This is a genomic window from Leptothoe sp. PORK10 BA2 (assembly GCF_034932105.1).
Lineage (GTDB): Bacteria > Cyanobacteriota > Cyanobacteriia > Phormidesmidales > Phormidesmidaceae > Leptothoe.
In genome coordinates this window covers 1-57,671 of record NZ_JAYGIG010000114.1, presented here as the reverse complement: position 1 = coordinate 57,671, position 57,671 = coordinate 1, and the positions used below count along the sequence as shown (strand labels likewise).

Here is a 57,671-nt window from a genome sequence, read left to right as displayed (position 1 = left end):
CTACTCAAAAACCCCACCCTAGCGGATCTCATTGGCGGCATTCAAACCGTCACCCTCGGCGATGACGAAGCCCGCCGCCGGGGTAGCCAAAAAAGTGTGTTGGAGCGCAAAGCCCCCCCCACATTTGACATGGCCATCGAGATGCTAGAGCGGCAACGGTGGGTCGTCCATGAAGATGTCGCTACCACCGTCGACCACCTACTCCGAGGGCGGCTCCCAGAAACCCAGATTCGGACCATTGGAGACAATGGAAAAGTGGTCATCACCCATGAACTGCCAGATATTGTCAGTCAACGGCGCACCACCCGACGCAGTTCCAGTCGAGGTTGGCGAGAAGCTGGTCAAATGGAAGCTGTCTCCGCCCAGCAGGCCCGAGCCACAGGCCCCATACCCTTGCCCACCCCAGCGGCGGATGCGTTTCAAGCCCTATTGGAGCAACAACTTGACACGGACGACCTAGAACTGTCCACCCCCGTAGGCCCCAATGGGGAAGACTGGGTTCCCGTTTATCCCTATGGCATCAGCCGTGAACAGCTACACCATGTGATTGACACTCTAAAACTCCCCGTCTCCATTACGAAGGAATTAGGCGTGGCCCAGGCGGTATTGGCCCTGCGATCGCATGTCCGCAACCACTCCAAACTCAAAACCATCGCCAAATCGCGTCAGATCCCCATCTACACCGTAAAATCCAACACCATTCCACAAATTACCCGAGCCCTACAGCACCTACTCAACCTTGATCCCAGGGATCAAGCAGACGCCATTGATCTGTCCCTGTTCACCCGCCAAGGGGCAGATGACGAGCTAGAAGCATTGGAGGAAGCAAGACTAGCGGTGGAACAAATTGTCATTCCCAAGGGCCAGCCCGTTGAATTACTACCCCGGTCGGCCAAAATTCGAAAAATGCAACATGAACTCGCCGAACATTACAGACTTAAATCCTTGAGCTTCGGCGATGAACCCAACCGCCGACTGCGCATTTTCCCCGCCTAGCCCTAGTATCAACCGCCCCACCTATCCCCCAAAAATTTCTCCTCCGTACCCCATTCCGATAAGATGACCCATACAGGCCCAGTGGCCAGGTATACCAAAATGGAGCCATCTTAAATAATTGGGAACTAAGCTTATGAAACGCATTTTGTCTCGCTTGCTTGCATTTACCCTAGTGGCAATCCTGGGTCTCACCGGTTGCGGTGGAGATGGAACCGGGGCTGATGGGCTGAGCGGCAACTATCGTCAAGACACCGTAGCAGTGGTAGAAACCCTGAGAAATGCCATTGAACTGCCTGCAGACGCCCCCAATCTGCCTGAGGTACGCGCCCAGGCAAGACAGCAAATCAACGCCTTTTCGGCTCGCTATCGACGATCGGCAGGGGCATCGAGCCTCAGTTCCTTTGCCACGATGCAAACAGCCGTCAATGCCTTAGCAGGGCACTACAGCTCCTACCCAAACCGCCCTATCCCCGCCAAACTTAAGACCCGCCTTGAGCAAGAGTTTAAGCAGGTTGAAATGGCCCTCCGACGAGAAGCAGCCTAGGACCGCACACTCAACCCTATAAATCATAAAAAGCTCTGCTGATGACTTACAGCAGAGCTTTTTATTGTTTTTTGGACTTATTGCTTTTCGGCCTACGAACAGACCAAATACAACTAACCCTCAACCCGTTTTCAGACACAGCAGAGGAAAAAACTCGACACCAAACCTCAAAACCGCCCAATCATTAGCAAGTGACTTAAACGCACATCAACGATTCGCAACAAAAATTAATTGACTGCTTGTTAAGCAGTTTGCTAGAATCACACTTCTGTAGACAAATTTTATTACAATTTTCCAGCATGAAAGTACGGGCATCCGTCAAGAAAATGTGCGACAAGTGTCGGGTGATCCGTCGGCGCGGTCGAGTTATGGTGATCTGTTCTAACCCCAAGCATAAGCAACGTCAGGGTTAGTCGCTGTAGCCAGTTTAACGATTTTTTCATATTCAACTTCGCGGTTTCCCACTGATCCATCAGTGATGCTGAAACCGCACGGCAGCAAACTAGGGAGAAAGCACGGTGGCACGTATTGCAGGCGTTGACCTACCAAGGGATAAGCGCATTGAGATTGGATTAACCTACATTTACGGCATCGGTCCAAGCCGGGCAAAACAAATTCTGGCAAAGACTGGGGTCAATGCTGATATTCGCGTCAAGGACTTAGTCGATAGCGATGTGGCAAAACTCCGGGAAGTCGTTGAAAACGACTATCAGATCGAAGGAGATCTGAGACGGTGGGAAAGCATGAACATCAAGCGGCTAATGGATATTGGCTGTTACCGAGGACGTCGCCATCGCCTGGGACTACCGGTTCGTGGTCAGCGCACCCGTACTAACGCGCGCACCCGCCGAGGCAAGCGTTTGGCCATTGCTGGCAAGAAAAAGCCGGGCAAGAAGTAACCCCTAAATACAACACTAATCTGCAGGTGATCTTTAATCAGGTTGTTAATTGCGGCGCGCGTGTTACAACAGGAAGGGCATTTTGACAAGGCAATTTCGTCGGCAGGTAAGTTGCTGCTCGATCGCTAGAAAAGTTTTGAAGAGTTAACGTTTTCGGAATACACGAATTATGGCAAAAGGCGTCAAGCGCGCGGGTGGACGCAAAACCCGAAAGAATATCCCCAATGGTGTCGTTCACATCCAATCGACATTCAACAATACCATTGTCACCATTACAGACACCAAGGGTGATGCCATTTCATGGGCATCAGCCGGGTCCAGTGGCTTTAAAGGGGCGAAAAAAGGCACCCCTTTCGCCGCCCAGACCGCCGCTGACAGTGCAGCACGGCGGGCTATGGACCAAGGAATGCGTCAAGTTGAAGTCATGGTCAGCGGTCCAGGCGCTGGTCGTGAAACTGCCATTCGTGCCCTCCAGGGGGCTGGGCTAGAAATTACATTGATCCGAGATGTAACCCCTATTCCCCATAACGGTTGTCGCCCCCCCAAGCGGCGACGGGTTTAAATTTGATATCTATCATCAGCTAACAAATCAGCCAGTAAGCATAGCTATCTAAGGGAGGCCACTGTAATGGGACAGTTCCAAGTTGAATGCGTAGAATCGATTGTTGATGATGACCAAAGCCAGTTTAGTCGGTTTGTCATCGAGCCCCTTGAGCGTAGTCAGGGTATTACAGTAGGCAATGCCCTTAGACGAGTACTGCTGTCAAATCTCGAAGGTGCAGCAATTACTGCCGTACGTATGGCAGGGGCAAATCATGAGTTTGCAACCATTCCAGGCGTGCGTGAAGATGTCCTCGATATCATCCTTAACCTGAAAGAGGTTGTCCTTAAAACCTATACAAATCAGCCGCAGATTGGCCGTTTGGCAATCCAAGGTCCAGCAACCGTTACGGCCGCTCACTTTGAGTTGCCAGCTGAAGTAGAGCTGATCAATCCGGACCACTATGTGGCATCGGTAGCCCAGGGACATACTCTCGAAATGGAGTTTCGAGTGGAAAATGGTCGCGGTTATCGAGCGGTTAGCAACAATAGGGATGAGGCCACTGCATTAGATTTTATGCAGATTGATGCTATTTTTATGCCCGTCCGCAAGGTGAATTACTCCGTTGAAGAGATGATCGTCGGTGCGGATCAGCCCAAAGACCGCCTGATCATGGAGGTCAATACCAACGGTAGCCTTACGCCCCAACAGGCCATGAGCCAGGCAGCAGACATTTTAGTGGACCTATTTAATCCCCTCAAGGATGTCACCCTTGAGCCCAAACGGGATGAAGATGTCAAAGAAGAAGACACCACCTATCAGATTCCGATTGAGGAACTACAGCTTTCAGTCAGAGCCTATAACTGTCTGAAGCGAGCACAGATCAACTCGGTTTCCGATTTACTGGACTACAGCCAAGAAGATCTCCTAGAGATTAAAAACTTTGGCCAGAAGTCAGCTGAAGAAGTGGTTGAAGCTTTGCACTACCGTCTTGGCATTATGTTGCCAATGGAAAAACCCGCCAAGTCCTCTTAGGACTCTGGCTCCTGGCCTTGAATTCTTTCAGGCCATTCTTCCGAAGCCCCAGGCTTCGGTTTTTTCTTGTCTAGCGCCAACACAGAGGAGATATAATGCGCCACCGTTGCCGTACGCCCCAATTGGGCAAACCTGCTGATCAGCGTCGTGCTTTGCTACGAGCGCTAACCACCGAACTCATTCGCCATGGTCGAATTAAAACCACCCTGACCCGAGCCAAGGCCGTTCGTTCAGAAGCTGAGCGGATGATTACATTGGCCAAAGAAGGTTCCCTAGCGGCTCGTCGTCGCGCCATGGGCTACATTTACGACAAAGATCTCGTCCATGCCTTGTTTGAGCAAGCCCCCACCCGCTATGCCGAACGTCAGGGTGGATATACCCGCGTCGTACGCACGGTCAGCCGCCGGGGCGATAACTCTGTCATGGCCATTATTGAGCTCACCTAGGGCCTACGTTCAATGGCCCATCGTAACCTTGCTAAGCAGTTAGAAGCTGTGTCTGAAAACGAAAAAGGAACCCACAGGGTTGCGATTGTTATTCAGTACCAAGGCACCCACTTTCGGGGTTGGCAGCGACAGCCAGATGACCGTACAGTCCAGGCAGAGATTGAGACAGCCATAGCCTCCGTGTTGGGAACAGACGTGACCATTTATGGAGCAGGGCGAACCGATACGGGGGTCCATGCCGCAGCCCAGGTAGCCCATTTTGATGTGCCCAAGGTAATCCCCGCCTATCGATGGGCAGCTATTCTCAATCATCGATTGAGTCAGGATATTGTGATTCGAGCCTCGGCCAATGTTCCTGACAACTGGCATGCCCAATATTCAGCCCAATGGCGACGGTATCGATATACCCTCTATACCGATGCTTACCCCAATCTCTTTGTTCGTCCCTATGCATGGCACTTATACCATGAACCATTGGACGAGCAGCTAATGCAGTCGGCATTAACCCCCATGGTGGGTTATCATGAGCTAACTGCGTTTCATCGCGCGGGGTCTAGTCGTGCCCATTCGTGGGTTGAGTTGCAAGCGGCTGAGTGCTTCCGCCGAGGACCGTTTGTTCAGGTTGAGCTGCAGGCTGCAGGTTTTCTCTATGGCATGGTACGCCTGGTGATGGGTTTGCTGGTCAGGGTCGGGCGAGGTCGCCTCACCCCTGCTGCTTTCACTGAACTTTGGCAGTCAGGGAGACGTGACTTGGTTAAACATGCTGCACCACCCCAAGGACTTTGCCTATTGCGGGTAGGCTACCCACATTTCCCCTTTGCACCGGAGGCTTGGTTTGATACCCAACCATTACCGACGCTGCATCCCACCGCAAAGAATTTGGCTGTTTAGATTGCCTAGGCAATCGGGAAGATGTGACTCATCACTCTTATCCTATAGCCGCGTCCCCTACAGTTCGTTGATATCAGAGCCTAAGCATGTTTAAAACCTACATTCCTCCCGTTCAAGAAATTGATAAAAAGTGGTACGTCGTTGACGCCACAGACAAGCGGCTGGGTCGTCTTGCCACGGAAATTGCTAGTATCTTACGGGGCAAGAATAAGCCGACGTTTACCCCGAACATGGATACGGGTGACTTTGTCGTTGTCATCAATGCCGAGAAAGTGACTGTCACCGGCAGAAAACGTGAACAAAAGTTATATCATCGCCACTCTGGTCGTCCCGGTGGGATGAAAGTTGAAACCTTCGCCCAGCTGCAGAATCGGATTCCCGAACGCATTATTGAAAAAGCCGTTAAGGGAATGCTGCCCAAGAATGCCCTAGGCCGGAAATTGTTTACGAATCTGAAAGTCTATGCAGGCCCAGAGCATCCCCACGAGGCTCAGAAACCGGCAGCCATCGATCTCTAGGTCAATCATCACCCACTCACCATTACTTGCAGGAGAACATAGTCACATGTCGGAAGGACAAGCGGATCGCGTAGTTTATTGGGGTACTGGACGCCGTAAAGCGTCGGTTGCCCGTGTACGTCTAGTACCTGGAGATGGCAAGCTTGTCGTTAATGGCAAGCCGGGTGAAACCCATCTACAAAATAATGCCGCCTACATGTCGGCCACCAAGGCCCCCCTGGAAACCCTGGGATTGGAATCTGACTACGATATCTTAGTTAATGTTCGGGGTGGTGGACTGACCGGTCAAGCCGATGCCATCAAACTCGGCGTAGCTCGTGCCCTATGTGAGCTAGATCCCTCCAACCGAGGTCCGCTAAAAATTGAAGGCTATCTAACCCGTGATCCCCGCTGTAAGGAACGGAAGAAGTACGGTTTGAAGAAAGCCCGTAAAGCTTCCCAGTTCTCCAAGCGTTAAGTTTGGGTTATTAATTTTTTAACCATTTCACTCTCCGGAACAGAACAATGCCAAAAGCTGATATTCATCCCGAGTGGTATCCCGATGCCAAGGTTTACTGCGACGGCAAATTAGTTATGACGGTGGGCTCCACCAAGCCTGAACTTCACGTTGATGTGTGGTCTGGCAACCATCCTTTCTACACAGGCACTCAAAAAATTATTGATACGGAAGGTCGTGTGGAACGGTTCCTACGTAAGTACGGCATGTCTGATAGTCAGAAGAGCCCCGAAAGCGCCAAAGGTTAGCTGCTAATAACGTCATTTGAATCCGAGGGGTTACCATATTCCTCGGATGTTTTTATATTGGGCCCCATAAGCAGTAACCCGCTTCCATACTTGAAATTCCATGGCTGAGCAATATCTCCTCGACAAACTAAGGTCGGTTGACCAAACTTTTGAAGAACTCACGCACCGTCTGGCGGATCCGGACGTCGCTAAAGACCCAGATGAGTTTCAGAAAATCGCCAAAGCACGGGCTTCCTTAGAAGAAACCATCAACACCTACGACGAGTGGAAAAAAGCCCAGTCAGACTATGTAGAGGCCCAAGAAGTCTTTAAAGAGTCCGCTGGAGATGCAGAACTGCGGGAAATGGCGGCGATGGAAGTTAAGGAACTTCAGGAAACCATTAAAGCCTTGGAAGTTCGGTTAAAGATTCTTTTACTACCGCGAGATCCCAACGACGATAAAAACATTATGTTGGAGATTCGAGCTGGGACTGGGGGCGATGAAGCGGGCATCTGGGCAGGCGATTTGCTACGCATGTATTCCCGCTATTCTGAAGGTCAGGGATGGAAAGTACAGACGCTGAGTCATTCAGTTGCTGACATGGGGGGCTGTAAAGAGGCGATTCTAGAAATTAAAGGGGACCAAGTCTATAGCAAACTGAAGTTTGAAGCGGGTGTTCACCGGGTTCAGCGGGTACCGGCTACAGAAACCAGCGGTCGTGTCCACACATCCACCGCCACAGTAGCGGTGATGCCTGAAGTGGACGATGTGGAAGTCAAAATTGATCCAAAGGATATTGACCTGAGTACGGCCCGTTCGGGAGGGGCCGGGGGACAGAATGTGAACAAAGTTGAGACGGCTGTTGACTTATTCCACAAACCCACAGGCATTCGGATTTTTTGTACGGAGGAGAGATCCCAACTCCAAAACCGAGAACGCGCCATGCAAATTTTGCGGGCCAAGCTCTACGACATGATGCTGCAAGAGCAACAGGCCGAAGTGACCGACATGCGACGCTCCCAAGTCGGTACGGGGTCACGTTCCGAGAAAATTCGCACCTATAACTACAAGGATAATCGGGTGACCGATCATCGCCTGGGGCAAAATTTTAGCCTGGCACCGGCCTTAGAAGGAGATATCGATATCATGATCCAATCCTGCATCAGCCAAGATCAACAGGCTAAGCTGGAGCAATTAGCGGCAGAATCTACAAAGTCGCTGTAGATAGGGCATCCTGAACTATGGCCAAATTTTTGCATGTTGCCGATGTGCACCTGGGCTTTGACCGCTACAACAGCAAAGTACGTACCAGGGACTTCTTCCACACGTTGTGGGATGTATTTGAGCGATATGCCGTTGGTACAGCCGTAGATTTCGTCGTCATTGCCGGTGATCTCTTTGAGCATCGGATGATTCAACCCGCAATTTTGAATCAGGCCCAGCTCTGCCTCCAACAATTACAAACGGTCGGAATTCCAGTAATTGCCATCGAAGGCAATCACGATAACTGTCCCTATGGGACAAAAACTAGTTGGCTGCGCTACCTATCGGACTGGGGGTTACTTAAACTCCTGGAACCCAGCCCGGGTGAAACCATGTATGTGCCCTGGGACGAGGCAACAAAACGGGGCGGATATATTGATCTCGAATGTGGTGTACGCATATTGGGCTCAAGCTGGTACGGTGCCGCCGCTCCCAAAGCCATCCAACAGATTGCGGCAGCGATTACGGCATTACCACCGGGTCCAGACTCTCAGATTTTGCTGTTCCACCACGGTCTAGAGGGACAAATTGCTCGCTACTCTGGAGCCCTCCGCTATGGTGAGTTACTACCACTCAAGGCAGCCGGGATACATTACCTGGGATTAGGGCATATTCATAAGTATTACACCGTTGATAATTGGGTCTTCAATCCTGGCGCCCTTGAGGCTAACAATGTGGAAGAGGGGGCTTTTGAGCGGGGTGCCCTGACTGTGGAAATCAGCCATGGACAGGTGAATGCCCAGCTAGAGACCGATTATCGCCAGCGCCCCATTGCTCGCTTGTCCCTAAAGCTACGGGGGCAAGAAGCGTTAGAGGAGGTGGAAGGTCTCGCCCTTAGCGTGATTGATCGAGCCATTGCACAAAAACAAATCATCCTGGAACAGCAACCGATTGTGGAGTTACGCATTGAAGGACAGGTGGGCTTTGATCGGCTAGAGCTAGATACCAGACAGCTGCAGAGCTTATTGCAAGATCGCTGTAATGCCTTAATTTTCTTGCTGAAGTATGAGGTGGATGCGGTGGCCTATGGCACGCCACTGCCGGCTGATGCGGATCGGCATCATATTGAACGAGAGATTTTTACCGATCTTCTATCGGCAAATAATGTCTATAAAAAACTAGCCCAACCCCTGGCCGCAGGACTGATTGATCTCAAAGAACGTCAGTTAACGGGGGAAAATGAAGAGACTCTCTATGGATTGGTGGAGGAGATGTTACTCCCTGCCCATGGCCTATCTGCTGAGGACCCTGCCACACCTGCTGAGGATCATTCACGCTAAGATTGCGGCACGTATTCCCTGCACTACTATCAATGACATCAGAGGATATCTGTATGGATTTGGATCGATCGCCAGAACAGTTGATTAAAGCAGGGCTGGCTGCAATTAAACAAAAAGACTATGGGCGTGCGATCGCAACGTTTCAGCACCTCTGCCAGACAGAAAACATCAGCACCAGCCATCGCATTAAAGCTCAAATGGGTCTGATCCGCACCTATGAAGCACAAGGCGATCATGGACAGGCACAAACCCTATGCCAGCCCCTACTCAAAAGTCGCAGTCAATCCATCCGCCAGTGGGCCCACGATAAACTACAGCAGCTAGCGACTGATCAGGCCAAACTATCAACGGAACAAACCGTTAACCGTCCTGAGATACCGACAGCCAGCGGGTTTGTCCCCTTCAACCCAACGAACGAAACGGGGACAACTAGTCCAACCGGGACAACTGAGCCAACCGTTGTTCCAGCCCCCCCAAAAGACAGCGTACTGTCTACGCACACCGGCCCCTCACAAACACTCAAGGACATCCCAGGAAACCAGGTACAGCCGCCGTCCTTGTTTCATTATCAAACCCTCAACAGTAATCTAGGCAAGGGTTTAGAGACTGGTTTAGGGAATGACAGTACCGCACCATCTGTCAATATGTCGCCCGCTCCAGCACCCGATATATCGTCCACTCCACCCAGCACGGCTGCAGTCATCCCCCACCCACCTGAGCACAGCCAAGGGCCGCTGGATCAAGGGAGCCCCAAGCAGCCACAAAATTCGCCAACAGCATCCTCTAAGCACTCTTCCTTAGACACTTCCTTTGCAGGTCCTGAAACCTGGCCCCAGGGAAGTCGCCTGAGCAGCTTAAAATCCCTAGGCAAGATGAATATGGGCCCCCTATGGTTTGTCCAACTGGCTACCATATCTATCCTTTTCTTTGTCATACGCTGGTTAGTGAGCAGCGGCGTGGCGCTGGTCCGTAACTATATCCAGTTTCTCGATCGACTGTTGCCCATCCAAATCCGGCTCGCCGCCTTTTTTTGGGAGCCCCAGACTTGGACCGTGATCATGGGCCTCGCCCTCGTGACTATCGTCGCCCATTGGCTATGGCCATTATTGCTACCTCCCTCCACCCCCCTCACCCACCAACAATTACAAACCCACAGTTCAGAAGCCAGCCAGCTATTGCGTCGCCTTTGTACTAAACGTCGCTGGCCCTTACCCAAAATCCACCTACTGGCCAGCGATCTGCCCCTGATTTTTTCCTATGGATGGCGGCCCCGTTATGGCCAGCTTGTAATCAGCCAAGGACTGCTGGATCGATTAACGGCCGATGAATTGGCCGCTGTCATAGTTTACGAACTCAGCCACTGGTCAAATTTAGACTGGGTCGTGCTATCCACCCAGGGTCTACTGCTCCAGGCATTGCATCGGGCCTATTGGAGCTTGGCCCATTGGGGTGAGCAGCGTCCCACGCCCATCAAGCTCACAGCTGGCGCTCTGGCCACCGTCAGCTATGGCATTTTTTGGCTATTGGCTCAGGTCGGCTGCGGTGTAGCCCGGACCCGGACCCCCTACCGAGACCGCACCACGTCCGAACTCACCGGCAATCCCAATGGCCTGTTACGGGCCTTAGGCAAACTGTCAACGGCCATGGCAGCAGCCATTGCACAGCAAGGGTATACACCGCCGCTGCTGGAAAGCTTGGCGTTGATGCTACCCGTGGGGCCAGGGGACGGGAGGGCATCGATCCACCACTTTGCCTGGGGAGCATCTAACCCCCTACGCCACTGGCTATCGGTAAATCAGGCTCACCCGCCCCTAGGAGATAGGCTTTACACCTTGGGGGCCTATGGACGGCACTGGAAACTTCAGCCCAGTCTTAATTTTGCGCAATTACGATTAAAAAATGGCTCCCATGCACTTTCTCAGGACGATTGGCTCCGCCTACTCCTGCAAGGGGGAGCTTGGTCCGGCTTAGTCCTGGGTCTGGGGGTAGCCATACTCCTGTGGCTAGTGGGTGCGATCGCAACAAGTCTAGATTTCCCTCTGCTAGCCTGGCTTTACAAAGACCGCAGTATCCTCACTAGCATGCCTCTCATTGGTGCAGCCACTGGCCAGCTATTACGCATTAACTCTTTTTTCCCAGAAATAGCAGCTCCGTCACCCACCCCTGAAACAACCTTAGCGCAGTGGCAAACCGACACCACCCTGATTCCCGTCAGCAGTTTACCGATCAAAATCAACGGCACCCTGACAGGCCGACCAGCCTTAGCAAACTGGCTAGGTCAAGAATGGAGACTCAACACAACTCAGGGCAGCATTAAATTACACCATACCGCCTACCTAGGCCCCCTGAGCAATATCAACGGATTAGCTAACTGGCTACAGCAACCCATCACCGTCACCGGCTGGTTTCGCCGGGGGCATCATATCTGGATTGACATTGATCAACTACGAACCCACCAAAACCAGATAAAAAAAGCTCAACATCCCCTCTGGTCATCCATTATTAGCCTCCTACCCCTCAGTTACGGCCTCTGGCTCATACTTAAGGGGGTTTAAGAGGGTTAAGGAGGTTAAATGCTAAGGGGATTTAGCCCAGCCTAATGAATCCATCCAAAATCACCAAACGATGCAATCCAGATCCCACATTGCAACAACCTTCGTAAAGTGTTAACTTTTATTAACAGACACTAGTAGCCTAGCTATTAGCCAAGTTTTTAACTGGAAATTTGGCGTTAGGTGTCGAGTTCTCCTACTCTCAACACAGCAAACCAGCCCCTTAATACGGCTGGTTTTTTACTAATTGTTTTTTATTAAATAGTCATCGTAGGAGCCACTACTGACTCCACCCTATCTTTAGGAAGCTTCACCAAAAAAACCACTGAATAGCTTGGCTTGGCATCGGACAGCGTGATACCTTGATGAAGTAGAGATACGGTCTATTTCCCATTTAATGCAATGGGAAACCTCTGGTCTAGAAAGTGATAATTAGTTGTGTTAATGACTATGTAGCAGAGGGTAGAGATGATTTTAGCAAACCGCCCAAATAGGGTTTTGGACTCATCAAAGTAGTGAATCTCTGAGAATAGCCAGTTAGTTTTCGCTGCGGTTCGTCACTTGTTTAATCATTCAAAGCTATAGCTGCAAGTTTTGTTCTGGATATTCTTGAGTCCCAGGATGAATTGGCTATTTTTGCTGATCCACCAGCTGCAGTTGTTTTTCAAATTTGTTTAAGAGGTATCTTCATGTCAGTGCGCTTATATATTGGCAACCTACCCCGTGACCTAGAACGCGAGGAGTTTGAAGCCGTTTTTGCAGAAGATGTTGAGAATATCGTTTCAGTCAAGCTGATCGCAGATCGGAAAACTGGAAAATGTCGTGGTTTTGGTTTTGTAACCGTTAAAACCGACGAAATCGCAGATACGCTGGTCAGCAAATACAATGACCAGGCACTGCAAGATATCACTCTTAAAGTTGAAAAGGCTATGCCCCGTAGCAAAGAAAATGAGGGCACTGCTGCTGTTGCTGCACCTGTAGTAGCTGCTAATCGGAATAAGGTCGGCGGGAAGCGAAATGGGCCTGCTGCTGGCCGTAAACCCAACAACAACAGTTACATCGCACCAGCTCCAGAAAATACTCAACCAGATCCTCGCTGGGCCTCTGACCTGGAAAAGTTGAAAGAGATGCTCGCTGCCCAAACAACGGCTTCTTAGTCACAATTCGATTAGGGGAGCAATCGGCTGAAGATTTCAGCCGATTGCTCCGCCCACAATAACTTCAGCAAACATCAGCAACAAGCAGGCCAAGGACTAGTCCCTGGCCTGCTTGTTGCTGATGTGGCGGTTATTTAGGAGCTTTAGCTTCAAGTCTCCCTCAGCTAAAGGACTCGAGCCCGCAATAGGGCAGGGGGTAAACACAGGAGCTTGCGTACGGTAGGGACAAAGGCCCGGCGATTAAATACATCGTATTGATTTTCAGCAATGACATCCAGAATCTTGCGGTACAGCATGAGGGCCGACCAAACAGGCCATCGAGCATCAGGACTGAGTACACTAATGCCCCCTTCCGCCTGTCGATAAAACTTCAGTGCCCGCTGAATCTGAAAACGCATCAGGGCCCGCCACCGATCATCTATCACCCCATTAATCAAATCTGCTTCACTGTATTTGAAAAGTTCAAGATCTTCGAGGGGTAGATAGATCCGGCCACGGCGGGCATCTTCCCCCACATCACGCAAAATATTTGTGAGCTGATTGGCAATCCCCAGAGCAATGGCCTCCTCAATGGGACAGGGCAACGACTGGGCCCAAGGCGCCGTATTGTATTCAGGATCTACCCCCATAACCACTGTAGACATTAGACCCACAGTGCCCGCCACCCGATAGCAATAGAGCTTTAAATCCTCAAAGGTCTCATATCGAGAACATTGCAGATCCATGCGCTGGCCAGAAATCATGTCCCGAAACGGCTGAATATCTAGGGCAAAATGCTCCAGCGCATCCACCATAGCCACGTCATAGTCGTCCTGGGGCTTGCCCAAAAAAACAGACTCCAACTGGTCTTCCCAATCATCGAGGGTTGATTCGGTCGTGAATTGGGCAGAGGGACCATCCACTAATTCATCCGTACGACGACACCAAACATAGATGGCCCAGATGGCACGACGCTTAGCCTCAGACATCAGCATCGTACCCATATAAAATGTTTTTGAGTACTTAGCAGTAATTTGCCGACAGCGTTCATAGGACTCGTCTATAGACGCCAACATAGACGCAGATGAGGCAGTGGTGGTGGGTTGCAACAGCATGGATGTCCTTATTCAACGAAAAGCGTCATGGTCTAGCGGTGAGTTGAAAAGCAATAGCTAAATTTGCCACCACAATATGACAAATCAAATTCACCTTACAAACACATTAGGTGTTCACTAGCACCTCATCAGAGCAATGATTACTCCCATATTCCAATCTATTGACCCATTATAGATTTTCAAGCGTTACATTCTGATACAGAAAAATAACATTTACCTAATCAGGTTTTAATTGACAGCTGTTACTTGAAACCGCCATGGCCATAGGCGATCAATGATGGGTTAGCAACCTTCCTTAGCAGCACGGTACTATAGTTTGCTGGTGAAACATAGTTTGCTGGTGAAACGTCGAAGGAATTCCAGAACCTCCCGCTCCTAGCTCTTTGTTCAGCTATGTTCATTCAACCTAGAGCATCCATCCCCATGACCACTAATTTTGATTTTTTGAGCCAAACTGATCCAGACATTGCTGCCATCATTGAGCTTGAGCGGCAGCGTCAACAGGACCACTTAGAACTGATTGCCAGTGAGAACTTTACATCGCCTGCGGTCATGGCCGCCCAAGGGTCTGTCCTAACGAACAAATATGCAGAGGGCCTGCCTAGCAAGCGGTACTACGGTGGCTGCAAATTTGTTGATCAAGCAGAAGCCCTAGCGATTGAAAGAATCAAGCAGCTGTTTGGTGCAGCCCATGCCAATGTGCAACCCCACTCCGGAGCCCAGGCAAACTTTGCCGTCTTTTTAGCCCTACTGCAGCCGGGCGACACGATCATGGGCATGGATCTGTCCCATGGGGGTCATTTAACCCACGGCTCCCCAGTGAACGTTTCAGGCAAATGGTTTAATGTGGTCCAGTACGGGGTCCAAGAGGCCAGTGAGCAGCTGGATTATGAAGCCATCCGTGAAATCGCTCTGCAGCATCGTCCCAAAATGCTGATCTGTGGCTATTCCGCTTACCCTCGCACGATTCACTTTGACAAGTTTCGAGCCATTGCCGATGAGGTAGGTGCTTATCTCATGGCCGATATCGCCCATATTGCCGGGTTAGTGGCCACGGGGCATCATCCCAATCCCATTCCCCATTGTCATGTGGTCACCACCACCACCCATAAGACATTGCGGGGTCCCCGGGGTGGGTTGATTATGACCAGTGATCCGGACCTAGGGCAAAAGTTTGATAAAGCGGTTTTTCCGGGTAGTCAGGGGGGGCCCCTAGAACATGTCATAGCGGCCAAGGCGGTTGCCTTTGGCGAGGCCCTTCAACCCGAGTTCAAGACCTATTGCGCCAGCGTCATCGCCAATGCTCAAGCCCTTGCGGCTCAGCTACAGGCCAGGAATATCAAGGTTGTCTCCAACGGTACCGACAACCACTTGGTGCTAGTAGATTTACGCTCCGTTGGCATGACTGGCAAACGGGCCGACGCCCTAGTCAGTATGGTCAATATCACTGCGAATAAAAATACGGTGCCCTTTGACCCGGAATCTCCCTTTGTCACCAGTGGTCTGCGCTTGGGTTCACCGGCAATGACCACCCGTGGGCTAGGAGTTAAAGAGTTCGAGGAGATCGCCAACATTATTGCGGATCGGCTACTATCTCCTGAGGATAGTACAGTTGAAACCGATTGCAGAAATCGCGTTGCCAACCTTTGCGATCGCTTTCCCCTTTATCCCCACCTCCATCCGGCAACGGCCGTCCTAGCCTAAAGTCGGTCTTAGGTATGTCCAGGTATGAGCTAACTGTCCGAACACATAGTTAACTAGTTTGGTCAGTTAGTTCACCGTCAATATGGCCTCAGTAGGTCCACAAGTCAACGGCCCATGACGCGTTAGACATCCACAAAATACATCTGTAAATATCTGTAAATATTGATATTCCTAGTTAAATTCCCCCATAGACCGACAACAGTATTTTGAACCTGATAATCATCGGCTTGAAAGTTTTAAAAAACCTGGTAGGGTGACGGTGACTATGTATGTGTTGCCAACCCTCTGTGTTGAGTCCATAGCTTGCGCTGTCTTCCTCATTCTCTTCCACTATGCCGTTTCAGATATATCCCCTCCTGGCTTTTACCCTGTCAGCCGCTGTGGTGCTGGTAACCACGCCAATTATCAAAAGGATTGGATTACACAGTGGTCGAGTTGATATGCCTGGGAGGCGTAAAGTCCATAAAGTCCCCATGGTTAGATTGGGGGGCGTATCAATTTTTCTGGGTACGGTAGTCGCCCTATTAGTAGTCTGGAATACGGGTGGGTTTATGGATGCCCAAGGCCAGCAGCTGATGAATGAACCGGAAGCGGAAATCTGGGGGGTTACCCTAGGAGGCTTAGCATTTTTCCTAATTGGTCTGTTGGATGACCTGTTTGGCCTCTCTGCCATTAGTCGTCTATTGATGCAGGCGGCTGTGGCAGCGATCACCTGGCATGTCGGCGTAGACATTGGTTTTGTGTCTGTTCCAGGTATCGGCATTGTGCAACTCGCTGACTGGGTCAGCTTGCCAGTGACCGTGGTATGGCTTGTGGGTATGGCCAATGCCATTAATTGGATTGATGGCCTAGATGGTTTAGCAGCAGGAGTTTCAGGCATTGCCGCCATTGTCATGATGTTGGTGGCCCTGTTTATGCAACAGCCAGCGGCGGCGATTATTGCGGCGGCCTTGGCGGGCGGAGCGCTGAGTTTCTTGAAATATAATTTCAACCCGGCCCAGATTTTCATGGGGGATGGAGGAGCCTATTATATGGGCTTCACCCTGGCCGGTGTGGGCATCATTGGCCTGGTCAAGGGGGTGACGACGGCGGCTGTGTTTTTGCCTTACCTGCTGATCTTAGCGGTCCCCATTTTGGACATGTCGGCGGTCATTTTGGCACGTCTACGGCGGGGTCTATCGCCCTTTGTGGCGGATAAGCGTCATCTGCACCATCGGCTGTTAAATGCCGGTCTGTCCCATCGTTTTACGGTGTTGTTTATCTATGCCTTAACCCTGTGGGTAGGTAGTCTGGCCTTAGCCTTTTCAGGCATGCCCAGTGGCATTATCTATGCCCTTGGCTCAACGGCCCTGTTGAGTTATACCGGCTGGCGAGCCAGGCATCATGCTAGATGTACAGATCCGCAGGAATGGCCATGAATGGGCATTGCCCTGGACTCCAGAAAATTTAGTCATGGATGGCCGGGATAGGTCTGGTACCTATCCCGGCCATCCATGGTGTGAACTATGGGCGCAAAGCTATATCTAGTAGGGGTAGGCGTAGGGTGTGATCAATTTGCCTGTGTCATAGAGGTAAAAGGTTTCTGTGACAGCCCCGGCCCGCTGAGTTTCGAGGGACTCTAGCAAATCAAACCGTTCAAAGTAAGGGGCATAGGTGACTCGAATTTCAGTTTGGTCATAATCGGCAATGGTGATGAATAGCCCTGAACGGCCCACCCAGTCAGCTGGGTTAAACCACACAGCATGACCCCGTGGATCTTGGGTGAATGCCATAACGGGGACTGGGGTGAGGGGGCTGACGGCCATATCTACGTATCCACTAAGCCAGAACTCATTGGTGACTAGAAAATCGGCGGATGCGATCGCATCCGCCCCGTCCCCTTCCTGCAATCGTCGCCGCAGCTGCACCACATCAATCAAGCTGGTGGTCGGGTCCGTCTCCAGGGGCATGAGTTCCACTAGGCCCCCCGGCCGCTGCAAGGTGCCCAGTGCCACATGGCTGAGGGCACACAGCAGCAGGATGGCCATCGCCAGGGCACTGCCCCAGAGCCACCGCCTCACCGCAGAGGGCGACCAACGGGCCACCATCAGCGCCAGCAACAAACTCAAACTCCATAACCCTGGGGCCGGCCAGGCCGGATAAATGTGGGCAACGCCCCCCAACAGGGTAAACCCCAGGGCAATGGGCAGACCTAGCCACAGCACAAACCGCTGCCGCAGGTCGCGCCACTGCCCCAGACTGCGACCGATAGCCCACCACAGGGGAAAGCCCAGAGATGGAAACAGATAGGCCACCCCCACCAGCCACACCCCCACCATGGTCAACAGATTAAACCCAGAGGGGCCAGCACCCCCATCAAAGCGAGAAGATAGGTGGAAGCCGAAGGACAGCCAATCATGGTGAACATTCCAGTACACCAGGGGCGTCAAGGTAAGGGCAAAAAGACCCAGGGCAGCCCCGGTCCATGGAGATAGGATTGCCCGCCGATGCTGAGGGCTGGTGAGGCAAAAACCCACCAAGCTTAGCCCCAGTACAAAACCGTGGTACTTGCTCAGACAGGCCAGACCCAACAGGAGGCCCAACAGGGCAATCTTAGCCGTGGGTCGATAGGATTGCCCCGTGGGGAAAAACTCCAACACCGCCACATACATCGTCGCCGACCACCAAAAAATCAGGGCGTTATCGGGGGCTGCCAGCAAACCAAAGCTAAAAATAAATAGGGGACATAGGGATGCGATGACCACCGCCCCCATGCCCACAGCAGGACCAAACAGACGCCGACCGCTGCCATAGAGCAACACCGTACTCAGTCCATAGAGCCCCAACGCCCCTAACCGCAACGTTAGGGGAGAAACATAGCCCGTTAGCCCAGGCCCCAGGGCCGTGGTCAACGCCACCATCACCGGATGGTCAAAATAGCTCCAATCCCAATGCTGGGTGTAGAGAAAGTAGTAAGCTTCATCAAACCCCGGCGGCAGTAACCAAGCAATCAGTAGCCGCAGCCCCCAAGAGCCTAGCAAAAGACCCACCACCCACCTGGGCCAAGCCATCATCGCCCTCGGGGACCTATGCTCCAATGCCATATACCGCAATCCTTACAGATGAAATCATAGTTTGGATCAGCCCCGCCCCCTAAATCAGCCCCACCCGCTGGCATAAGTATCAGATCAAATCGCCGAGAAATGCTTTACCATCAAGCCACCCAGGGATTTTCACCCTAAATACCTTGCCCATAGGGCGGCCCATGGAGCTGATTAATTCCTTATCCCACCCATCAACCCTTCCCATCCAACCATCATGACCGGCAGTGCAGAAATTATATGTGTGGGTACGGAGCTACTCCTGGGGGACATTCTCAACAGCAATGCCCAATACCTGGCCCAGCAACTAGCCCTACTCGGTATTACCCATCACTACCAAACTGTGGTCGGGGATAATCCCCTGCGTTTAGCCCGGGCCATTGCCATTGCCTGCGAACGGTCCCGACTCATTATTTTTACCGGGGGGCTGGGTCCCACCCCCGACGACTTGACCACCGCCACCATCGCTGATTTTTTTGGGGTGCCCCTGGTGGAAAATGCAGCGGTCCTGGCGGATATTACGGCCAAGCTGGCCCAGCGCAATCGGGCCTTGGGGACTAGCGATCGCAAACAGGCCCTGCTACCCCAAGGAGCGGAGGTATTGGCCAACCCCCAAGGCACAGCCCCTGGCATCCTCTGGCAACCTCGCCCAGGCCTCCACCTCATGACCTTTCCAGGGGTACCACGGGAGCTTTATCCCATGTGGCAAACCACCGCCATCCCCTATCTCAAACACCAAGGGTGGAGTAACAGCATCATCCACAGCCGCACCCTCAAGTTTTGGGGCACCAGCGAGTCGGGTCTGGCCACCAAAGTGGAGCAATGGCTAAAGCTGGAAAATCCCACCGTAGCCCCCTATGCTAGCGACGGTGCAGTAAAGCTACGTATTTCCGCCCAAGCCGATTCCCTCGAGGCAGCCCAGCAACTGATTGAGCCCGTCGCCATTGAACTCAAAGCCATCGGCGGCATCGACTGCTTTGGAGAAGACGAGGATACCCTGGGGGACGCCGTGGGGCGACTATTGCTCCAGCACAAAGCAACCCTAGCTGTAGCTGAGTCCTGCACGGGGGGAGGGTTAGGGGCCATGATCACCGCAGTCCCAGGCAGTTCCGCCTATTTTATGGGGGGGATTATTTCCTATGACAATGGCATCAAAGAACGGTTGCTGGGTGTTTCTGCTGACACGTTGGCCCAGCAGGGGGCCGTCAGCGCCGCCGTGGCCAAACAAATGGCCGCTGGAGTTTGCACTCAACTGGGCACCGACTGGGGCCTTAGCATTACAGGCATTGCAGGGCCTGGCGGTGGTAGCCCCGAAAAACCCGTGGGTTTGGTATACATCGGCATTGCCCATGGCTCAGAAACCCGCCATATGGAATGCCGCTTTGGTCGCCAAAAGGATCGGGACTGGATTCGCTTAATGAGCCGTAATACGGCGTTAGATATCCTCCGCCGGGCTTTACTGGATAATACTTAGATCACAGCAGCCCCTAGGGGAATTCCCCGAGCTTGATCATTTCTGACAATTCGTTATTATGGTGAATACTCCCAAAAAAAAGTTAACTGAAATTCACTTCTAGTTGATTTGATAATTGTGGAGCCTATAATAGGTGTAGGCAAAACTACACCAGATGAGATTAGGAGCAGCCTGGCTCATGGATATTGGCAAGATTCTGGAAAAGTTGAAGAACTGGGTCAACCGAGTATTAGACTCGTTACTTGGACCTTCACCCCAACCAGAGCCAGAAGCAATCCCCATTCCGGTTGACGACCGTCGCCGTCGTTAACCCCAGCTAGTTGGCATTTTTGTGCCTTCAACCCATTATCAATCGCCATTCCATTCGCCAGTTCATTATTGAGTGTGCAATAGCATTCAATTGATGCGACTTAGATGGCTCTGCCTTGATACTATTCAATGTGTAGTTCTTCAGTAGCTCATTGAACAGTTTTATAGTGGTCCATGGTCCCAACTTGAACATGTTGGGCAAGCGTGAGCCTGAAATTTATGGCCACCACACCTTAGATGATATCAATAGCTCCTTGACTGAGCTGTCTAAGGAGCTATGTGTTCTCATCAGTTTTTACCAGTCAAATCACGAAGGTGACTTGGTTGATGTAATCCAGGCTGCGGCTGGGTTACATCAAGGAATATTGATCAACCCTGGGGCCTACACCCACACCAGTGTGGCTATTCGGGATGCGATCGCATCCGTCGCCCTCCCCACAGTAGAAGTGCACCTGAGTAATATTCACCAGCGGGAAGCTTTTCGCCATCACTCCTACATCGCCCCCGTCGCCATCGGTCAAATTTGCGGCTTTGGGCTCCATAGCTACCACCTAGGTCTGCGGGCTTTAGTCACCTATCTCCATCCATCGGTCTAAAGCCATAGGATCTAAGGTCTTAGACCTACAAAAGCTGAGAAAAACACAGAGACCCAGGTTTAGGGCTTCGCTACAGTCTCACCATGGATAGGAGCCGCTGCTCCATTCGTATCAGCAGTAACAGGGTCATTACCAGGGGCATTCGGTTCAGCGACCTCGGATGAGGCCTTTGCTGAGGCCTCATCCGAGGATTCAGACGATTGACTCTCCATCTGAGCTTTTAGCTTCTCCAGCTGTTCCAGCATGATCGTCGCCATCGTGCCCGGTGTTCGCTGCTGCACCCACACCATACTGGCGGACAGCAGCAGTTCTTTCAGATAGGCATAGGAAAAGTCATCGGCACTGGTGGCAATCTGCTCAATATCATCCGCCGATAGCTGCATTTCCGATTTTAATTTTTGATTCCACAGCTGCAGATAAGCAGCTCGGTCAGGCATCTTAGGCGTATCAAAATGATATTTTCGATCAAATCGGCTAGGCCGCTCCAAAATTGCAATATCCAACCGCTCTGGGTGATTGGTCGACGCAATCATCAATACCCCATCATTCAGGGCGAAACCATCTAATTCATTTAAGAAAAACGACCGATTTTCATCATCCACCAACGCATCTAGGTCCTCAATGACCACGATGCAGGGAGCCGCCTCACGCACCCGATTAAAGGCCAGACGCATGTTGTCGGTATCACTGCTCTGGCGAGTCTTAAAACTCTTAATATATAAGCAGGGATACCCCAAGGAATTGACTAGGGCCTTAACCATGTGGGTTTTGCCATTCCCCGGCGGCCCAATAAATAGCAGCCCCCGTTTCCAGGGCACATTGTATTCCGCATACAACGGCTGGGAATCAAAGAACCGTTGAGCATCGTCGTAAATGTCTTCCTTTAGCGAGCCAGACAAAACTAAATTTTCTAGGGTGGCACTTTGAATCGACGCATACAGGTCACGATTTTTTTGCCAAAACCCACCTTCAAACACCAATACTTCTTCCCGCACCTGGCAATTCCACTGACATACAGCGGCAAAAAACTCATCCGCCACCGCCTGGGTATCCGCCAAAATCCAGTAATAGGAACATTCGTCAAAATAGCCTTGGGGCCAAGAAAGCTGCAGCACCATAAGGGTATGGTTCTGCCACTGCACCTCAAAACAAAAATTCTTTTGCTCATAACGCAGCTTTTGTTTTTTGGCATCCCACAGGGTCATGACATGGTTATAGACCATGGTTTCACGCACAGTGGACGCATAACCCACCGGCAATTCCACTCGGGTAATGACCTGGGTGGTACAAAGTCCTTCCTCGGCATACTTGCGTAGATCGAAGTAGTAGCTATCCCCCTCTAAAATGACTTTCCCAGGAAAACTATCAGCTAAAAACTGGCTGACATAGTAGGGAATCGACGCGGGGGACATCCTCAGCGCTTCTAAAATCAAATAGGTGAGATTGACTGAACGCGAACCTGATGAATAAATCATGCTGAAGCATATCTACGTTAAGGCTTAGGAAGGCTAACAGTCGCCCATGGACTATATTTTGCATCGGTTTTTCGCTACCGATGGGAAAATTTGGGTTTCTCGATGGAATTCAACAACCTGTGCTACGTTAGCCACAATAAAGTCCGGGGGTCACTATGGCTGATTCACAAGGTAATCCGTTTATTGGCAATCCCTTTATGCAGGGAATTAAAAAAAAGCCCTCCCCCGCCTCTGAACCCGAACTAAGGCCACATCGTCAGGCGCCAACGGAGCTGTCATTACATGCACCGGAACAACTGACTGACCCATCAACAGTAGCCCCAACCACTGCCACCACCCCTAAACAATCGGCCTCAAAATCAGTCAAAAAATCGGCAAAATCCTTATCGAAACTGACAACGGAAAAACCAGGCTCCACTGCCACCCCAAAAAGAGCCAGTCAATCTGCCGCGCCAGCAGTTGCTACATCAGTGGGGTATACGGGCAAAGGCTACAAGGTCCAAGTGTTGGCCAAAATTCCCATGCCCACCAATACCAACATGCCCAGCCGCGACTATCTATGGTTTGCGGTATATCCCATTATTCCCCGAGTGAGTGACTGTATTTTCCACGATGGCCGCTACTTTCGGGTAGATGCAGTTTTTCTGTATGAGAGTACCAATGCTGGCTGGTGTGCCGACTTGGAAGTCTCATACTACACTCGACGGCAGTAGATGAGACCATAGCTTAGCAGCCTGAGGCTAAGCCGCTTACTCAGAAATATCCGCTTGGGCAACGGAATGATTCACAAATGAGCCATGGATCTGGGTCACCAGAGGTTCAGCCACCGGGTCTTGGGCATGGTAACTGGTCATCACCACCGTTTGCTGATTGCCATAGCCCACAAATGTGACTAAGGCCTGCTGCCCTACTTCCGGCTCATACCAAATACGTAGCCCCGACTGCCCATCCACCGTCACCAAAGAGTAGCGCTGTACAGACAATCCGGCCGCCGCAATTTGATCTAGCCGCTGGGGAACAGCGACCTGAGGATCTTCCCGGAGTATTACAATGTCGGTGCGAATAGGCATTGTAACACCATCGGCAATGCTGACAATGGCCACACCATCCTCCCCTTGGGGGTTGACTTGCCATCCCTTGGGATAGTCCACACTAAATTGAGCTGTGTCATAGCGATCTAAGGCGCTGGTTTCAGACAACTCTTGCTTGGTATGCAGCGCCCCGTTTCTAAATGGGGTTTTAATCCCTAGTTGATCTAGTTGATCCAGCGGCTGTATTTCGGCGGAAAACCCGACCGCAGGCAGGGTTAGGACGATCCCTAAAGCGCCCATACCCAGCAATAATTTTCCTACGGTCCGCTTAATATCAAAGTCCATGGTGTTTCAAGCCTTATAGAGTCTTAATTTATTGCCTTGAATCCTGAGCCCCAAGGCTCCGAGTCCTCTGAGAGGATTCATCCAACATCACGCATCCCAGGTTCCCATGAAACTTCTTAGCATTTTCCCAACCATAACCCCAGTGGCTTTGGGACTCACTTTTATGGCCGCTAGTGCCGAGGCATTTCCGGGCTACAAACCCACCCCCCGTGGCATCCCTAATAGCCGAGTTTCGGGGGGCACCCGCTCCCCCTTAGGGGTGAGCTGTATAGGCGATCCCCAGGCACCTCGGCTGACGTCTATATTTCCAGAGGATGACCTCGGTTATACCACTGACCAATATCCGGCATTCCAGTGGTACATGCCCCAGAACAATGCTAGCCACGTGGAGTTCAACCTGTACGAAGTGGTGAATGAAGATGAAGGCATATTCCAGCCGGTGTATCAGACTGCCTTTATCCCCAGCGCAACGGCGGGTATTGCCACCCTGCAGTTACCCCGCACCATAGGGATAGAACCCCTCAGGGCCGATCACTACTACTACTGGAGTGTGGAGGTTTACTGCTCCGATGATACGACGGCGGTGATGACGGCTGAAGGGTTTGTGGAACTGTTAATCCCTGACCCCACCCTGGCGGCAGCCCTGGCTAATAGTGAGGGACTGGAGCGAGCTGCGATCGCAGCCGAAAATAGCCTTTGGTTTGACACCACCCGCGCCCTGAGCGAGCACCTTCAAAACCAACCCAACGAGCCCCAGGCCATGGAATCTTGGCAAATATTACTGGAATCTATCGGTTTAGAGAATATTGCCAATGCCCCCCTATTGCCCTGACTGAATAGGTTTTAGCACAATCAGTCCCGAGACTTAATCAAGGGTTTAACCACCAGCAAACCAAGTGGACGTTGATTTTTGTTAAAGTTTATGAACACATTCAAAATGGGCAAGCTTACTGGCTATGTTACGTCTCGAAAAAATCACTAAGGTTTATCCCACTGGCGAAGTATTGCGAGACGTGACCTGGGAAGTAAAACCAGGCAATCGCATCGGCCTGGTAGGCGTTAACGGAGCCGGAAAATCCACCCAGCTCAAAATCATCATGGGGGAGATTGAACCCACCACCGGTAGTGTGATTCGGCCCAATGAGCTGCACATCGGCTATCTCAACCAAGAATTTGAAGTCGATCCTCGCCGCACAGTGCGCGAAGAATTTTGGACCGTCTTTAAAGAAGCCAACGCCGTCCAAATGAAACTGGCGGAAATCCCCATTCAAATGGAAAACGCCAATCCAGATGAACTGGACAACCTCATCAAGGCCCTAGACCGAGAACAAAGAAGGTTTGAAGCCTTAAACGGCTACGGTCTCGAATCAAAAATTGAAAGAATTCTGCCCGATATGGGCTTCCACAACGACGATGGCGAACGATTAGTCAGCTCCTTTAGCGGCGGTTGGCAAATGCGCATGGGCCTGGGCAAAGTCATGCTCAAAGCCCCCGACTTGCTTCTGCTGGACGAGCCCACTAACCACCTGGACCTAGAAACCATTGAATGGCTCGAAAGCTATCTCAAAGAATTAACCACCCCCATGGTGATTGTTTCCCATGACCGAGAGTTTCTGGATCGTCTTTGCACCCACATTGTGGAAACTGAGCGGGGAGTCTCCACCACGTATCTGGGCAACTACAGCACCTATCTCGCCCAAAAGGCAGAGGCCAAAGTGGCCCAACAGGCAACCTTTGACCGCCAGCAAAAAGAAATTGCCAAGCAGCAAACCTTTGTCGATCGCTTCCGGGCCAGCGCCACTCGCAGTACCCAGGCCAAGAGCCGAGAAAAGCAGCTGGAAAAAATAGAACTCGTAGAGGCTCCCATTGCTGATGTCAAAGGCCTGCAGTTTAAGTTTCCCCCCGCCCCCCGAAGCGGTCGTGAGGTGGTGCAAATCAATGACCTCACCCACACCTATGGAGACAACATCCTATTTTTGGGCGCAAATTTACTGATTGAGCGCGGCGATCGCATTGCCTTTGTTGGCCCCAATGGCGCAGGGAAGTCCACCCTGCTACGCCTGATCATGGGTTTAGAACCCCCCGTGGAAGGAGCCGCCAGCCTAGGGGAGCACAATGTCATCCCCAGCTATTTTGAGCAAAACCAAGCGGAAGCATTAGACCTGAATAAAACCGTGATGGCCACCATCCACGATGAGGTGCCCAAGTGGACCAATGAAGAGGTGCGCACACTCCTGGGCCGGTTCCTATTTAGCGGTGACATGGTCCGGAAATCAGTCGCCGCCCTCAGCGGGGGTGAAAAAGCCCGGCTAGCATTAGCCAAAATGCTCCTAGCACCCGCCAACCTTTTAATTTTAGATGAGCCCACCAACCATCTAGATATCCCAGCCAAAGAAATGCTAGAATCTGCCCTGAAAAACTATGATGGCACTGTTCTAACCGTTTCCCACGACCGATTTTTCATCTCCCAAGTCGCGAACAAAATCGTGGAAATTCGGGGAGGCGAACTCCGTTTGTATCGTGGCGACTATAACTACTACCTAGACAAAATAGCCCAGGAAAAAGAGCGCGCCAAGCTAGAACAACTAGAAGCTGAAAGAGCCGCTAAAGCTACTGCTAAACGCCAAAAGCAAACCGAGAAGCAAAAAACAAAAGCTTCCTCAAAAAAGAAAAGCTAGGCCTCCTAGGCCGTGGGGGACAGAACGTCCTCACTTATACCAGAACATATCAAAACACATACTTTTGTACAGCGCTCCCAAAGCCTTTCTATACTTCTGAGGGTTTGTGCACAACTCCACCTAGACTCAAAAAGCAGTTGAATAGCATTGCTTAGTTATAGAAACTCATTATAAGGCTGCCATTATTTCAAGGGGTTAACCAACTCCCCAAGCATTCGAACGATATTGGGTCCTAGGAAGATAAGGGCCTCAATTTTGGTTAATTCTTAACAGCTGCTAGCATTTACCTAGGTAAATGCTAAGGCATAGGGCTAAGCCCCATCAGCAATAGGGTTCACCTGAGTCCTGGGGCAATACACCACAGGCATTTTACACGCTTGATGAACAATAGTTAAGAAAACCTTAATTATTCAGAAAGGGCGGGTGATATGATCTCGCTAGGCAAATATTAGGCACAGTCGTTCATAGTCGCAAGAAGGATTTGTAAGTATGGCACAGGAGTCTGTTTCTCCAATGGTGCTCGTCATCCTAGACGGATGGGGCCATCGCGATGAAGCAAATGGGAATGCAATTAAGCAAGCCAGAACCCCCATCATCGATAGCCTCTGGGATGCCTATCCCCACACCTTGATTCAGACGGCGGGTAAAGACGTGGGCCTGCCAGATGGCCAGATGGGTAACTCCGAGGTAGGACACCTCAATATTGGCGCAGGTCGCATTGTGCCTCAGGAGCTTGTCCGGATTTCGGACGCGGTTGAAGATGGCTCTATTCAAGAAAATCAGGCCCTGCTCAATGTGTGTCAACAGGTTCGCTACAACGGTGGCAAACTCCACCTCGTGGGCCTTTGCTCTGAGGGTGGCGTGCATTCCCACTTAAATCATCTGTTAGGCCTGCTGGAAATGGCCAAGGCCCAAGACATTCTGGATGTGTGTATTCATGCCATCACGGATGGGCGGGACACTCAACCAACGGCAGCTCAATCGGCGATCCAACAGCTACAGGATCACCTAGATCAGCATGGTGTGGGACGAATTGTGACCCTGAGTGGCCGCTACTATGCCATGGATCGTGACCACCGCTGGGAGCGAATTGAGAAAGTGTATCAGGTGATGACAGATCCGAGTATCGCCCATGAAATGTCAGCTTTAGAGGCAATCCAAGCCTCCTATGACCAAGACTTAACTGACGAGTTTATTGAACCTGTACGGTTAGCGCCCGGCACTGTTGAGCCCAATGATGGCGTTATTTTCTTTAATTTCCGTCCAGATCGGTCTCGTCAATTGACCCAGGCCTTTGTCTCTGAGGACTTCAAAGGGTTCGAACGACAGCAGATCACCCCACTGCACTTTGTCACTATGACCCAGTACGATGGCTCACTGTCTGTGCAGGTGGCCTTTGAGCCCCAAAACCTCAGCAACATTCTCGGTGAAGTCATCGCTAACCATGGGCTCAAGCAGTTTCGTACGGCGGAAACCGAAAAATATGCCCATGTTACCTATTTCTTTAACGGTGGTCGGGAGGACCCCTTTGAGGGGGAAGACCGGGAACTCGTCTCTAGTCCTCAGGTAGCGACCTATGACAAGGCCCCTGCAATGTCTGTCAAGGCCGTTACTGACACAGCTATCACGGCTGTTGGCAAAGGAAAATATAGCCTGATTGTGATTAACTATGCCAATCCGGATATGGTGGGGCATACGGGCAATATGGAGGCGACTATCCAAGCCCTGGAATCCGTTGATGTGCAATTGGGCCGTTTGCTGGGTGCCATCGGCCAAGCTGGAGGGACCACCATTATCATTGCTGACCATGGCAATGCCGAATATATGTGGGATGAAGATGGAAATCCTTGGACGGCCCACACGACCAATCCAGTACCGTTCATTTTAGTTGAAGGTGAGCGATTAAAGGTTCCAGGGCGGGGGTGTGACGTTGAACTGAGGTCGAACGGTCGTTTAGCTGATGTGGCCCCTACACTCCTAGAAATTCTCAACCTGCCCCAGCCTAAAGAAATGACTGGTAAGTCAATAATTGAGCCAGTGCGGGTTGATGTTAAGCGTAACCGTACCCCGGTTAAGGTATCGCTTTAGGGGTTCGCCATCACACCGTGCCCTAAGGTAGGATAGTTGGGCATTGGCGTTTGGGATCTCAATTCTTAGACGCCCGTCATGTTATGGAACAGTCAGGCAAATTGCAATGGTGATATCGGTTTTACAGGTGGTATGGCTAGTGGCTGCCATTGGGCTAATCATGTTGGTGCTATTTCATAGTCCCAAGGGAGATGGCCTGGGTGCCCTGGGTGGACAAGCCCAAATGTTTACCAGCACCAAGAGTGCTGAAACAGCTCTAAATCGTGCCACGTGGCTCCTGACTATCCTATTTATGGGAATTACAGTAGTTTTGAGCGCTGGCTGGCTGGACAATGCGGTCTCTGAGGTACCCACCTCCATAGAGGGTATTCCCATTGAGGAAACGGCTCCTGCGGTGAATACTATCCCCTCTGATTTGGGTTCTCCTGAAACACCTAGCGAAACGGCTGAGTAAAGGCTTTAACGATTAAAACAAAAAGCCCCAGCGTAATCCGCTGGGGCTTTTTGTTTGTCTACAACCGCCTTAAATCTAGGGAGGGCACCCACAAAAGGATGCCCTACGGCAGCAGAATCTGATGAATCAATTCAACGATCATTAAAGCGCGTTGGCGCGGGCCACTACGTTGTCAACGGTGTAGCCGTACTCCTGCATGATGCGGCCACCGGGGGCAGAAGCACCAAAACCAGAAACACTAATCATGTCACCGCCCGCACCGTAGTACTTGCCCCAACCCATTTCGATACCGGCTTCAACCACAAGGCGCTTGGTAACCGCCTTGGGTAGAACGGACTCCTTATAGGCGGCATCTTGGGCCTCGAACAGTTCCCAGCAGGGCATGGAAACAACGCGTACTTTCTTGCCTGCGGAGCGCAGCTGTTTGGCCGCCTCTACACAGAGAGCAACTTCGCTACCCGTACCGATCAAAATCAGATCAGCACCTGCATCATCGGACAGGACATAGGCCCCCTTGGCCACAGCATCGATGGAACTACCGTCTAACTGGGGCAGATCCTGACGGGAGAAGGCCATCAGTGTGGGGGTCTTGCGGTTAGCGATCGCAACCTTATAGGCCCCGGATGTCTCATTGCCATCCGCCGGACGAATCACATAGAGGTTAGGAATAGCCCGCAGGGAGGCAATGGTTTCCACCGGTTGGTGGGTGGGACCATCTTCTCCCAGGGCAATGGAGTCGTGGGTCATGACATAAATTACCCCCGCCTCGGACAGGGCCGACAGGCGAATCGCCGCCCGCATGTAGTCAGCAAACACCAGGAAGGTGGCACAGTAGGGAATCAGACCGGAGTTGTGCAGGGCAATACCATTACAAATCGCCCCCATGCCATGCTCCCGCACCCCAAAGCGCAGGTTACGGTTTTCGTAGCCCCCCTTTTGGAAGTCTCCCGAAATGGTCATCAGGGTGTTGTTGGACTTAGCCAAGTCAGCGGAACCACCCACCAACTCAGGCACAGCCGGAGCCAATGCATTTAAGGTGGCTTCGGATGTCTTACGGGTGGCAATGGCCTTGCCTTCAGGACTATAGGTGGGCAGGGCATCGGCCCAATCGGCGGGCAGCTCACCGGAGAGCATGCGCTCAAAGAGAGCCGCTTCCTCGGCATACTTCGTGCGGTAAGTCGCTAAGGTTTGGTTCCATTCAGCTTCAGCACTGGCCCCTTTCTCCACCGCCTGGCGGAAATGGTTCAAAACATCCGCCGGAATTTCAAACGGACCATAGTCCCAACCCAAGTTCTTACGGGTCAGATCAATTTCGGCATCCCCCAAGGCAGCACCATGGACACCAGCGGTGTCAGCCATATTCGGTGAACCATAGCCAATGGTGGTGGTCACCTTGATCATGGTGGGCTTGTCGGTTACTTGCTTGGCGGCTTCGATGGCTTTTGCGATCGCAGCCAAATCAGTATTGCCATCTTCCACATGGAGCACGTGCCAGCCATAGGCCTCAAACCGCTTGCTCACATCTTCTGTAAAGGAAATATCAGTGGAACCGTCAATGGAAATGTGGTTGTCGTCATAGAGCGCAATCAGCTTACCCAGGCCCCAGTGACCAGCAAGGGAACAGGCCTCACCAGACACCCCTTCCATATTGCAACCATCACCCAAAATCACATAGGTATAGTGGTCCACCAAGGTGCAGTCGGGCTTATTAAAGCGCGCTGCCAGGTGAGCTTCGGCCATAGCTAGGCCCACACCGTTACAAATGCCTTGGCCCAGGGGACCGGTGGTGACTTCAATACCGGGAGTCTCAAAGTTCTCGGGATGGCCTGGTGTAGTGGCCCCCCACTGACGGAAGTTCTTAATGTCCTCAAGCTTGACACTGTCGAAACCGGTGAGGTAAAGCAAGGCATACTGCAGCATGCAACCATGACCTGCAGATAGAACGAATCGATCTCGATTAAACCACTGGGGGTTTTTGGGATTGACACGCATGAATTGATCCCAAAGAACAAACGCCATCGGCGCAGCTCCCATGGGCAAACCGGGATGACCAGATTTAGCCTTTTCAACGGCATCAATGGCCAAGAACCGAATAGCATTTATACACTGGGTTTCAAGAGATTGGGTTGCGACAGCCATAGTCTTCCAAGTAGTTAAACGACGTTACAGTCCAGATGTGCCCAGAGCAGAAGAACACACCTAGACAGATGTTGATAGCCTTTAGGAGCCTGGAAACAGGTCCCCTAATCAGCCAAAGCATGGGCTAAAGACATACAGGTACGTAATCTATACAGGTGTGTACTCAAGGTGAAAGCACCGGACCACATACCCCTCTAAAAAACATCCCCCCAGACAACATGTTGGCGGAGGCACTGAGCCACTCACCTAACAACTTCGATTGTGACAGTTCGCACCCACTAAAAAATGTGAGCTAACCAATCCAATCCAGCCCCAGGAAAGCTATCGGCCTCAGCCTATAACCAGATCAATGGGCATATTCAGCTATGTGAACAGGCAATAAACGTCCGGCCGCCCCAAGTAAAGGCAAACCTTTCATATTATTTAATGTTTCCGTTAGGTTATTATACCTACCAAGCTGTAGCGCTAGCTACGATACTTGCGAAAAACTAGCGTAACGTTGTGGCCCCCAAAGCCAAAGGAGTTGGACATGGCCACATCCACCGTGGTGGCACGGCTTTGATTGGGCACGTAGTCTAGATCGCAGTCAGCATCGGGTACTTGCAAATTAATCGTCGGGGGCACATGATCCTGCGCAACGGCCATACAGGCTGCCACCCCTTCAATGCCACCAGATCCTCCCAAAAGATGGCCCGTCATGGACTTAGTCGAACTGACGGCCACGGTCTTAGCGTAGTCACCCAACGCTGTTTTAATGGCGGCAGTTTCGGTCGGATCATTGGCGGGGGTACTGGTGCCATGGGCATTGACATAGCTCACCTCGGCGGGTGTCACCCCCGCATCCTTAAGGGCCAATTCCATGGAGCGAGCGGCTCCGGACCCGCCGGGCACAGGTGAGGTCATGTGGTAAGCATCGCAGGTCATGCCATAGCCCACCATCTCACCATAAATCCGCGCTCCCCGGCTTAGGGCGTGGTCAAGTTCTTCTAACACCAGAATGCCAGCGCCTTCCCCCATGACAAAGCCATCGCGATCCTTATCAAAGGGACGACTGGCATGGTCAGGGTCGTCATTACGGGTGGAAAGGGCTCTAGCTGAGGCAAATCCAGCAAACGACAACGGTGTGATGGCCGCTTCGGCACCACCACAGATCATGGCCTGGGCATAGCCATTTTGCACAAGCCGAAAGGCATCTCCAATGGCATTGGAACCCGCAGCACAGGCGGTGACCGGACAGGAATTAGGTCCCTTGGCACCGGTGTGAATGGCCGTCAAACCAGCAGCCATGTTAGCAATCATCATGGGAACCATGAAGGGGCTACAACGACTGGGGCCTTTCTCCATATATATAGATTGCTGATCTTCCATGACCTTGAGGCCACCCACCCCGGTACCGATCATGACACCCACTTGCTCTGCGTTGAGATCGGTGATGGTGAGATTAGCATCGGCTAGGGCCTGCTTACTGGCTGCGATCGCAAATTGGGCAAATCGATCGGTGCGTTTAGCATCCTTAGCATCCAAATACTCCGACGGATCAAACCCTTTGACCTCCCCCGCAATGCGACATTTGTGATTCGACGCATCAAAGTGTGTGATGGGTCCAATCCCGCTTTTGCCAGCCAGCAAGGCTTGCCAATAGGCTTCCAGATTATTGCCAATGGGGGTAATGGCCCCCATCCCAGTAATCACAACGCGTTTTTTTTCAGTACTTGTCATGGTCATTGACACAAGGGGAACGGTCCCAAGGCATTAAAAAACAGATAGTCAAACAAACAGGGCCGCTCATGCGGGCGACTTTTCAGCAATAAAGTCAACAGCAGCCTGAACCGTACCGATGGCCTCAGCCGCCTCGTCCGGAATTTCAATATCAAACTCTTCCTCAAGGGCCATTACCAGCTCAACGGTATCCAGAGAATCAGCCCCTAGATCATTGGCAAAACTAGCTTCTGGTTTAACCTCAGATACATCAACACCAAGCTGTTCAGAGACAATCCCTTGAACCTTTGCCAAAATAGCGTCACTCATAATCTCCAATTTTCCTTTTCGGCGACAGCAAAGAACACGTCCTTAACGCAGACTGGATCAACCCAAGACGCCAAAACGTCTGTCTGAATTTAGACATTTTTTCATCTTATAGGAAAGCGTGCGCCCTACAGTCGAGCGGCCGTTTATTACAATCCATAAACTTTTTACACGTTGCTCCGCTTGCTAAAAACGGCACTGATAGACTGAATCTTGATTGGAGAACTCTTTTGGCTAATTTTGGCTGATGTAAATAGTATTTTTAAGGTGTAATCCACAGTACTTATGGATGTTTACTTAGAAAATTTCCTATTGCATTCAAGGTCATAGCCAAGCCGCTATTTAGCTGAAACCGTTTAATAATATTGGAGCATTCCTTCGATGTCTCATAAGGTCAAGATTTACGATACCTGCATTGGTTGTACTCAGTGTGTTCGGGCATGCCCGACAGATGTGCTCGAAATGGTGCCCTGGGACGGCTGCAAAGCTGGTCAGATTGCTTCTTCCCCTCGGACTGAAGACTGTGTTGGCTGCAAGCGCTGTGAGACGGCTTGCCCCACCGACTTTTTGAGTATCCGTGTCTATCTAGGTGCTGAAACCAGCCGTAGTATGGGTCTAGCCTACTAGGTGCGACTCAACCAAGTATAAGCTTTCACTTTTCACTCGAAACGTTTATGTACTCCTGGCCCTTTCTGAGGGTCAGGAGTTTTTTTATTTTCAAGATTTTTAGATAGGATTTTTAGGCCCGCACCGCAAACTTACGCACCGCCGCCAAACTCCCCAATAACCCCACCAAGCTCCCCAAGGCAAAGAGCGATGCGGGTAATACTATGAGCTGCCGAGGGGTAAATTGTAGACCCACCGCTAAAAACTGTAGAAACTCTGGCTGTTGGGCCGACAGACGTTGCAGCGATTGGTGGGTGCCAACAAGCATCGCCCAGGCAATCAAGGCCCCCAACAGGCCAAAGGTAATACCCTGCAGGATAAACGGCAGGTAGATCCAGACGGAGGTTGCCCCGACCAGTTGCATCACCTCGATTTCCCGCCGTCGGGCCATGACAATCAGTCGGATGGTGGTGGTGATCACTGCGATCGCAGTCAGGCTCAAAATCCCTAACACCCCCACACTGACATATTGCAGGCTTTCATTTAGCTCCGTCAGCCGCTGTACAGCTTCCGTAATGTATAGCACCTGATCCACCCCAGGCAGATTCTCTAGCTGGGTGGCCACGGTCGGCACCGCCTCAGATGTCCGCACCTTGACCTTAATTTCATCCACCAGAGGATTGCCCTTCAGCTGCTCCGTAGCCCCCGGTATGTCAGCAATACCCAATTCTTGACTCAGCTGCGCCCAAGCCTCTTCCTTCGTCACAGTGGTCACCTCAGCCACCTCAGGTAGGCTGCTAATGCGATCCCTCAGGCTATCCGCCGTCACCCCACTGTCCAGGTAAACCGCAATCTCCAATTGACTCCCAAACTGATTGAGCAGACCTTCCACCTGCCACGTGGCTTGCAAACTAATCCCAAATAGAAACAGCAGCACCATGATCGTGCTCACCGCTGCCCAGTTCATCCAACCACCCCGCTGTAACCCCAAAAGGGTTTCCCGCAAGAGATAACTGGCTTTAGTAAAAAACTTACCCATGCTGGTTTAAATCTTATTTCCCGGCCAGAGCAGAAAACACAAGCAGCCTGATTAAACCACTATCCCCATGGCTTTCACGTACCCATAGACGGACATTGAGCCCAACCTGCACGAGGTGAAGCCCTAGTTGCTAGGATAGGTTTAGATTTATCAGCCTAATCAATTTAACCGTGGGTATTTCAGTCAGTAAAGAAAAGTTAAAAAAGCCCCCCCTCGAATTGCACTATCTGGGCGATCGGGTACTCAGAAAGGCAACTAAGCGAGTGGCCAAAGTGGATGATGGCATCCGCGAACTGGCCCACAAGATGCTGCAAACCATGTACAGCGAAGATGGAATTGGGTTAGCAGCCCCCCAAGTTGGGGTCCACAAACAAATCTTAGTGGTGGACACCGACCCTGAAGAAGCGGCCAACCAACCCCTAGTCATGATCAATCCCCAGATCATTCGCCACAGCAAACAAATGGCCTGTGGACAAGAAGGCTGTTTGAGCATTCCCAATGTCTTTCTGGACGTCATTCGTCCAGCTGCCATCGAAGTCAGCTTCAAAGACGAAAATGGTCGTCCCCAAAAAATCAGCGCCGATGATCTATTGGCACGGGTGATCCAGCATGAAATGGATCATCTCAATGGCGTCATGTTTGTGGACCGGGTAGAAAATGCCATTGCCCTAGCCCAGGAACTTCAAAAAGGCGGATTTTCTGCTAATGATGTTAAGAAGGTTGCCTAATTGTCTGTAGGGGCGTTGTATGCAACGTCCCTACAGACAATTTATGGGCGACCGCAATCTAAATCTGATGCCCCATTTTTCATTATCAGGAGAATACTGTGACCCCTAAAAGTGGTTTGTTTTTAGCCGGTACTTGTATCGCCGCCATTGCCGGTGTTGGCTCCGTGTTTGAGCTGGCCTATGGTGAGCCCGACTTAGGTGTATTACCCACCAGTATCGTGTTGGCGTTGAGTATTCCCATCACCGTCATATTTTTTATCGCAGCGGTTAAGGACACACGGGAAAATCAGCAGTGGTAAAGATTTGACGGGACCGTACACCGTGTAATCTTCTCCCTGCAGAAGCAGGCCATGGAGACCAGCGACGAGCTTCGCTGGGCGGCACAGCGTTAAGATGTAAAGGAATGTATCGTTTATTGCCATCTCCGCTGTCTCCCATGAATCTATTGTTTGTGCTCAAGCTGTTGTTAGCCGTGTCAGTGCTTGGGATTGCTGCCTATTTGTTGACTGCCCGACGTTATCAGTCCTCAGATTCAGTGGCCAACTCCTATGATCAATGGACTGAAGACGGCATCTTAGAGTTTTATTGGGGCGAGCACATTCATCTGGGCCACTATGGATCGCCACCAAGGGCCAAAAACTTCCTCAAAGCCAAGGCAGATTTTGTCCATGAGATGGTGCTGTGGGGAGGGCTGGATCGGCTAGCTGCTGGCACCACCCTATTGGATGTGGGCTGTGGCATTGGCGGTAGCAGCCGAATTTTGGCAAGGGATTACCAATTTGATGTGACGGGGGTGACCATTAGTCCCCAGCAGGTGGTGCGGGCCCAGCAATTGACCCCGGCGGGTATCACCGCTCAGTTTAAAGTGGACGATGCCATGGCCCTGTCATTTCCAGATGCCAGCTTTGATGTGGTTTGGTCGGTGGAAGCAGGCCCCCACATGCCCGATAAAGCCATATTTGCCCGAGAACTGATGCGAGTCCTGAAGCCAGGCGGGCTGCTAGTCCTAGCGGACTGGAATCAGCGGGATGAGCGCCAGGTTCCCTTAAATATTTGGGAAAAGCCCGTGATGCGGCAGCTGTTAGACCAGTGGTCCCACCCTGCTTTTGCCAGCATTGAAGGGTTTGCTGAAAACCTAGAAGCTACCGGTTACGTGCAAGGTCGGGTGGTCACCGCAGACTGGACCCCAGAAACTTTGCCCTCCTGGTTAGACTCAATTTGGCAGGGGGTGGTCCGTCCCCAGGGGTTGATCCGGTTTGGGGTACCTGGTTTACTCAAGTCCCTGCGGGAAGTGCCCACCCTGCTGTTGATGCGGTTGGCCTTTGGCACAGGTCTCTGTCGGTTTGGCATGTTTCGCGCCGTCAGGGCAACAACATCGGCCCAAAGGACAAGTGATGCATCCCCGCAGCTGACCACAACACCCAATTCAGCCGCTGCGGTGTAGTCACCTCAGACCCTTTCAAACCCTGTTCAAACCATACGGATCGCACCCCCATGGGCGTCATTATTGTTGGAGCTGGGCCAGCAGGGGCTAGCTTAGCCCTTTTACTGGCCCGTGGAGGCATTCCCGTTACCTTACTGGAACAAGAAGCCAGCTTCGAACGGGTATTTCGAGGTGAAGGTCTGATGCCCGCAGGGATGGATGCCCTCGGTCAAATGGGGCTAGCCAATCTACTGAAAACAATTCCCCATCGCAGACTGGAGTCTTGGCATATTCACTTGGGTGGCCAAGCGGTCTTTGTGGTGCCGGAACCGGACCTGGGGGATGCCTCCCTGAGTATTGTTTCCCAACCAGCCCTACTCCAAGGTCTGGTGGATGAAGCCAGGCAATATGACTGCTTTGAGTTTCGGACGAACTGCCAGGTCCAAGATTTGCTGTGGGAAAAGAATCGAGTTGTGGGGGTCCAAGTCAAAACAGACGGTGGCCCCTCAGACATGCGGGCTGATTTGGTCATCGGTTGCGATGGTCGCGGCTCCCTAGTGCGCAGGAAAGCAGGGTTAACCATTGACCTACAGCCAGATCAATACGACGTGCTGTGGTTTAAACTGCCCGCACCGGAGCGGCTGCAAAAGACCTGCCAGTTTTACTTAATGGCTAAGGCCCAGGAGCATCCGGCCAGCTGCTACACCTCATGGGATGGCCAGCTGCAATATGGCCTGATTTTGCCCAAGGGGGGCCTGGGCCAACTAGGGGATGCGGACTGGTTAGAGCTGGCCGCCAAACCAGCCCCCGATTGGCTGGCCCAACATGTGTTGGCTCAGCGAGCATCGGTCAGTCAGCCGGTGAGATTGAACGTGGTGGTGGGCAACTGTGCCCGTTGGTGGATCCCTGGGGTTTTATTACTGGGGGATGCGGCCCACCCCATGTCCCCCGTAAGGGCCCAAGGGATTAATTTGGCCCTGCGGGATGCCATAGTGGCGGCCAATCATTTGGTGCCCGCCTGGCAAAAGAACTTAGCCGCAGTGGCAGCCAAGCAGTTAGCGCCCGCCTGGCAAAAGAACTTAGCCGCAGTGGCGGCCAATCATTTAGCGCCCACCTGGCAAAAGAACCTAGCCGCAGTTGATGGGGCCTTGGCCAGCATTCAGCAAGAACGGATGCCGGAGGTGGTGCGATCGCAAACATTACAGCTCCGGGAAGCCAATGGCCTGAAGGTGATTCGCTCCTCTCCTTGGAAATTGGCCATCGCCCAACAGGTATTACCACTGATCGGCCGCCTGCCTAGGGTGCAACAAGCCTGGCTCGCTCGCCAACAGGATTTACGCCATGGTTCGCAACCCGTTCAGCTCATTAGGTTTTGAGTTTCACATAAACCTCACAGGAACTTCAGTGGGTTTAGCGAGGGGACTACGTAGGTGGATTAGGTATAAATATGCACAGATGATTCATCAGTAACTGATACCGATCCAAACCATAGGTTTTCTGAGCTTGTAACTCTTATGCACGTATCCCAACAATACCCACGGCTTTCCTCCACAGTGCCCTGTGATTTAGCGGTCAAAATTCTCAAGCGGATTCCTCCAGAGCATCGCCAAAGCTTTACCCCACAGCAGATCGCAGCCCTACAAAACGCATTGGGAGACAAGCGGCAGCAACAATCTAAACCCTCTGTTTTCAAGGTAACCCTGGGGCCGTTCTATCTGTCCTTAGCCGCAGGACGCGCCCAAAAGATTAGTGGTCAAGGACGATCCTCAAGCATGCTGGTGCCCGTCCTGTGCGTGATGGTCAGCATGGTGGGCATGAGCTGTGTGACTGGGTTAATGAAACTGCGCTATGGTTATCAAGCAGCCCACGCTACCGCTGCGTTCCAAACCAAGGAACAGAAAATTCATCCCTCAGTTTTGCCATTTCGTACAGAGCAGGACAACTGCGAAAAAAATGGAGCTGTCTGGGTTGAGCAAGAATGCGTCGACCACGGCCATGACCCTACATTTTAGGCCGTAGACTTTCAGGCTATAGACTTTTAGGCCTCATACAGACATCCGGCAGATGGACTGTGCCCCCTGCCATGGCGAAACCGCATCAGCGTAGATAATCAATAATCCCCTGGGCAATGGCATCGGCGATCTGTTCCCGGGCCGCATTGCTCTGAAAACGAGCCGAATCCTCACTACCGGTGATAAAGCCGGTTTCCACCAATACCGCAGGCATGGAGGTATTGCGCAGGACATAAAAACGGGCCTGACGTACACCGCGATCTCGCAGGTTGGTACTGCGTAACACACTGCTGTGGATCGCCTGCGCCAGGCTACGACCTGACGAGTAATAATAAGTCTCCAAACCATTCACCTCGGGACGGCTCAGACTAATGGCATTGGCATGGATACTGACAAAGACGGTAGCATTCGCCCGTTCTGCCACATCCACCCGAGGTTGTAAATCGACTTCGACATCGCTGTTGCGGGTTAGGGCGACCCGATAGCCCCGCTGTTCTAGGGTGCTCTGCACTCGACGGGAGATAAATAGGTTAATTTCCTTTTCCTGTAGACCGTTGCCCACGGCCCCTGGATCGCGCCCCCCGTGGCCAGGGTCAATCATAATCAACACTTCCCCCTGGCGAGCCGCTGGGGTGGGCGGACTAGGGGAGGGGGTGGTGGGCGGTGTAGTGGCTGTGGTTTGGACGATGCGGGCATCTAGCCCAGCATCCAGCAGACGGCGCTGCAACTGATCGGCCCGAGACTGCTCTTGGAAGCGTCCCGCTTGAATCACGGTCTGACCATCCACGGTGGTGCGGAAGGCACCGGACTCGACGGCATTGACCCGCGATCGCAAAACATCAGACCCACCGGGCACAATCACCTGGTAAATCACATCCCCTGAGGGTGTTGTCGGAGTAGGCCGGGGGGGCGTACTGACCTGGGCCAGTTCTACAATCTGGGCAGACAAACCGGCCTGGACCAATCGTTGCCGAAGTTCATTAGCCCGAGACTGCTCCCGAAAGCGGCCGGCTTGAATCACTTGCTGACCATTGACCGTGGTGCGGAAGGCACCGGGTTCAACGGCGTTGACTTGCGATCGCAAAACATCAGACCCACCGGGCACAATCACCTGGTAGTCAACATTGGCATTGTTACCAGGAGCAGGATTCCCCGGACGGGGTAAAGGTGTCCCGCTAGGGGGTGAGGGCAGTGGAGTAGTGGGAGTGGGTTGCGGGGTGGGACTGGGAGAGGGAGTGACAGGTCTGGAACCGGCAGCCGCGATCACGGTATCCAACGATTGATTATTGGTCAGGTAAATGTGCCCCAGAGTCTGACCGTTGTAAACCCTGCGGGTCATCGTCCAACCCGCATCCAGTTCGAGTTTGACAAAGTCATTGGCCACACCGGTGGAGCGCCCCAATTCTATCCTCGGCAGCCCTCGCTGCAAGGGACTAGGGGAGGCCACCAGCACCAAAATATCCCCCTGTTTTTCCACCTGGACCTGATAGCGCGATCCAAGATCTTCTCCACCGATGCGAATGGAGTAGCCATTACTATCGGAACTACGGCCACAGATGCCCGTAAAATCAAACGTCAGCAGCAGCGGATTAATAAGTGGAGGAGTACCAGGGCGCTCCTCCCAACAAGGCCGAGCCGAGCTGAGTTGCTCAATAATCAACAGCTTGTAAAATCGGCCACCACTCACGGGCTCTGCCAAGGCGACAACGCGCTCGTCGGCAATAGGCTGCTGCCCAAATTGGGCCGCCGCTGCCACAGAAGGCATCGTTATGGTCGCACCGAAGGCAGCAGCCACAGCCGACAATGTGGTAATTTTACGGAGGAATGATTTCATATCCCTGGGGTTAGCGGTTAGGAAACAACTGGTCTAACGGTGTTACCCATAGACAACAGTAGGAATAGACAACAGACTAAGGGTCGAACGGATATCTGTCTATGGGTCGCTCGCTATCTGGGGGCGTAGTCCATGGGCATCTAGTAAGACGCCTATTAAAAATCGATTACCGATTGGAGGTCTATTTGAGGGTCTATTTGGGTGTCTATGTAGTTTCCGGCAAAGGTTGCCCATTCGGTTAGAAACTATATCAGTTCATCAGCTGTCCATGGTGGGAATTGCCCATAAGCCATGCAAAAACCCCTAGCCCCCAACATTTGTAAAGCCGAAAGTGTGAAACTTCCAAGGCTGGCACAGTTTGCCATGGGCACCTTGGATGAATACTCCCAGCAGCTGGATCAATTTTTTAAACGATAAACCTTGCCCAAGTCCAGAACAGTCGTTTTACCGGTGAAGAACCGATCGGTTGAACCTGGGCCGTGGTTTAGTGAACCATTAGCACCAGAAGGATGGACGGTTGATGCCATAGCCCTGGACAAAATCCACACCGATGGTTTGCATCTTGGCCAAAATCAAATCATTTTCCACCGACTCAGCAATGGTTTTTAGCCCCATCACATTCCCCACGCGGTGGATAGACTCCACAATGGCTTGGGTGGTGGAGTCGGACAGAATCGTTTGAATAAAAGCACCATCAATTTTGAGAAAGTCTACAGGTAGCGCCTTTAGATAGGCAAAGGAAGACATCCCACTACCAAAGTCATCCAGCGCAAAACGACAGCCCAAACCCTTGAGCTGTGAAATAAATGAGGTAGCACTCTCAAAATCAGCAATTGCAGCTGTTTCAGTAATTTCGAAACAAATGTTGCGAGGGGGAACCTTAAAACGGATCAGCTGAGTTTGAACAAACTCAAGAAACTGATCGTCGTTCAGACTCGTGCCCGATAAATTAATACTATAGAGTACGTTTTTGGATCCACCTTGAAGACAATTCTCCAGGTTCTGCAGACATGTCCGGATAATCCAGCGATCTAGTTCAGGCATCAGTCCATATCGTTCAGCCGCTGGAATAAATGCAGCCGGAGAGACAATCTCTGCAGCAGCATCCAGCATCCGCACAAGCACTTCGTAGAAATCCGTGGGTGTACCGTCAGGATCGATCGTTTGGGCAATGGCCTGGCGATAGAGACAGAATTGATTATTCTCAATCGCTTGACGAATGACCAAACTCCATTGCCGTTCTTGACGCTGTTGATTCAGTTCCACATTATCTTTTTGATAAATTTGAATCCGGTTACGACCTCGATATTTCGCGGCATAACAGGCAGCATCGGCGGCACTCATGACAGCTGTAGCATCGTTGCTACCAGAGTTCAGAGCAACTAACCCAATACTGACACCCACCCGAAACACTCGATCTTGCCAAATAAATGGATAGTCTGCTATTGCTTGGCGCAGTTCTTCAGCAATATTCACCGCCTGATCCATGGGACATTGAGTGAGCAAAATACCAAACTCATCGCCCCCGAGCCGAGCAACCCGATCGGCTGCTCGAATGTGACGTTTTAGCAGACGAGCCAACTGTCGCAACAACTCATCTCCGGCCAAATGGCCGCTGGTGTCATTGACTACCTTAAACTGATCGAGATCGAGATAACAAAGCACATGGTGCTGATTTTGTTGCACAGCTGTTGTCACCATCACCGCCAATTCAGTTTCAAAATAGCGACGGTTATGCAATCCTGTTAAGGAGTCATGGCTGGCCTGCCAACTCAGCTCCCTTGCCATGGAGCGAGACTGGGTCACATCATGAAAAACCATCACGACTCCAATTAAGCGTTTTTGCCGGTTCAAAATAGGCGCAGCTGAGTCTTCAATACTGAACTCCTGGCCATCACGACGAACTAACACAGTATGATTGGCCAAACCGGTCACTAAACCGCTCGATAAAACCCGATCGACAGGATTCAGAGCGGGCTCTCGTGTCGTTTCATTAATCACATTGAAAACTTGAACCAGGGGTCGTCCGTGGGCTGTCTGGGTTGTCCACCCTGTCATGGTCTCTGCTACGGGATTTAGGTAATTTACCCGACCTCTAGCATCGGTCGTAATTACGGCATCGCCAATGGAGTCCAGGGTCACTTGAGCAATTTCTTTCTCGGTTTCTAGGGCTATTTCCAGCAGCTTACGGTTCGAGATATCGGTAATGCTGCCGACATAGCCACTTAAATCACCGCTGGTATCGTACTCAGCAGCAGCTTGGCCAAAAACCCAGGTCACATTGCCGACCGGCGTCTGAAAACGATACTCAGATTGAAATATCTGTTTTTTTTGGGCAGCTTGATACCATTCCTGAGCGATACGCTCTCGATCATTAACATGAATCGCCTTGATCCATCCTGTTCCTAGGGCTAATTCCAATGGGATACCCGCAATGTCACACCAGCGCTGATTGACATAGATACAATCACCTTGGGCATTGGTGCGAAAGATTCCGACAGGAACGGCAACGGCCAGGCTGGCGTAGTGATTTTGGCTTTCCTGGAGTGCGGTTTCTATACGTTTGCGATCGCTAATATCCCGCCCTTCCGGAATAATCAAAATCACCTCCCCCACCTCATCCACCACAGGCCGCAAAGAAAAGTCAATGGTAATGACTTGGTCGTCAGCTCCCAAGACATCCACCTCATAGCGAATAAATTCCCCTTGGGCAGCCCGCTCAATGCTCAAACCTAGCTGGTGTTGGGTATCCGCTGACAAACTCCACCAGGATGCCTGCCCAAAAGGACGACCCACCACATCCTCACGATTTAATCCACCAAAATTCAACGCTGTCTGGTTGACCTCGATGAGAGTCCCATCTACCGATAAAAGCCAAATAAACTGAAACGTATGGTCAAAAATAGCCCGAAACTGAGCTTCACTGGCTTTCACCTGTTGCTCTAGCTGGGAGGCCTCTGCTGCCAACGACTCCAGCCGCTGATCTCGTAACCGATCCACCTCCTCCCGCAGGGCTTGAATGGTGTTGTACATTTCCATTGGATCCAGAGCCGCTAAGAGGCTGGTTTGGGTCACTAGGCCACATAAAATACCTTGCTCGGCAACAACCAAGCGACGCAACCCCATGGTTTGCATCGTTTGCTGAATCATCCATAGAGTATCTTGGGGAGAAACGCATGCGAGGGGAGTACTCATCACAGCTGCGGCCACCAGATCCGATAAATCCAGATTTTGGACCTGCAGTTTCACAATGTCACGCTCGGTAATAATGCCCATCGGGGTTTGGTAATTGCCTGAATCATTGGCTTCAAGAATAACGACACAGCTCACCCGACGTTCAGCCAGTAGCTGGGTTATCTGCAACAAAGAATCCCCAGGAGAAGCCGTCACGACGGTGGTGACCATAACTTCATGCACCCGCCTTAACCGCAATAGAGCAGACACCTGCAGTGACTGGTGCAAACTGGCCTGGGTCACTACCCCCAAGAGCTGATTCTGGGTATCTAGCACTGGTACATGTCGAATCCGGTTGTGTTTGAGCAGAGCGGCCACCCCAAAGGGATGGTTCAACTCCGCGATAGAAATCGTGATGGGATTAGGGGTCATCACATCAACAACCGTAAAAGCATCTAAATTTGTCCCCTGGGCAATATTTTCAACAACATCTCGCTCCGTAAAAATACCGAGCAATTGCCCATCTAACATCACCAGACAATAGCTCGTTGCACGGGGCGTTTCCGTAGGACTGCCTGCAGACTGACTAGCCTTTCCCTGGGACATCCAAACTAAAACTTGATGAATGGAATCCTCGGGTTTTACGATCAAAGGAGCCTGATCGAATTCTACTCGATGAACCAAACTATTAGCTGCTTCAAGAGAAGACTCATTATTAATAGAATCCATATAAAACAGATATTTCAACCCAATCTAAAGAATAAAATATTACAAAAAAAAATGGATTTATATTACTTTTAGAAAGAAGCCCATAGACTACTTTCATACTTAAGACAAAAAGGCTGTTTTAAAAGGTTATTTAAAAGGTTCGGGTATCAACTTAAACCGAAAAATCCTGGCTAAATGGGGAATCAGGGGCCAGAAGACAGAAGCCAGTGAGACCCTGATTCCTGACGCCTGAATACTATCCTTGGGAAAACATCACGCTTTGAGTTGGTCTCCAAAGGTTCGTTCCAGGTATCAGATGGCCCTAAAGCTCTGAATGTATATCCTCCAAAACCTCATTCCATCGTTCCAACCTTGGGCGGTCCGATGTGCCTAAATTCAGGCAGCAAGGCTTTTCATACAACCTCCAAGGAGACACTGCAGCTCCAAAATGTATCTCAAAATAATCTTTAGCTGATCAACGTACTATCTAAAGCACATCGCCAAAGCACATTATGTCGGAGGCCATGGTCGAATCTCGATTCATACCGCTGACATTACGGCATGAGCCTTGAGATCAGGCACGGCATGGGCTTAATTGCCCCATCGCTGAAAAGTTCGCATATGGTGTCAAGAATACACCATATTTTATGAAGCAGGGTATTCAAATTTACCGTACTACCGCAAACCGGATCGGGCTGGACCATCACCTCTTCAAGGCATTGAGAGATATTTCTGTTACAAACCAGAGATGCCTTTCGACTAAAGCACAGTCGATGATTAGACGCCCTGAACAGGATAATGAAAAGCAATCAGAATGCTGCCAATGGGTGACAAAGTGCAACAGACTATCATTTTATAGCCCGTGCATAGCCTATACCTCACTCATGAGCTGTAATAAGGCATCGGTAGATAGCTTACCACTGATATCTGAGCCCTCCAAAAGACTATCGGCTAGGTCTCGCTTTTTGTTATGCAGTTCAACAATTTTCTCTTCAATAGTCCCCTTGGTCACTAATCGATAAATGGTAACCGGCCGGGTTTGACCAATGCGATGGGCACGGTCGGAGGCCTGATCTTCCACCGCCGGATTCCACCAGGGGTCCATATGTATGACATAGTCAGCAGCGGTAAGGTTAAGACCGGTCCCCCCAGCCTTAAGGCTGATTAAAAACACATTGCCCTCACCGGCTTGAAACGCATCTACCCGCTGCTTGCGCTGCTTGGCGGGGGTGCTGCCGTCTAGATACTGATAGGGGATGTTTTGCTCATCCAAGTACTTACGCAAAATTGTTAGGTGATCGACAAACTGACTAAACACTAACGCTTTGTGGTGGTTACTTAGCAGCTCTGCTAACACATCGCCAAACAGCTCCAGTTTGGCGCTAGCGGGGGCCACCCCTGGGGCCACCAGCTCTGGATTACAGCACATGCGTCGCAATCGGGTGATTTCAGCGAGGACCTGTAGGTGCTTGGCCCCGGCCTTAGCATCGGTATTGGTGAGCTTTGCGATCGCATCCCGCCTCAGAGCCTCATACAGAGCCTTCTCCTCAACACTCAGTTCCACATGGAGGGTAATCTCAGTGCGCGAGGGCAGCTCATCCAACACCTGGGACTTAGTCCGTCGCAGCATAAAGGGCTGAATCAGTTTCTTCAACTGGAGACGTGCCTGCTTGTCTTGGTGACGCTCAATAGGTGTAGCGAACCGCTGGTTAAACTTATCCAAGGACCCCAACAGCCCAGGATTAATAAACCGGAACAAATTCCATAGCTCTCCCAGATGATTTTCAATGGGGGTGCCCGTGGTCAGTATCTTAAAGCCACCTGTGAGCTTCATCGCCGCTTGGGACCGTTTGGTAGCACTATTTTTAATCGCCTGGGCCTCATCCAGCACAATCGTTTGCCACTCCACCTCCGCCAACAGCTCCGCCACCTCAGGTTGTTGTAAAAGGCCATAGCTACACACCAACAGATCAAAGCCACTCATCTGATCCACCACCGCCTGACGATCGTCACTGCCAAACTGCATCACATTCAGCGTTGGAGCAAACCGCTGCGCTTCACTCACCCAATTCGCCCCAACACTCGTGGGGGCAATCACCAGCGTCGGTCCATCGGGGGCACGCAGCAAAATCACCGCCAGGGCCTGGAGAGTTTTACCCAAGCCCATGTCATCCGCGAGACAGGCCCCCACCCCCCAGTGGGCCAGCTGGGCCAGCCACTGAAAGCCCTCTAGCTGGTAGTCCCGCAGCTCCGCCTGCAAGGTGGAGGGAACTGAAGGAACAACGGTCTTAGACTCTCTCAGTCGTTTAATATGAGACTTCCATTGAGCATCCGCTTGCAAGTCGCCCACCTCATCCAAGGTATCTTCTAAGGCCAGGGCAGCCAACGGATGAAACCTGGCCCCCTTGCCATGGCGTTCTGAATAGGCTCGAAACTCATCTAACCGTTTACGGAAGGCTTGGGTCAAGGCCAAAAACTGACCGTCCCCAATGGGGACAAACCGGCTGGATGTTTGGTCTAACAGTGACAGCAGCGCCTGCATATCCATCACACTGCCGTCATCCAACTCCAGCTCACCCGTGACTGAAAACCAATCTTGCTCCTGTTTGATCTGTATCCGCCAGCCTTCGATACCTGCCTTGTTGCGAATCTTAAGTTTCTCTCCTTCGGGCCACTCTAAAACAATGTTTTCTTCCAATGCTTCCAGTTGCAGCAACAGTTCCAAACAGGTTTCTGGCTGATCTAAAATCCACTCTCCTTCTCCTGACTCAGCCAATTCTAGGGCAGGACAAGCCTGCTGTACATCTTCCGCCAGTCGCTTTTCCATGGATAGATCGCGGGTCGCTTGGGAGCGTTTGCCATCAATTTCGGCAATCACCGTCTTCCGACCGACACCGGGGGGATAGTAAACGCCAGAATTGGGAAAGGGTCTGGTCAGCATCGACAGTTTCAAACCATCCCCCGCAGGCATCAGATGGATATGGGGTTTGGCATCGGCTTCGATGGTTTCCATATCGGCCATCTCACCACTAATGTCGGAGTGCACCGTCACTAAACTGGAAATCGACTGGATCGCCGCCAACACCTGCTCTTGGCCCGCAGCGGGGACCGTGAGCTGATTGCGCTTACCTAAAATCTCGGCAATGCGATGATGTTCCGTGGTGACATCCAATACTTTTACTCGAGTCGGGGTTTCCTTCACCAGGGTAATCCCGTCGCCGGGGCTAACGGCAGGCTCCATAAACAGGGTGATGGAGCCATCTCCTTTTTGTTCAATCACTAGCTCTGGGGTAGCAGCAACAATCTCCACACGCACCGTAGGAGACTCTTCCCAAAATACTAGGGGATGGCCAACTAAGGTCTTAACAGCATCTCGATTCAGGGTGTATTGAGACCCAGAGTAATAGTCATACTTAATTTGGCTACACACCTGGAGATCTTGGGTGGTGAGATAGTCAAAATCCGCAGCGTCTTTAGCGAGTCGACTCAGGGCTACCACCCGTCCTTTAGTCCAAGTTCCATTGGCACTGAGCTTTTGCTCCTTAGGCTGCAGCATCCAATGCTTGGTGTATAGGGTTAAAAACCAGGCCAGTCGACGCTCACTTTTGGGGACATTACGGGTCCCGGTTCCTGCCACATTGGTCAGCGCTTTCAAGCTCAGCTCCCAAGTACTCTGGGGCTGTAGCGTATCCACAATGGACCGGCTGGAGCGCTGGGCACACCAATGGGCATAGGCACTTTCAGGGGCTATACGACTCAAAATCTCAGCCGATTCCATTGCCAACCAACTCAGCCCAGCTGCCTGAGCCTGCTCTGCGAAGATCGCCAGGGGACGGGGTAAGGCTGCTTTCGCCTCGTCTTCATCCAACCAGTAGAGACACAGCATGCTAAAGAACCGGCCAAAACTGTCGTCGTCATCGCCGATGTAACCATCAATCAGCTCTAACAATCTCTGGCGGGCAGCCAGGTGTCCCTGGTGCAGTAGCGTCAGTTCATGGAGTAATCGGTAGACATTATTTAAATAGCTGGAGCCCTGCATCAGCGAGGCACTAAGGGTAATAGCCTGCTTGAGATGCTCGGGCTGGCCTGACTTGAGTAAGGCCAGCATATAAAATACCCCCGCAATACCGCCAATCACCGCTTTTTTGTTTAACTGCTTACGAGCTAGCTTGGTGGCAGTGTCATAGTAATCTAAGGCGAGATTGGTTTCCCCCAACATCAGAGCCAGGGTACCCCGCAGAGCCGTCCCATAGACCTGGGACGATTCATCCACCACCCGATCGAGAACAGCTTCGGCTTCCGCCAGCCGATGGCACAGGAGATATTGTTCCACCAACAAAACGTTGAATTCCTTGAAGCTATCGGCATGGATCTCTAGCTGCGCCAATAGGTCCTCGGCTGACTCCAACAGGGTGTTTGATTCAACCAGGAGCAACCGTAGCACCGCGCCGTAATATTCAGAGGGGAGGGTGCGCAGCCAATCCATATCCAAGGGATTGTTGAGCACATCTAGGAGAAATTCTTCTAGGGCAACGGGGCTGGCGTAGTAGTTGTAGTTGCTATAGTCGAGGAATAGCTGGGGGAGTATTTCGTACTCCTGCTGATAAAGGGCTAGGCGCGCTTCGCGATACAGTTCATCCTTGGAGCGACAGATGTGGCGGGCTCGATTTGCCCGTCCGGCTTGGCTACGGCGGGGATGTAAGGTATTCATCACCGCTTGCAGCATGGGTTCAAAACTGTCCAGGGTAGCCCCATGGCGAGTGACCATTTCCACAATCAGGGGATTACACTGGGGCAAATGCCCCCCACCGTAAATCAGGAGCTGTTCCTCAAGCAGCCGGGTGATCTGGGGCTTGAGATTGACTGGGGTGATTTTTTTTCCCGTCTTGGTGGTAGCACCAATGGCGGTCAGGGCAGCAACAAGGTTGGTAATGCTGGTGGGACCATAGAATATCGACAGCAGTTGGACAGTGGCCTGCCCCAAGGGAGTCTGCTGCTGATAGGTATTAAAAAGCTGCGATCGCAACTCGCCAAAATCGATCTCATCATCCATCCAGCTATCTGCCTCAACCGTAAAGCGCATTGCCTAAACGATTCATTATATCGGTTTTAGCTGATTAACAATCAGTCTGCAGAATGGCTTAACAGACGGGACCGGTGACATGGGTGAACTGTCTGGAGAAACTGTATAGGTGAACTGTGTATAGGTGAACTGTATAGGTGAACTGGAACCCACAGCCTAAGCCGCCATGGCTCGATGCCCCTTGGCCCGACGGCCCGACGGACAAGGGGCCAAGGGGGATGGGGTGCGCAGACGGTTGAGCAGGGTGATCGATTTATACTCCAGATCGCGGCAGCTCAGGGGCTGCACCAGCTTATCAAGGGGGTTAAAATCGACGATGACCTGTCCCATGCGGATCCCCACGGGCTCCCAATAATTGCCCTTCAGTAACCGGCGTCGCAGGTGGGGCTGTTCTTGCATCAGCCGCTGGCAAGTATCGGCAGCGATGCGATCGCGGGCAAACTGAATTAACCCCGTCAACTGAAACAGTGGGCTGTGCTCAATCAACTGATGGGTTTGCGCCACGGTGGGATAGACCGGCATCAATTTACTCAAGAGCGACCGCAGCGGCCCAGCCAAATCCGTCATCACAGGGGCTAACAACAGAGAAGCCTGATGCCTAATGGAAGGCTGACTGTAGTCCACCGTCTCCCCGGTCAGCCGTTGAATCCGACGCTCCATTAGCCGCAAACTCTCCCCTAGGGAGGCTAGGCCCTGGCAAATCTGTTGCCATTGTCGATCCGCATCTTCCAGCTCGGGGACTAGGGACTGAAAACAGTCTGATAGCAGTTCCATGGGTGCAGTCAACACCTCTAACAGGGCCACATATCGACACCCTAGGCCATGGCCTACCCAAGCATAGTGGGCGGCATCTAAATAAATTTTCGGATCATAGCCCCTGGCCATGGCGACCTCAACCATGGCCAACCGCACCTGATAATGCTCATCTAAAAGATCCAGGGCCACAGACCAGTGGCGACGGGCATACCGAAACGGTATGGCCACAATGGTGTAGCCAGCCTCAAAGAGACTTTTTAGGAAATGACCATAGGAAACCATGGGCCATACTCCCCATAGACCACTGCCGATAAATTGAATCACCCCCCTGGGTTGGGGATGGATGGCAACCCAACTATGGGCACAGGGTAGCCACGCAAAGGGAGCGGTGTTAGGGGAGGATAAAACCATGGTGAAATGTGATTAAATCATCAACGGCCATGCTGTTGATCCTTACCCCAGGATCATTCGCCATTCCGGACAGTGGACTAAAACTACCTAAAACTATCTAGCAGTACCCAAATGGGTACTATCCAAACTCACTCTTTTGCAGCCACAGTAATAACAAGCTTATGCTGAGGGTAAAACCTTTGCCAAGTTACACCAGGGTGTAGGGGACAAATCAGTCTCCCTCCGACAATTCTCGTGCCGCGAGAATTGCTGTCTTCCACAGTGGGAATAATTAAGTCTCTAAGCAAGGAGTGGCTCATCATTAGCCACTCTTCTTTCTTTTGTACCCCCAGTTTGAGTCTCCCATTTTGTTCCCCCCTGCGGCCTAAGACTAACGACCCTAAATCAAACCCGTCTGTTCCGACAGACCCAACATAATATTCATATTCTGTACGGCAGCGCCTGCGGCTCCTTTACCCAGGTTGTCTAACCGCGCGGCCACCAGCGCCTCGTGGGTATCGTCATTGGCAAATACAAATAGCTGCACCTGATTGGTGCCGTTGGCCGCCTTAGTGTCTAGGAATTTGCGATCGCGCAGTTCCCCCCCATCCCCCAAAGCCTTAACCTGCACAAACGGCTCCCCAGCATAGTAATCAGCCAGCACATCCCACAGCTGCTGCCCAGTGGGCGGATGGTCCAAGGTCCACAGCGGCAACGGAATCTGCACCAACATACCCTGCTCAAAGGCCCCCACCGCTGGCAAAAACAAAGGCGCATGGGCCAGCCCCGAATATCGGTACATCTCCTCCACATGCTTGTGGCCAAAGGTGAGGCCGTACACCCCATAGGGATAGGGCGGTTCTGAATCCCCACCAGACTCGCCACCATATTCGCCATAAGTCTCAATCAGCTGACGCCCCCCACCGGAATAGCCAGAAATGGCATTGATCGTCACCGGAAAGTCAGCCGGAACCAACCCAGAAGCCACCAGGGGTTTCATCGCCGCCAAAAACCCAGTGGGATAACAGCCTGGATTACTCACCCGGTAAGACTTAGCAATGGTCTCCCGCTGCCCCGGAGCTAGCTCCGGAAACCCATAGGCCCAATCCGCATGGGTGCGATGGGCCGTACTGGCATCCAAAATTTTAACCGTCGGACTTGAAATCAGACCGACCACCTCACGGGCCGCCTCATCGGGCAAACACAGAATCGCCACATCCACGGAGTCCATCAGCCTAGCCCGCTCCACCACATCCTTGCGCTTCGCCGGATCAATACTCACCACGGTGACATCCCCCCGCTGGGCCAGCCGCGAATAGATCTGTAAACCGGTGGTACCCGCCTCACCATCAATAAAAACCCTAGGCTGAACCATGGCAACTCCTGTGAATCCCGCAACACTGGATGTCATTCTAAACCCGCTACCCCAGCTATTCAATCGGGCATTCTGATGGATGATGCGTAACACCCTCCACAGGTCAATGGTTTCTTCCAACGCTCTACGCCAAACAGCACCTCAGCCGACACCTCGGCTGCACAATCGCTACAGTATTCAACAAACCCTAGGGGCACGCCTGGGACGGAGAACACTGTTGGGCTACGACCACCACCATGACCGGCCAGTTGTGATCAAATATTTGTGTTTGGACGATCCGCTTCAGCCCGCCGACACCAAACGCTTTCGCGAAGAGATTGCGGTCCTGAAAACCCTCAACCATCCAGCTATTCCCACCTATCTAGACAGTTTTGCAATCCATCAGCATGGCTACAGGGGCCTAATGTTGGTGCAAGACTACATTGCAGGCCAGTCCCTCTACGCCTTAGTCCATGAACAAAGAGAGTTTAGCGAACCAGAAGTGCGCCATCTAGCCCGTCAGGTGCTGAATATCCTTGACTACCTCCACAGCCAGGAGCCCGCCATCATTCACCGCGATATCAAACCCAGCAGTTTAGTCCTCCACAATCCCTCCAGTACTACTTTGGGAAAGGTTTATCTGGTGGACTTTGGCCTAGTCCAGTGCAACCATGACACCCAGACTGGCGCGGATGAACCGATTTTGATTTCGGGCACACCAGGCTATCGTCCGCCGGAACAGTTGGGCGACCGAGCCGTGCCCGCCACCGATTTATATAGCCTGGGAGCAACCCTGGTACATTTGGCCACAGGACACCATCCCAACGAATTACCCCAACGGGGTCTACGCATGTTGTTTGGCCCCGAGCTGGGGCATATGAGCCGTTCCTTCAAGGCTTGGTTGCGCTGGCTCACCCAGCCAAAACAACATAAGCGGCCCATATCAGCCCAGGCCGCCCTCTACGGATTAGAGCAAGCGGATGAAATCTTTAGCCCATCCCACCGTCTATCTCTGATTGGTCTAAGTCAACGCTTCCAGCGAGCGATCCTGGAACGCATGGCCCCGGCAGATACCCAACTCAAGATTCTGGAATACAGTCAAACCTTGGAAGTGCTTGTCCCCCCCCTGGGCTGGAAAAATGGTCGCTTTTGGTTGGCCCTCGGCCAAACCATAGGCGGCGGGCTGGGCCTAGGGCTTGGTTGTCAGGGTTTCCTAAACCTATGGCCGCAGTTAACCGGCATTTGGTATCCATTGGCCATCATTGGCGGGCTGGGCGGGACTCACCTGAGTCTATGCTTGAGCTACCGAGGCTTGAAAAAAACTCTGACCACACTTTTTCAGCAGGTGAGCATTCAACTATTGCCAGATATCATCCTGCTGGGCTATCGGTTCCCCTGCCGCCCCGTGGTCTATGAGATCAACACCTATAAGCAAGATATTCAGGACATCGACCTCCAACCGGGCAGCTCCACCATCACATTTCGCCTAGGCCATAACCGCACCGTTGTCGGCAAGTTGAAATACAGTCTCTCGGCCCAGACCTTGGGCCTCAGCACGTCAGAAATAAGTTGGATCAATGATATTTTGCAGCTGTGGCTAAAGCAGAGGGTCCCTTCAGTGTAGGCCCGGACCAGAAACATACAGATACATCATCCACAGAGACCGTCCGAGTCATCAGAGTCATCGTCACGGCCCGTCGCCTAACGTAGGCAAAGAACCGGAACATACAGATATGTTCACAGAGACCGTCCGAGTCATCAGAGTCATCGTCACGGGGACACCGTTCCCCTAAACTGGTTTACAAACTAAACCCACCTGACTCCCTACCCTCTAACGCCCTGGCCCCATGCCTCAGTTTGCCACCTCCCAGGATCAGCGCTACGCCCAAGCGCTGATGCAACCGGCCCTCATTCGGATTATCGACAATATCCGTAAGCAGTTGGATATCTCTGATTGGCAGGGGTCCTATCGCGATGACATGTGCTGGCCCACCGAGGCCACGGCTGAGCAAAAACAGCAATATCTAGCCATCCAGGAAATGCTCGAAACCGCCACCCCTGAGGAGCATGACCAACTTCAAGCCACCCTAGCCCAGCTCCCGTCCCCCGAGCACCTGTACACCCTGTGCCTAACAAAACAGGAACAACAGCAGGAGATCGATGTTTGGCAGCTGTGCTATCGGCTATGCAATACAACGGATACCATGGATGGGCCAATCACCGTCGATACCCGTTTGCTCGATCTAGACATGGGCGACATCGACTGGATTGCCTTGGACCAAAAGGCACAACGATTGGTCGCAGAAGCTTTTCAAGCCTTAGACAAGCCCTAGATTAGGAGTCTGCTCTCCACACGGGATTACGAGACCTCGTGATTACATGACCTCGTGATTACATGACCTCATGATTACGTGACCTCGTCCTGGGGCAGCTGGGTACCACAACGCCGACAATACAACGCATCCGCCTCGTGGCTGGCCAGTCCGCAGTGCTCACAGCGGATAGTAGTCACCGCATGGATCCGGTTAATGTTCTGAATCAAACTGCCCAGTTGGCCAGGAATGAGGGCAATGCCGGTCAAAATCATCATCACCGTTAACGTCCGCCCCGCTTCGGAAACGGGGGTGACATCGCCATAGCCGACGGTGGTCATGGTCACCACGGCAAAATACATCGCATCGAGGAAGGTACCAAACACCTGGGGGGCGATTGGATGCTCCACCTGGTAAATGGCCCCTGAATAGATAAATACAATGGAGAATAGGGTAAAAACGATGCGGGCAATGATCAGCCCCTCACGCCCTAACCAGCCATCTTCCGCCAGAAAGCGGGCCAATTTGAGGATGCGCAACCCGCGGATCAACCGCAGCGATCGCAAGTCAAACACCCCGACCAACAGGGGCAAAATCGCCACCAAATCCACCAGGGCATAGGGGCTAATGACATAGCGCAGCGGCCGCTCAGCCGCCCACAGCCGCACAGCGTACTCCAGGACGAATGCGCCTAGGATCAGCCGGTCCAGAAGCGTTAGGACGGATCTGACCGAGGGAGAGAGGGCATAGGTATCCGCCACAAATAAACCGGCGGAGATCAAGATCAGGGTTGCGATCGCAATATTCACCCCCAACCCAACCCCCGTGGCAGCCTCCTCCAACTCAGCCCGTACCCACTGCCGCAAAGTTGTTTCAGATTGCTCAGCCACCATCATCACGCATTTGCATATCCATCCTGATGAGTTTTACATGCCGGAGTTGACGCTGGTTCCCCCAACCCCCCAAACTCAGATTTAAAGCCGATCAACCAACCATAAAACCTAACCATACAGTCATCCCATGGCCGACAAACTTTTTGCAGTGGGCGACACCATCACTGTCACCACCCAGCCCCCTTACCTCAAAACCGCCGACACCATGCCCATGCTACGCCCACCGGATCTAGTCACCCTGGGAGAAACAGGGACTATCCTCGAACAAAAGCTTGGCGGCTACTGGGCTGTAAGATTTGAACGGGGCTCCTTCCTGATTGATGGCCGTTATATTGACCGCGCCATGGACAAGGACTAATTTCAGCAAGCTGGCGTGGAACTTCGATTATTCCGTCAAATGAGTGAACTATCTGATATATTTAATAACTGTGCTTGAAGGACAGCCTCAACACGGGTCGCTAGCTCAGCGGTAGAGCACTCGGCTTTTAACCGATTGGTCCTGGGTTCGAATCCCAGGCGACCCATACTCACATTAAAAAATGAAAAATATCAATATTTTCTAGTGAAAGAATATTTCTCGGATTTCCCCTGAGAAAGGCATTAACATTGCCATTTACTGACCATAGCCGACGCATAGATGCTGCTATCCTTAATAAAAGCCTCAGGTTTCAGAAACAACTCGTTATAAATTCAGGGTTGTGAACTAATATTAATGAGTAGGGATACCTATTCGACCCTTTAATCGAAGCTGCCAAAACGGCCAAAAGTACTAGGAGGATTATATGGCGCTTGTACCTATGCGGCTATTGCTGGATCATGCCGCTGAAAACGGCTACGGCATTCCCGCTTATAACGTGAACAATATGGAGCAGATCCTGTCAATTATGCAGGCTGCTGATGAGACTAACAGTCCTGTAATTTTGCAGGCTTCCCGCGGTGCCCGTACGTACGCTGGTGAAAACTTCTTGCGTCACTTGGTTCTGGCGGCTATCGAAACCTATCCTCACATTCCTGTTGTCATGCACCAGGACCATGGAAATAGCCCTGCGACTTGCTACTCTGCAATCCGCAATGGCTTTACTAGCGTCATGATGGACGGCTCCCTAGAAGCCGATGCCAAAACCCCCGCTAGCTTTGAGTACAACGTTAACGTTACGGCTGAAGTCGTTAAGGTTGCCCACTCCATCGGTGCCAGTGTTGAAGGTGAGCTTGGCTGCTTGGGCTCCCTCGAAACAGGTCAAGGTGAAGCAGAGGATGGCCACGGTTTTGAAGGCACCCTCAGCAAGGATCAGCTCCTGACTGACCCCGACGAAGCTGTCCAGTTCGTTGAGCAGACTCAGGTTGACGCCCTTGCGGTTGCCATCGGTACTAGCCACGGCGCTTACAAGTTTACCCGTAAGCCCACAGGCGAGATTCTAGCCATCAGCCGGATTGCAGAAATCCATAAGCGTCTGCCCAACACTCACCTGGTCATGCACGGATCTTCCTCCGTTCCCCAGGAGTGGTTGGACATCATTAACGCTAATGGCGGTAACATTCCTGAGACCTACGGTGTACCCGTTGAAGAAATTCAAAAGGGTATTCAGAGCGGTGTTCGCAAAGTGAACATCGACACTGATAACCGTTTGGCTATCACTGCCGCTATCCGCGAAGCGGCCATGAAGGATCCCTCCAACTTCGATCCTCGCCACTTCCTCAAGCCTTCCATCACGTACATGAAGAAAGTATGTTCTGACCGCTATCAAGCGTTTGGCACTGCTGGCCATGCTACCAAGATCAAGCAGGTTGGTGTGGATATCTTTGCTGCTAAATACGCAGCTGGTGAACTGGACGCCAAGGTTGCTGTTACGGCTTAGGTTTTACCACCTAAGTTTTAGTGACGACTGAGTCCCAGCAGCAATTATAAATTCAAAATGTAATATTTGATACAGACGCGCGTGCCCAGTAAATGGGTTTTAAGAAATAGTTGAAACCTAGCGTGTGGGTCGGGTGCATCTCTATGGAAAATATCGGCATCAGCC

At 51.8% G+C, this 57,671-nt stretch carries 49 protein-coding genes, 1 tRNA gene and 1 pseudogene (1 of these 51 running past the window's edge); 37 read left to right on the top strand and 14 right to left on the bottom strand.

The window, feature by feature from the left end:
- The 15 genes from VB741_RS15080 to VB741_RS15010 all read left to right on the top strand — a co-directional run.
- Positions 1-996, top strand: partial view of a R3H domain-containing nucleic acid-binding protein gene (locus tag VB741_RS15080; protein WP_323366004.1) — the 3' portion only. It extends 783 nt beyond the left edge of the window; 996 of the gene's 1,779 nt are visible here — the last part of the coding sequence; the start codon falls outside the window, past its left edge; it ends in the stop codon at positions 994-996.
- Between the two features lie 133 nt (positions 997-1,129).
- Positions 1,130-1,540: a photosystem II protein Psb27 gene (gene psb27 / locus VB741_RS15075; RefSeq protein ID WP_323366003.1), complete on the top strand. Its 411-nt coding sequence runs from the start codon at positions 1,130-1,132 to the stop codon at positions 1,538-1,540.
- A gap of 299 nt (positions 1,541-1,839) precedes the next feature.
- Complete coding sequence (gene rpmJ, locus VB741_RS15070) at positions 1,840-1,953, top strand: 50S ribosomal protein L36 (protein WP_006515920.1); 114 nt, start codon at positions 1,840-1,842, stop codon at positions 1,951-1,953.
- A 105-nt stretch (positions 1,954-2,058) separates the two neighbouring features.
- The gene (gene rpsM, locus VB741_RS15065) at positions 2,059-2,439 is read left to right on the top strand and encodes a 30S ribosomal protein S13 (protein ID WP_323366002.1); all 381 of its coding nucleotides are present in this window, start codon (positions 2,059-2,061) and stop codon (positions 2,437-2,439) included.
- A gap of 169 nt (positions 2,440-2,608) precedes the next feature.
- Complete coding sequence (gene rpsK / locus VB741_RS15060; RefSeq protein ID WP_323366001.1) at positions 2,609-3,001, top strand: 30S ribosomal protein S11; 393 nt, start codon at positions 2,609-2,611, stop codon at positions 2,999-3,001.
- A gap of 66 nt (positions 3,002-3,067) precedes the next feature.
- Entirely contained in the window at positions 3,068-4,015 is a 948-nt protein-coding gene (locus VB741_RS15055; protein WP_323366000.1) for a DNA-directed RNA polymerase subunit alpha, read from the top strand.
- A gap of 95 nt (positions 4,016-4,110) precedes the next feature.
- Positions 4,111-4,461: a 50S ribosomal protein L17 gene (gene rplQ / locus VB741_RS15050; RefSeq protein WP_323365999.1), complete on the top strand. Its 351-nt coding sequence runs from the start codon at positions 4,111-4,113 to the stop codon at positions 4,459-4,461.
- 12 nt (positions 4,462-4,473) lie between these two features.
- Complete coding sequence (truA, locus tag VB741_RS15045; RefSeq protein WP_323365998.1) at positions 4,474-5,352, top strand: tRNA pseudouridine(38-40) synthase TruA; 879 nt, start codon at positions 4,474-4,476, stop codon at positions 5,350-5,352.
- An 86-nt stretch (positions 5,353-5,438) separates the two neighbouring features.
- Positions 5,439-5,870, top strand: a complete 432-nt coding sequence (gene rplM / locus VB741_RS15040) for a 50S ribosomal protein L13 (RefSeq protein ID WP_323365997.1) — start codon at positions 5,439-5,441, stop codon at positions 5,868-5,870.
- Positions 5,871-5,916: 46 nt separating this feature from the next.
- Positions 5,917-6,327, top strand: a complete 411-nt coding sequence (rpsI, locus tag VB741_RS15035) for a 30S ribosomal protein S9 (protein WP_323365996.1) — start codon at positions 5,917-5,919, stop codon at positions 6,325-6,327.
- A gap of 47 nt (positions 6,328-6,374) precedes the next feature.
- Entirely contained in the window at positions 6,375-6,614 is a 240-nt protein-coding gene (gene rpmE / locus VB741_RS15030; RefSeq protein WP_323365995.1) for a 50S ribosomal protein L31, read from the top strand.
- Between the two features lie 100 nt (positions 6,615-6,714).
- Positions 6,715-7,818: a peptide chain release factor 1 gene (gene prfA, locus VB741_RS15025; protein ID WP_323365994.1), complete on the top strand. Its 1,104-nt coding sequence runs from the start codon at positions 6,715-6,717 to the stop codon at positions 7,816-7,818.
- Between the two features lie 17 nt (positions 7,819-7,835).
- On the top strand, positions 7,836-9,137 hold the full coding sequence (locus VB741_RS15020; protein ID WP_323365993.1) for a metallophosphoesterase family protein: 1,302 nt from the start codon (positions 7,836-7,838) through the stop codon (positions 9,135-9,137).
- A 53-nt stretch (positions 9,138-9,190) separates the two neighbouring features.
- A complete protein-coding gene (locus tag VB741_RS15015) occupies positions 9,191-11,692 on the top strand; it encodes a M48 family metalloprotease (protein ID WP_323365992.1) in 2,502 nt (833 codons plus the stop codon).
- A 686-nt stretch (positions 11,693-12,378) separates the two neighbouring features.
- Complete coding sequence (locus tag VB741_RS15010; RefSeq protein ID WP_442786372.1) at positions 12,379-12,846, top strand: RNA recognition motif domain-containing protein; 468 nt, start codon at positions 12,379-12,381, stop codon at positions 12,844-12,846.
- Positions 12,847-13,010: 164 nt separating this feature from the next.
- Here VB741_RS15010 and crtB read toward each other — a convergent pair whose 3' ends face one another.
- A complete protein-coding gene (gene crtB / locus VB741_RS15005) occupies positions 13,011-13,940 on the bottom strand; it encodes a 15-cis-phytoene synthase CrtB (protein WP_323365990.1) in 930 nt (309 codons plus the stop codon).
- Between the two features lie 423 nt (positions 13,941-14,363).
- Between crtB and glyA the strand changes: the two genes are divergently transcribed.
- Positions 14,364-15,644, top strand: coding sequence for a serine hydroxymethyltransferase (gene glyA, locus VB741_RS15000; protein ID WP_323365989.1), 1,281 nt, complete (start codon positions 14,364-14,366; stop codon positions 15,642-15,644).
- Between the two features lie 332 nt (positions 15,645-15,976).
- Positions 15,977-17,062, top strand: coding sequence for a glycosyltransferase family 4 protein (locus VB741_RS14995; RefSeq protein WP_323365988.1), 1,086 nt, complete (start codon positions 15,977-15,979; stop codon positions 17,060-17,062).
- Positions 17,063-17,167: 105 nt separating this feature from the next.
- Here the strand turns inward: VB741_RS14995 and VB741_RS14990 are convergent, their stop codons facing one another.
- A complete protein-coding gene (locus tag VB741_RS14990; protein WP_323365987.1) occupies positions 17,168-18,697 on the bottom strand; it encodes an ArnT family glycosyltransferase in 1,530 nt (509 codons plus the stop codon).
- 244 nt (positions 18,698-18,941) lie between these two features.
- On the opposite strand from VB741_RS14990, the gene VB741_RS14985 reads away from it, so the two are divergent.
- The 3 genes from VB741_RS14985 to aroQ all read left to right on the top strand — a co-directional run bounded on the left by VB741_RS14985 (position 18,942) and on the right by aroQ (position 21,103).
- The gene (locus VB741_RS14985; protein ID WP_323365986.1) at positions 18,942-20,198 is read left to right on the top strand and encodes a competence/damage-inducible protein A; all 1,257 of its coding nucleotides are present in this window, start codon (positions 18,942-18,944) and stop codon (positions 20,196-20,198) included.
- 178 nt (positions 20,199-20,376) lie between these two features.
- Positions 20,377-20,508, top strand: coding sequence for a hypothetical protein (locus VB741_RS14980; RefSeq protein ID WP_323365985.1), 132 nt, complete (start codon positions 20,377-20,379; stop codon positions 20,506-20,508).
- Positions 20,509-20,659: 151 nt separating this feature from the next.
- A complete protein-coding gene (gene aroQ / locus VB741_RS14975) occupies positions 20,660-21,103 on the top strand; it encodes a type II 3-dehydroquinate dehydratase (protein ID WP_323365984.1) in 444 nt (147 codons plus the stop codon).
- Between the two features lie 59 nt (positions 21,104-21,162).
- On the opposite strand, the gene VB741_RS14970 is transcribed toward aroQ, so the two are convergent.
- Entirely contained in the window at positions 21,163-22,578 is a 1,416-nt protein-coding gene (locus tag VB741_RS14970) for an ATP-binding protein (protein ID WP_323365983.1), read from the bottom strand.
- Between the two features lie 155 nt (positions 22,579-22,733).
- Between VB741_RS14970 and VB741_RS14965 the strand changes: the two genes are divergently transcribed.
- Positions 22,734-23,291 (top strand): hypothetical protein, encoded by a 558-nt coding sequence (locus tag VB741_RS14965; RefSeq protein WP_323365982.1) that lies wholly within the window; start codon positions 22,734-22,736, stop codon positions 23,289-23,291.
- A gap of 36 nt (positions 23,292-23,327) precedes the next feature.
- On the opposite strand, the gene VB741_RS14960 is transcribed toward VB741_RS14965, so the two are convergent.
- The gene (locus VB741_RS14960) at positions 23,328-23,954 is read right to left on the bottom strand and encodes a hypothetical protein (protein WP_323365981.1); all 627 of its coding nucleotides are present in this window, start codon (positions 23,952-23,954) and stop codon (positions 23,328-23,330) included.
- A 163-nt stretch (positions 23,955-24,117) separates the two neighbouring features.
- Here VB741_RS14960 and VB741_RS14955 point away from each other — a divergent pair, with 163 nt between their 5' ends.
- The 4 genes and pseudogenes from VB741_RS14955 to secG form a co-directional block, all read left to right on the top strand.
- A complete protein-coding gene (locus tag VB741_RS14955; protein ID WP_323365980.1) occupies positions 24,118-24,786 on the top strand; it encodes a DUF928 domain-containing protein in 669 nt (222 codons plus the stop codon).
- 124 nt (positions 24,787-24,910) lie between these two features.
- Positions 24,911-26,632: an ABC transporter ATP-binding protein gene (locus VB741_RS14950; RefSeq protein WP_323365979.1), complete on the top strand. Its 1,722-nt coding sequence runs from the start codon at positions 24,911-24,913 to the stop codon at positions 26,630-26,632.
- Positions 26,633-27,121: 489 nt separating this feature from the next.
- Positions 27,122-28,720, top strand: coding sequence for a 2,3-bisphosphoglycerate-independent phosphoglycerate mutase (gene gpmI, locus VB741_RS14945; RefSeq protein ID WP_323365978.1), 1,599 nt, complete (start codon positions 27,122-27,124; stop codon positions 28,718-28,720).
- Between the two features lie 106 nt (positions 28,721-28,826).
- Positions 28,827-29,048, top strand: a pseudogene (gene secG, locus VB741_RS26440) (preprotein translocase subunit SecG); the annotation flags it as partial.
- Positions 29,049-29,315: 267 nt separating this feature from the next.
- Here the strand turns inward: secG and tkt are convergent.
- The 3 genes from tkt to acpP form a co-directional block, all read right to left on the bottom strand.
- Positions 29,316-31,313, bottom strand: coding sequence for a transketolase (tkt, locus tag VB741_RS14935; protein WP_323365976.1), 1,998 nt, complete (start codon positions 31,311-31,313; stop codon positions 29,316-29,318).
- A 465-nt stretch (positions 31,314-31,778) separates the two neighbouring features.
- Positions 31,779-33,032, bottom strand: a complete 1,254-nt coding sequence (fabF, locus tag VB741_RS14930) for a beta-ketoacyl-ACP synthase II (protein WP_323365975.1) — start codon at positions 33,030-33,032, stop codon at positions 31,779-31,781.
- 66 nt (positions 33,033-33,098) lie between these two features.
- Positions 33,099-33,341, bottom strand: coding sequence for an acyl carrier protein (gene acpP / locus VB741_RS14925; protein WP_323365974.1), 243 nt, complete (start codon positions 33,339-33,341; stop codon positions 33,099-33,101).
- A 378-nt stretch (positions 33,342-33,719) separates the two neighbouring features.
- Here acpP and psaC point away from each other — a divergent pair, with 378 nt between their 5' ends.
- Complete coding sequence (gene psaC / locus VB741_RS14920; protein ID WP_323365973.1) at positions 33,720-33,965, top strand: photosystem I iron-sulfur center protein PsaC; 246 nt, start codon at positions 33,720-33,722, stop codon at positions 33,963-33,965.
- A 112-nt stretch (positions 33,966-34,077) separates the two neighbouring features.
- Here psaC and VB741_RS14915 read toward each other — a convergent pair whose 3' ends face one another.
- Positions 34,078-34,983 (bottom strand): cell division protein FtsX, encoded by a 906-nt coding sequence (locus VB741_RS14915; RefSeq protein ID WP_323365972.1) that lies wholly within the window; start codon positions 34,981-34,983, stop codon positions 34,078-34,080.
- A gap of 170 nt (positions 34,984-35,153) precedes the next feature.
- Between VB741_RS14915 and def the strand changes: the two genes are divergently transcribed.
- The 5 genes from def (at position 35,154) to VB741_RS14890 (ending at position 39,146) form a co-directional block, all read left to right on the top strand.
- Entirely contained in the window at positions 35,154-35,711 is a 558-nt protein-coding gene (gene def, locus VB741_RS14910) for a peptide deformylase (RefSeq protein ID WP_323365971.1), read from the top strand.
- Positions 35,712-35,809: 98 nt separating this feature from the next.
- The gene (locus VB741_RS14905; protein ID WP_323365970.1) at positions 35,810-36,010 is read left to right on the top strand and encodes a hypothetical protein; all 201 of its coding nucleotides are present in this window, start codon (positions 35,810-35,812) and stop codon (positions 36,008-36,010) included.
- Positions 36,011-36,147: 137 nt separating this feature from the next.
- The gene (locus VB741_RS14900) at positions 36,148-37,155 is read left to right on the top strand and encodes a methyltransferase domain-containing protein (RefSeq protein WP_323365969.1); all 1,008 of its coding nucleotides are present in this window, start codon (positions 36,148-36,150) and stop codon (positions 37,153-37,155) included.
- A gap of 50 nt (positions 37,156-37,205) precedes the next feature.
- Positions 37,206-38,510 carry an FAD-dependent monooxygenase gene (locus VB741_RS14895; protein ID WP_323365968.1) on the top strand — a complete coding sequence of 435 codons (1,305 nt, stop codon included), beginning with the start codon at positions 37,206-37,208 and terminating at the stop codon, positions 38,508-38,510.
- A 138-nt stretch (positions 38,511-38,648) separates the two neighbouring features.
- Positions 38,649-39,146 carry a hypothetical protein gene (locus VB741_RS14890; RefSeq protein WP_323365967.1) on the top strand — a complete coding sequence of 166 codons (498 nt, stop codon included), beginning with the start codon at positions 38,649-38,651 and terminating at the stop codon, positions 39,144-39,146.
- A gap of 85 nt (positions 39,147-39,231) precedes the next feature.
- On the opposite strand, the gene VB741_RS14885 is transcribed toward VB741_RS14890, so the two are convergent.
- Positions 39,232-40,980 carry a DUF3747 domain-containing protein gene (locus VB741_RS14885; protein WP_323365966.1) on the bottom strand — a complete coding sequence of 583 codons (1,749 nt, stop codon included), beginning with the start codon at positions 40,978-40,980 and terminating at the stop codon, positions 39,232-39,234.
- A 291-nt stretch (positions 40,981-41,271) separates the two neighbouring features.
- Between VB741_RS14885 and VB741_RS14880 the strand changes: the two genes are divergently transcribed.
- A complete protein-coding gene (locus tag VB741_RS14880) occupies positions 41,272-41,397 on the top strand; it encodes a hypothetical protein (RefSeq protein ID WP_323365965.1) in 126 nt (41 codons plus the stop codon).
- 78 nt (positions 41,398-41,475) lie between these two features.
- On the opposite strand, the gene VB741_RS14875 is transcribed toward VB741_RS14880, so the two are convergent.
- The 4 genes from VB741_RS14875 to argC all read right to left on the bottom strand — a co-directional run bounded on the left by VB741_RS14875 (position 41,476) and on the right by argC (position 52,466).
- A complete protein-coding gene (locus VB741_RS14875) occupies positions 41,476-44,760 on the bottom strand; it encodes an EAL domain-containing protein (protein ID WP_323365964.1) in 3,285 nt (1,094 codons plus the stop codon).
- Positions 44,761-45,733: 973 nt separating this feature from the next.
- Positions 45,734-49,945: a DEAD/DEAH box helicase gene (locus VB741_RS14870; protein ID WP_323365963.1), complete on the bottom strand. Its 4,212-nt coding sequence runs from the start codon at positions 49,943-49,945 to the stop codon at positions 45,734-45,736.
- 156 nt (positions 49,946-50,101) lie between these two features.
- Entirely contained in the window at positions 50,102-51,112 is a 1,011-nt protein-coding gene (locus tag VB741_RS14865; protein WP_323365962.1) for a DUF1350 family protein, read from the bottom strand.
- 379 nt (positions 51,113-51,491) lie between these two features.
- On the bottom strand, positions 51,492-52,466 hold the full coding sequence (argC, locus tag VB741_RS14860) for an N-acetyl-gamma-glutamyl-phosphate reductase (protein ID WP_323365961.1): 975 nt from the start codon (positions 52,464-52,466) through the stop codon (positions 51,492-51,494).
- Positions 52,467-52,572: 106 nt separating this feature from the next.
- Between argC and VB741_RS14855 the strand changes: the two genes are divergently transcribed.
- A complete protein-coding gene (locus VB741_RS14855) occupies positions 52,573-54,069 on the top strand; it encodes a serine/threonine protein kinase (RefSeq protein WP_323365960.1) in 1,497 nt (498 codons plus the stop codon).
- Between the two features lie 223 nt (positions 54,070-54,292).
- On the top strand, positions 54,293-54,778 hold the full coding sequence (locus VB741_RS14850) for a hypothetical protein (RefSeq protein WP_323365959.1): 486 nt from the start codon (positions 54,293-54,295) through the stop codon (positions 54,776-54,778).
- Between the two features lie 74 nt (positions 54,779-54,852).
- Here the strand turns inward: VB741_RS14850 and VB741_RS14845 are convergent, their stop codons facing one another.
- Positions 54,853-55,653 carry an ion transporter gene (locus tag VB741_RS14845; RefSeq protein WP_323366169.1) on the bottom strand — a complete coding sequence of 267 codons (801 nt, stop codon included), beginning with the start codon at positions 55,651-55,653 and terminating at the stop codon, positions 54,853-54,855.
- A 124-nt stretch (positions 55,654-55,777) separates the two neighbouring features.
- Here VB741_RS14845 and sipA point away from each other — a divergent pair, with 124 nt between their 5' ends.
- From sipA to fba, 3 genes are all read left to right on the top strand, one after another.
- The gene (sipA, locus tag VB741_RS14840; protein WP_323365958.1) at positions 55,778-56,008 is read left to right on the top strand and encodes a regulatory protein SipA; all 231 of its coding nucleotides are present in this window, start codon (positions 55,778-55,780) and stop codon (positions 56,006-56,008) included.
- Between the two features lie 94 nt (positions 56,009-56,102).
- Positions 56,103-56,174: transfer RNA gene (locus VB741_RS14835), tRNA-Lys, on the top strand.
- Positions 56,175-56,432: 258 nt separating this feature from the next.
- Complete coding sequence (gene fba, locus VB741_RS14830; RefSeq protein ID WP_323365957.1) at positions 56,433-57,506, top strand: class II fructose-bisphosphate aldolase; 1,074 nt, start codon at positions 56,433-56,435, stop codon at positions 57,504-57,506.
- Positions 57,507-57,671 lie beyond the last annotated feature (165 nt).

Coding starts and splice junctions, on each gene's coding strand:
- VB741_RS15015 (WP_323365992.1), top strand. CDS start 9,191: ATGGATTTGGATCGATCGCCAGAACAGTTGATTAAAGCAGGGCTGGCT.
- VB741_RS14875 (WP_323365964.1), bottom strand. CDS start 44,760: ATGTCCCAGGGAAAGGCTAGTCAGTCTGCAGGCAGTCCTACGGAAACG.
- VB741_RS14865 (WP_323365962.1), bottom strand. CDS start 51,112: ATGGTTTTATCCTCCCCTAACACCGCTCCCTTTGCGTGGCTACCCTGT.
- VB741_RS14985 (WP_323365986.1), top strand. CDS start 18,942: ATGACCGGCAGTGCAGAAATTATATGTGTGGGTACGGAGCTACTCCTG.
- rpsI (WP_323365996.1), top strand. CDS start 5,917: ATGTCGGAAGGACAAGCGGATCGCGTAGTTTATTGGGGTACTGGACGC.
- rpsK (WP_323366001.1), top strand. CDS start 2,609: ATGGCAAAAGGCGTCAAGCGCGCGGGTGGACGCAAAACCCGAAAGAAT.
- VB741_RS14980 (WP_323365985.1), top strand. CDS start 20,377: ATGGATATTGGCAAGATTCTGGAAAAGTTGAAGAACTGGGTCAACCGA.
- VB741_RS14990 (WP_323365987.1), bottom strand. CDS start 18,697: ATGATGGCTTGGCCCAGGTGGGTGGTGGGTCTTTTGCTAGGCTCTTGG.
- argC (WP_323365961.1), bottom strand. CDS start 52,466: ATGGTTCAGCCTAGGGTTTTTATTGATGGTGAGGCGGGTACCACCGGT.
- VB741_RS14965 (WP_323365982.1), top strand. CDS start 22,734: ATGGCTGATTCACAAGGTAATCCGTTTATTGGCAATCCCTTTATGCAG.
- VB741_RS15020 (WP_323365993.1), top strand. CDS start 7,836: ATGGCCAAATTTTTGCATGTTGCCGATGTGCACCTGGGCTTTGACCGC.
- crtB (WP_323365990.1), bottom strand. CDS start 13,940: ATGCTGTTGCAACCCACCACCACTGCCTCATCTGCGTCTATGTTGGCG.
- prfA (WP_323365994.1), top strand. CDS start 6,715: ATGGCTGAGCAATATCTCCTCGACAAACTAAGGTCGGTTGACCAAACT.
- VB741_RS14880 (WP_323365965.1), top strand. CDS start 41,272: ATGCAAAAACCCCTAGCCCCCAACATTTGTAAAGCCGAAAGTGTGAAA.
- glyA (WP_323365989.1), top strand. CDS start 14,364: ATGACCACTAATTTTGATTTTTTGAGCCAAACTGATCCAGACATTGCT.
- VB741_RS14995 (WP_323365988.1), top strand. CDS start 15,977: ATGCCGTTTCAGATATATCCCCTCCTGGCTTTTACCCTGTCAGCCGCT.
- rpmE (WP_323365995.1), top strand. CDS start 6,375: ATGCCAAAAGCTGATATTCATCCCGAGTGGTATCCCGATGCCAAGGTT.
- rplQ (WP_323365999.1), top strand. CDS start 4,111: ATGCGCCACCGTTGCCGTACGCCCCAATTGGGCAAACCTGCTGATCAG.
- tkt (WP_323365976.1), bottom strand. CDS start 31,313: ATGGCTGTCGCAACCCAATCTCTTGAAACCCAGTGTATAAATGCTATT.
- VB741_RS14895 (WP_323365968.1), top strand. CDS start 37,206: ATGGGCGTCATTATTGTTGGAGCTGGGCCAGCAGGGGCTAGCTTAGCC.
- VB741_RS14900 (WP_323365969.1), top strand. CDS start 36,148: ATGAATCTATTGTTTGTGCTCAAGCTGTTGTTAGCCGTGTCAGTGCTT.
- fabF (WP_323365975.1), bottom strand. CDS start 33,032: ATGACAAGTACTGAAAAAAAACGCGTTGTGATTACTGGGATGGGGGCC.
- acpP (WP_323365974.1), bottom strand. CDS start 33,341: ATGAGTGACGCTATTTTGGCAAAGGTTCAAGGGATTGTCTCTGAACAG.
- VB741_RS14870 (WP_323365963.1), bottom strand. CDS start 49,945: ATGCGCTTTACGGTTGAGGCAGATAGCTGGATGGATGATGAGATCGAT.
- fba (WP_323365957.1), top strand. CDS start 56,433: ATGGCGCTTGTACCTATGCGGCTATTGCTGGATCATGCCGCTGAAAAC.
- VB741_RS15010 (WP_442786372.1), top strand. CDS start 12,379: ATGTCAGTGCGCTTATATATTGGCAACCTACCCCGTGACCTAGAACGC.
- rpmJ (WP_006515920.1), top strand. CDS start 1,840: ATGAAAGTACGGGCATCCGTCAAGAAAATGTGCGACAAGTGTCGGGTG.
- sipA (WP_323365958.1), top strand. CDS start 55,778: ATGGCCGACAAACTTTTTGCAGTGGGCGACACCATCACTGTCACCACC.
- truA (WP_323365998.1), top strand. CDS start 4,474: ATGGCCCATCGTAACCTTGCTAAGCAGTTAGAAGCTGTGTCTGAAAAC.
- VB741_RS14845 (WP_323366169.1), bottom strand. CDS start 55,653: ATGATGGTGGCTGAGCAATCTGAAACAACTTTGCGGCAGTGGGTACGG.
- gpmI (WP_323365978.1), top strand. CDS start 27,122: ATGGCACAGGAGTCTGTTTCTCCAATGGTGCTCGTCATCCTAGACGGA.
- VB741_RS14955 (WP_323365980.1), top strand. CDS start 24,118: ATGGCCGCTAGTGCCGAGGCATTTCCGGGCTACAAACCCACCCCCCGT.
- VB741_RS14890 (WP_323365967.1), top strand. CDS start 38,649: ATGCACGTATCCCAACAATACCCACGGCTTTCCTCCACAGTGCCCTGT.
- rplM (WP_323365997.1), top strand. CDS start 5,439: ATGTTTAAAACCTACATTCCTCCCGTTCAAGAAATTGATAAAAAGTGG.
- psb27 (WP_323366003.1), top strand. CDS start 1,130: ATGAAACGCATTTTGTCTCGCTTGCTTGCATTTACCCTAGTGGCAATC.
- VB741_RS14950 (WP_323365979.1), top strand. CDS start 24,911: ATGTTACGTCTCGAAAAAATCACTAAGGTTTATCCCACTGGCGAAGTA.
- VB741_RS14915 (WP_323365972.1), bottom strand. CDS start 34,983: ATGGGTAAGTTTTTTACTAAAGCCAGTTATCTCTTGCGGGAAACCCTT.
- VB741_RS14850 (WP_323365959.1), top strand. CDS start 54,293: ATGCCTCAGTTTGCCACCTCCCAGGATCAGCGCTACGCCCAAGCGCTG.
- VB741_RS14855 (WP_323365960.1), top strand. CDS start 52,573: ATGGTTTCTTCCAACGCTCTACGCCAAACAGCACCTCAGCCGACACCT.
- VB741_RS14960 (WP_323365981.1), bottom strand. CDS start 23,954: ATGGACTTTGATATTAAGCGGACCGTAGGAAAATTATTGCTGGGTATG.
- VB741_RS14970 (WP_323365983.1), bottom strand. CDS start 22,578: ATGATTTATTCATCAGGTTCGCGTTCAGTCAATCTCACCTATTTGATT.
- VB741_RS15055 (WP_323366000.1), top strand. CDS start 3,068: ATGGGACAGTTCCAAGTTGAATGCGTAGAATCGATTGTTGATGATGAC.
- VB741_RS14885 (WP_323365966.1), bottom strand. CDS start 40,980: ATGAAATCATTCCTCCGTAAAATTACCACATTGTCGGCTGTGGCTGCT.
- psaC (WP_323365973.1), top strand. CDS start 33,720: ATGTCTCATAAGGTCAAGATTTACGATACCTGCATTGGTTGTACTCAG.